Genomic DNA, 57,671 nt, shown 5'->3' with positions numbered 1-57,671 from the left:
CCCTCGGCCACGGACGCGGCGGTGCTCACCTCGGCGTGGCATTCCTCCAGCAGGGTGCGCAGCAGCTCGCGTGTGTCCTGCTCGTCATCCACGACGAGCACGCGCAGGCCCGTGAGTTCCGGCGGACAGGGAATGCCCGGGTAGGCGCGTTGCAGCGAGGGCGGGAGGGTGGCCTCGCGGCGCATGGCCACGGACAGGGGCAGGCGCACGATGAAGGTGGCGCCCTTGCCGTCGCCCTCGCTGAAGGCGGCCACGGTGCCGCCGTGCATCTCCACGAGCTGCTTGACGATGGACAGGCCCAGTCCGAGTCCGCCGGTCCTCCGGGAGAGGGGCCCGTCGGCCCGGCGGAAGCGCTCGAAGACGTGGGGGAGGAACTCCGGGGCGATGCCCGGGCCCGTGTCCGCCACGGTGATCTCCACCGCCGAGTCCCGCCGCTCGACGAAGACCTGGACGCGCCCGCCCTTGGGGGTGAACTTCACCGCGTTGGACAAGAGGTTCCACACCACCTGCTGCAACCGGTGCGCGTCCCCCATGACGTGGCCGGTGGAGTCCAGCGCCGTCTGCAACCGCAGGCCCTTGGCGTCCGCGGCGGGGCGCACCGAGTCGAGCGCCTGCTGCACCACGTCACTCACCTCCACGGGCTCCACGTCCAGCTTGAGCTTGCCGGACATGATGCGGCTCACGTCGAGCAGGTCCTCGATGAGCTGGCCCTGGGCCCGGGCGTTGCGCTCCACCGTCTCCAGGGCCCGCTCGTGCTTTTCCGGCGGCAGGTTGCCATTGCGCAGCACCTGTACCCAGCCGAGCATCGCCGTGAGGGGGGTGCGCAGCTCGTGGCTCACCGTGGCGAGGAACTCGTCCTTGAGGCGGTTGGCCTCCTCGGCTTCCTGGCGCGCGGCCTTCTCGCTCGCGAGCAGCCGTTCCCACTCGTGCTCGCCGCGGGCGTCGAGAGAGGGGAGGGCCTCCGGGAGCAGTCGCCCCTCGGCGTCGCGCGAGGGCCGCTCACGCGGCGTCCCGGCGGCCGTGATGCCCGAGGTGATGAAGCGGGTGAGGACGCGCGCCTCGCCCGGGGTGAGTACGCCGCCTTCCTCCTGGAGCAGGTCCGTCACCGCCTCGCCCAGCGACTCATGGACGGCGAGCGCGAGCGGGAGGGTGTCTCTCCGAGCGAGCCAGGAGGGCGGAGGGGGAGCGCCTCCGGAGGCGGGATGTTCGTCCAGCGCGCGAGTCAGTCCGTGGAACAACTCGGACAGCTCGGAGGGCGAGGGCAGCTCCCCAGGGGCGGCCCGCGGCAGGCTCCGGTGCAGGGCTTCGCTCCAGCGGCGCAGCAACTCCTCGCGCCGATCCTCGAGCACTGTCGCGAGATCACCCATGAGCGGCGTCCGCGAGCGAATCGGGTAGGGGAAGGCCCCGGGGGCTGAGCGCGTCTGTCTTGTCTTCAGACCACAATGTCAGTCTCCTCCCGACACAACATCCTCACGACCTACATCGATGGCACCTGGGGACAGGTTGCCAGGACGGGTCACAGTGGGGCGGGGTGGATGCCCCGTCGCGGACCGGTCGGGGCCCTGTGTCGGGAGGGCGTGGGCGTCAATGGGAGGCGCGAGAGGGCCACGCCCGGACGTGGGGCGGTCGCTTCCCTGGTGTCCGCTCGGGCTGCGACCGGACGGGACTGTCTGGCGTTGGGGTGGGGCCGCGGGGGAGCCACCCCGCGGCCCCGAGGGGACTACTGCTTCGCGGACTTCAGCACCTCACGGGCGGTCTCGAGGACCTTCTCCGTGTTGAAGCCAAACTTCTGCAGCAGGTTCTTCAGCGGGGCGGACGCGCCGAAGGTACGCATGCCAATGACCTTGCCGCTCAGGCCCACCCAGCGCTCCCAGCCGAACGCCGCGCCCTGCTCCACGGCCACGCGCGCGGTGACGGCGCGGGGCAGCACCTTCTCCCGGTACGCCTCGTCCTGCTGCTCGAACAGCTCCCACGAGGGCATGCTCACCACGCGCGCCTTGATGCCCTCGCTCTTGAGCTTCTCGTACGCCTCCACGCACAGGTGCACCTCGCTGCCGGTGCCGATGAGGATGACGTCCGGCGTGCCCTCGCTGTCGGCGAGGATGTAGGCGCCCTTGGCCAGCCCCGAGGCCGGGCCGTACTTCGTGCGATCCAACGTGGGCAACGCCTGGCGCGTGAGCACGAGCACCACGGGCTGGTGCGTGAGCGGGGCGATGACGCGCCACGCCTCGGTCACCTCGTTGGCGTCGGCGGGGCGCAGCACGATGAGGCCGGGAATGGCGCGCAGGCTGGCGAGCTGCTCGACGGGCTGGTGCGTGGGGCCGTCCTCGCCCACGCCGATGGAGTCGTGGGTGAAGATGTGGATGGAGGGAATCTCCATGATGGACGACAGGCGGATGGCGGGCCGCTCGTAGTCGCTGAAGATGAAGAAGGTGGCGCTGTAGGCGCGCAGCCGGCTGAGGGCCAGGCCATTGGTGATGGCGCCCATGGCGTGCTCGCGCACCCCGTAGTGGATGTTGCGTCCGGACAGGTCCCCGGGCCGCATGGGGCCGGAGAACGTCAGGTACGTCTTGGTGGAGGGGTTCAGGTCCGCCGAGCCACCCACGAGCCACGGGTAGTTCTTCGCCAGGGCGTTGAGCACCTTGCCGCTGGAGTCGCGCGAGGCCAGGCCCTTGGGGTCCGCGGGGAAGGTGGGCAGCTCCTTGTCCCAGCCCTCGGGCAGCTCGCGCCGCTGCATGCGCTGGAGCTGCTCGGCCTGCTCCGGGTGCTGCTTCTTGTACTCGGCGAGCTTCGCCTCCCACTCGGTGCGCAGCTTGTGGCCGCGCGCGCCCACGCCTTGGGCGAAGCGCTCGCGCACGCCGTCGGGCACGAGGAACTTCGCGTCCTCGGGCCAGCCGTAGTTCTTCTTGGCGCCCTTGATTTCCGCCTCGCCCAGGGCCTCGCCGTGGGCGCTCGCGGTGCCCTGCTTCTTGGGCGCGCCAAAGCCAATCAGCGAGTGCACGATGATGAGCGTGGGCTGGCCGCGCTCCTGCTTGAAGGCGCGGAAGGCGCTGGAGAGCGCTTCCAGGTCATTGGCGTCCGCCACGCGCAGCACGCGCCAGCCATAGGCCTCGAAGCGCCGGCCCACGTCCTCGGTGAAGGCCAGCTCCGTGCTGCCGTCGATGCTGATGTGGTTGCTGTCGTAGATCCAGCACAGGTTGGACAGCTTCAGGTGGCCGGCCATGGAGGCGGCCTCGCTGGCCACGCCTTCCATCAGGTCGCCGTCGCCGCAGATGGCCCACACGTCGTAGTCGAACAGCTCGAAGCCCGGGCGGTTGAAGTGGTTGGCGAGCCACTGACTGGCCATGGCCATGCCCACCGAGTTGGAGACGCCCTGCCCCAGGGGGCCGGTGGTGGTCTCCACGCCGCTCGTCCAGCGGTACTCGGGGTGGCCGGGCGTGGAGCTGTCGAGCTGGCGGAACTTCTTGATGTCCTCGAGCGAGACGGCCACTTGCTGCTCCACGGAGTCCTCGCCGGTGACGCGGCGCACGCCCGTGAGGTGCAGGAGCGCGTAGAGGAGCATGGAGGCGTGCCCGTTGGAGAGCACGAAGCGGTCGCGGTTGGGCCAGACGGGCTGGGTGGGGTCGTAGCGCAGCTCCTGCTGCCAGAGCTGGTAGGCCACGGGGGCGAGCGCCATGGGCGCGCCCGGGTGGCCCGAGTGGGCTTGTTCCACCGCGTCCATGGCGAGGGTGCGGATGGTGTTGATGCAAAGCCAATCGGTGGGATCGTGTGGCATGTCTTGGGACTCCTGAATTTGGGCCAGGACCATGCCCCAAGAGGACCGGGAGTGCCGCAGGATTCGCCCGGAGGGCGTGCCCGGGTCGACAGAGTGACTCGATAAGGCGGGTCGGACTGGCGGTGGGGCCGCCGGGGTGGCATATGGGCGTGTATGTCGATCGAGAAACCGTTGCGGGAAATGGTGCAGGCGGAGCTGAAGACCCGTCTGGCACCCATGCACAAGGCCATCGCGCGCATGGATGCGCGCCTGGGCGTCATCGCCGAGATCGTGGATATCATCCACCGGCTGGCGCCCATGGCCACGCGGATGCAGACGTTGCAGATGGCGCTGCCGGGCATTGGACTTCCCATCCAGGGCCGGGGAAAGCAGCCCGTGGCGCCTCCGCCCGCTCCGGCGCCCGCGCCCCGGCAGGCCGCGCCCGCGCCCCGGCAGGCCGCGCCTCCGCCTCCGCCCGCGGCTCCGACGCCGCCCGCCCGGCCTCCCCTGTCCTATCCCACGAGCCGCTACGCGCTGCCGACCACGGCGGCGCCCGTCTACAAGCCCGAGCCCGCTCCGAGCCCCGCGCCGGCTCCCCGGGGCCGTCCTCCGGCCAGGGCCGCCGCCGAGGCCCCGAGCGCGCGCGTGAGCGAGGGAGGCCGTCGCTGCGCCGTCATTGGCTGCAAGCGTCCGGCGCGCTCGAAGGGTTATTGCTCGGCGCACTACCAGAAGCTGCGTCTGCTGGTGAAGAGCGGCCGGCGCCCGGCGAGCTGGGTGGACGATGCTCCGTCCCAGTCCGTGGCGGAGGTGGTGCTGCCCCGGGGCCGCGCGGCCTCGAAGGCGCGCGGGGAGGCTCCCGCGCCCGCTCCCGCCGCGCCCGTGCGTCCCGAGCCGCCCAAGCCCAAGGTGTGGGTGCGCAAGAAGGGCGCGAAGGACTCTGTCGCGCCGCTGCACTGAGCGCGCGGATGCCCGGCGGCGGGGGTGGCGAGGGGTTCGCCCCCCTGGCGAGTCATTGACACCTCGGGCCAGGGGTGATTTCCGGCGGGCATGAGCGATCAGTTTCCGGTGACGGTGGCAGTGCGGCGCCCGGATGGGCGGGTGGAACAGGTGCGTGTGGGGACGGCGGTCCGCAACGGTGAGGGTTTCACATTGAAGCTGGGGGAGATGAGCATCGGCTCGTCGCCCGACGCGGCTCCGGCGGCGGCGCCCCGGCGCGCCTATTCCTCGGGCGGCGGCGGTGGTGGCGGCGGTGGCGGGGACGTGTCGGTGTTCCCCAACTATGGCCGCAGCAAGGGGGCGCCCATCCAGGGCGCGACGATGCAGGACCTGGAGTACTACGCCAATGGCGCGCGGCGCTCGCTGGGCGACCCGAGCAAGTCGCGTTGGCACGACCGCGAGCGCGCGCTGCTGGCCTCCATCGAAGCGGAGATCACCCGGCAGCGGGGCGGCGGCGACGGGGGAGGCGGGCACGAGCCGCCCCCGCACGGGGATGACGACTACAGCGGTGGTGGCGGCGGCGACGACGACAACATTCCCTTCTGAGGAGGGGGGCCGGCTCCCGGCTGGGCAGGGACGTCGTTTTCCTTCTGGGAGGGGAGCCGGGTCGTCGTGAAGCCGCGCGAGGTGGAGGACAGCGGCAGGCGCAGGGTGATGGTGGTGCCTTGCCCCAGGGTGCTGTTCACCTCCACCTGACCGCGGTGCGCCTCCACGATGCCGCGCACGATGGGCAGCCCCAGGCCGGTGCCCAGGGCCTTGGTGGTGAAGAAGGGATCGAAGAGGCGCTGCATCACCTCGGGGCGGATGCCCGGGCCGGTGTCGGTGATGGAGACGAGGGCGTGGGGCAGGCCCGGCGGTTTCACCTGGTGGGACATCTCCACCCGGAGCGAGCCGCCCTGGGGCATGGCCTGCAGGGCGTTGAGGAAGAGGTTGTGGAGCGCCCGGTGCAGGAGTTGGGCATCCAGGGGGATGTCGGGCAGCGAGGGATCCATCGCGCGCGTCACCTGGAGCGTGCTGGGCCGGGGCTCGGCGCTCAGCGCGGACTCCAGCGCTCCTTCCACCACCGGACCCAGCGGCTGGAACAGCAGCTGCGGCTCGAGGGGCCGGGCGAAGTCCACCAGTCCGGTGATGAGGAGATCCAACCGCCCGACCTCCTCGCCCATGGCGCCGAGCAACTGCCACGTGGTGCTGTTGGCGTCGGGCTGGGCGCTGCGGGTGAGGGCGGCCACGGCGTTGGCGATGACGCCCAGGGGGTTGCGCACCTCGTGGGCCACGCTGGCGGACAGCTCGCCCACTGCGGCCATGCGCTCGCGGTGCACGAGCTCGCGCTGGGTGGCGGCCAGCTCCTCGAGTGACGCGCGCAGCTCCGCGTTGAGCCGCTCGCTCTTCTCGCGCGCGCGCCGCAGCTCGCTCACCGCCGCGGCGAGCAGCAGCCCCGAGGCGCCGATCACCGCGAGGAAGGACTGGAGGTAGATGAGGCTCGCGCGGGAGGAGGCGGCGCCGTGGGCTTCCAGGACGAAGGGGCCGCTGCCGGTGATGGTGTGCAGGATGGACACCGCGGCGAGCGCGAGCAGGGCGAGGCTGGTGCCCCGGGCCTCGAAGCGCAGCGCCGCCCAGAGGATGAAGGGGAAGGCCGTGTAGGTGATGGGGTGGTGGGGGCTGATGCCGTGGGGAATCCAGTGGAAGCCCAGGTGCAGGGTGGAGACGAGCCCCAGCAGCAGCACGGCGAACTCCCGCGCGCGCGGGCGGCTCCAGAACACCTGGTCGAGCTGGCCCCAGGTGAGCAGCAGCGGCGTCACCAGCAGCAGGCCCATGGCGTCGCCCACCCAGAACACCCGCCACTGCGCCCACCACTGCTCCCAGGCAATCTTCCCGTGGAGCGCGAGCAGGGTGACGCCGGGGGTGGCGTTGAGCACGGGGCTGACGAGCGCCACGGCCAGCAGCGCGAGCACGTCGCGCACCCGCTCCAGCGAGGGGTTGAGGCCCGCGTAGCGGCGCAGGAGGAAGGCGCCCACGAAGACCTCCAGCCCGTTGCAGGCGGACATCAGGAGGGTGCGGGTGTTGGGCCAGTGTCCGGGCATGCTCGTGAACGGCCCCACGACCACGGCCAGCAGCAGCAGCACGGGCCAGTGGCGCCAGCGCGCCAGCAGCAGCGCCGTGAGCAGCACGCCCGAGGGGGGCCAGATGGCCGACAGCTGCTCGTCCTGGGGGGACAGCCCCATGCCCAGCCAGGTGCCGAGCCCATACAGCAGCACGAACGCCGCCCCCGAGCCGAGGGGACTCCAGGTCTGGACGATGTGCTTGGGCTTGGGCACGAGAGCGGTGGGTGGTTCACGCTGGCATGAAGCGGGGACGCATGCAAAGCCAGGGGCCCGGGAGACCCGCCGGGTTGTCGGTGGCATGACGTCTGGTCATGGAGCGCATGAGCGCGCGTGCCTGGGGCCTCACGGCTCCTTGGCGAGCAGCCCATGGCGCCGCACCCGGCGGCCGAGCGTCACGGGATCCATCTCCAGCGCCGCGGCGGCGCGCCGCACCACGCCGCCGTGGCTCTCGAGCGCCTCGCGGATGATCTCCTTCTCCAACTGCTCCAACCGCTCGCGCAGGGAGCGCGCGCCGCCGGTGCGCACCTGGCGCCGCACGCCCTCGAGGCCCGAGGAGAGCGAGGGGGGAAGGTGGCGCGCGCACACCGGCTCGTCGTCATTGCACAGCAGCACGGCGCGCTCGATGCAGTTGCGCAGCTCGCGCACGTTGCCGGGCCACGGCGCGAAGCGCAGCAGCTGCTGGGCGTCCTCGGCCAGGCCGGTGGCCGAGCGGCGCAGGGTGCGGTTGAAGTGGGCGATGAAGTAGTACGCCAGGTCCAGCACGTCCTCGGGCCGCTCGCGCAAGGGGGGCAGGTCCACGATGAAGCTGTTGAGCCGGTAGAAGAGGTCGCTGCGGAAGCGCTTGGCGCGCACCTCCTCGGCGAGGTCGCGGTTGCTCGCGGCGATGACGCGCACGTCCACGCGGCGCACCTGGGTGCCGCCCACCGGCCGCACGTCGCCGCTCTCGAGCACCCGCAGGAGCTTGGACTGGAGCGTGGGGGTGGTGTTCTCGATTTCGTCGAGGAAGATGGTGCCCCCGTCGGCGAGCACGAACAGGCCGGGGTGGTCCGCCACGGCGCCGGTGAAGGCGCCCTTCACGTGGCCGAACAGCTCGCTCTCCAGGAGCGTCTCGGTGAGGGTGCCGCAGTCCTGCACCACGAGCGGCTGGCCGGAGCGGTCGCTGAGCCGGTGGATGACGCGCGCGAGCACCTCCTTGCCGGTGCCCGTCTCGCCCTGCAGGAGCACCGCCACGCGGTGGGGGGCGGCCACGCGCACCATCTCCAGCACCTGGCGCATGGCGGGGCTGCGGAAGCCGGGCTCGTTGGCCACGCCCAGGTCGGCGGCGAGCCGGGGGGCTTCCCGCGCGCGCTCGCGCAGCAGGTTGCGCTCGAGCTCCAGCGCCGCCCGCCGCTGCTCGGTGCGCAGGCCCAGCTCGCGGCTGGCCTGGAGCACCGCCTGGCGCAGCGCCACGGGCTCGCATGGAGGGGTGAGGGCGCGGAAGATCTTCCCCTGGTTGAACAGCTCCACCAGGCGCGTGGGCATGGCCGGAGCGCAGTAGAGGATGCGGGGGGACAGGTCGCTCGCGGGCCCGGCGCCGGTGGGGTCCACCTCCGCGCGTCGCATCGCCAGCCGCTCCACGAGCGCCACCGCGCGCGCCTCGTCCCGTCCGCACACGAGCAGCGCGCTGATGTCTCCCCGGCCCAGGAGCGTGTCCACGTCCTCGGCCGAGGACGCGAAGCGCAGCCGCACGTGGCTCTCCAGCGCCGCGCGCAGCCCCTTGAGCTCCGCCTCCTCCGCGTACACCACCGCCACGTAGAGCTGATGATCCAGCAGGTAGCGCTTGAGCTTCACCCCATCGGCGCCCTCGAAGCCGTGGAAGCTCACGCCCAGGGCCGTCACCCCGCCCTCGTCCCGCTCCAACGGATCATGCCGCCAGCGCACCACGCCGCGCACCTGCACGCGCGCGCGCGAGTCGGGCAGCGTGAAGGCCATCTCCACGTCCTCCCCCTCGCGCGGCCCCTCCTCGGGGCCCGAGGGGGTGGCGATGAGCCCGATTCCCGTCTCGCTGATGTTGACCGCCCAGCACCCCTGGAGCGCGGGCTGGGTGACCACCTGGACGTGGAGGGGTTTGCGTTCGCTGGGCGGGGGGGCGGAAGGGTCGCTCGGAGACGTCATGCGGGGGGCTCCATCGCGTCGAACGTGAAACCCGGGTGGTGATTCCAGAAAAATCAAGAAAGACCAACATTGTCCAGAGAACCACAGTCGAGGTGGGCAGGGGGCTGGCTGTCCGTGAGGACACCTCGGGAGGGCACGCGTGGAGGGGGTGGAGCTTCCGCGAAGTGTAACGTGGTGGGCGCTGGAGGTGGGCGAGGGGCAAGGGAAGATGGGGCGTGCTGGAAAAAGCGTGGAGGAGCGAGGGGGGGGCCCCCTGTCGGTTGGGAGAGACGTGGTTAGGGTGGGGTGTCGAAGGCGTGCGACCTGGCGTCCTTTGGCGGGAGGGGTGGTGTCATGCAGACGAGTGCCTGTGCGGTGGATGTGGGTCCGGTGCGAGTGGAGGCGGCCGAGGACCTGGCGCGGCGCCTGGCGCTGGCGATCCCCGGGGACACCGTGAGGGGCTCGCTCTTCCTGGGGACGCTGGACGCGGTGCGCGCGTGGGCGGGGGAGGCGGCGATGCTGCGCTGCGTGGATGCGGGGGGCGAGCCGCGCTTCAAGGAGTTCTTCAACTATCCGTTGGGCGCCTTCATGAGGGTGAACGCGGCGGCGGCGTGGGAGCTGGCGCCGGGGTGTGGGGGTTGGGACGCGGCCCAGCGGCTGTTGGGGCAGCGGGCGGCGGCGGATCTGCTCGCGTCGGCGGCGGGCAAGGCGCTGCTGTTGCTGTCGCGGTGCGAGACGAGGCGGCTGGTGGGCAACCTGCCCTCGGCGTACCGGGCGGCGGTGAACCACGGGGAGCGCACGGTGGCGTGGGAGGGCTTCAGCCGGGGCCGCGTCATCATGCGGCGCGACTTCATGCCGTGCTCCTTCCACGAGGGCCTGCTGCGGGCCGTGCTGGAGTCCACCCATGCGCGCGGGGTGGAGGTGGTGGGCTCGCGCGTGGACGTGCTGGACAGCGAGTACGTGCTGTCCTGGGAGTAGGCCGTCCGAGCCCCCTCGCCGGGGATGAGAGGGGGGAGCTTGGCTTGACGTGGCGGGGAGGGGGTGTGAAGGGGCGCGCATGAACAAGCGCCTCGCCCTGCTCTCGAGTCTCCTGCTCCTGCCCGCCTGCCAGACGACGCACACGGTGACGCTGGTGGGGATGACGGACTACCACTCGCACGCGGAGCCCTTCTACTCGGAGGGGGAGCCGGGCCAGGGAGGGGTGGCGCGGGCGCTCGCGTACTTCCGGGCGGCGAAGGCGAGGCCGGACACGCTGGGGGTATCCGGGGGCGACTGGGTGAACAAGGGCGTGCCCGCGTGGAGTGACGAGTACGGGTGCGTGGAGTGGCCGTGGTTCAACGGGCTGGTGGACATGATGGCGCTGGGCAACCACGACCTGGACTACGGGGCGGAGGCGTTCGCGCGCTGCCGGGCGGCGGTGGACTACCCGGTGTTGTGCGCGAACCTGGTGGGAGCGGACGGCGCGCCGCACTTCCAGGTGGAGGGGCGGCCCTACCTCGTGCGGGAGGTGGGGGGCGTGCGGCTGGGCTTCTTCGCGGTGGCGGGGCCGGACATGCAGCGGCTGGTGAAGGCGGAGCGGCTGCCCGAGGGGACGCGGTGGACGGACGCGACGGAGGCGGCGCGGGCGGTGGTGGGCGCCCTGCGCGAGCGTGAGCAGGTGGACGCCGTGGTGCTCATCGGCCATCAGCTGCGCGAGGACGACGAGGCGCTCGCGCGGGCGGTGCCGGGCATCGATCTCATCCTGGGCTCGCACTCGCATGCCCGGGAGGACCTGCGGGTGGTGCCGGGGACGAGGACGTACACGGTGTCCTCCTACCAGTACCTGGCGTACCTGTCCGAGGTGCGGCTGCGCTTCCAGGGACGGCGGCTGGTGGGGGTGGAGGGAGGGCTGGTGAAGCTGGACGGGACGCGGCCGGAGGACGCGGAGACGGCGGCGAGGGTGGAGGAGTTGGGGCGCGCGTTGAGGGAGAAGCGGCCGGAGCGCTTCGTGGGGGTGGGCCGGCTGTCGAGGCCCCTGGGGGACGAGGGGCTCACGACGGGGGAGGCGGAGGTGGGCACCTGGGCGACGGAGGTGTGGCGGCGGGCGGCGGGGGCGCGGGCCTTCTTCGCGATGGCGGCGGGGTTTCGGGCGGGGCTGCCCGCGGGGGAGGTGACGCGGGAGGAGTTCGAGGGGGCGTTTCCCTACCGCAACGTGCTGGTGACGGCGGAGATGACGGGGCAGCAACTGGCGGACTGGGTGGCGCTGAGCGAGTCGAAGCGGGGGACGGACGGCTACAGCCAGCGCAGTGGGGTGAGCTACCGGGTGCGCGAGGGGAGGGTGGAGGAGCTGAGGGTGTTGCGCGACGCGGCGGATCCGGGGGCGGGGGAGGAGCCCGTGCGGCCCGAGGGGCGCTACCGGGTGGCGACCACGGACTTCCAGGCCTTCGTGGCGGGGGGCTACAAGGAGGCCTTCGCGGGGGCGAGCGAGGTGCGGCGCACGGAGCTGGACACCCAGGCGCTGCTCCAGGCGGCGCTGCGGGAGGGGGAGCGCTCCACCTCCGGGCGCTGAGGGACGCGCCGGGGCGGTGTGTGGGGAACAAGGCCTGTCACTCGGGGCTGGCGGGGAGGCGGGCGCGGTGTACAAGGACGTTTCACGCGCGAGCGCTCAGGGAGAGACACACCGCATGGCACGCGACATCGTCATCTGGCCGAACAAGGTTCTCAGCACGCCGACCAAACCCGTGACGGACTTCGGGGAGAGCCTCACGAAGCTGCTGGACGAGATGTTCGCGGCCATGAAGGAGGCGGAGGGCATTGGCATCGCGGCCAACCAGATCGGGGTGCCCTTGCGCCTGTCGTGGGTGGGCCGGGAGGACGGGTCGTTCTTCGAGATCATCAACCCCCAGATTCTGGAGAAGTCGGGGCCGGTGACGCTGGAGGAGGGGTGCCTGTCGGTGCCGGACCTGTTCGAGAAGACGCCGCGCTTCCACAAGGTGAAGGTGAAGTACCAGGACCGGACGGGGGCGTGGCACGAGCTGGAAGCGGAGGGGAAGCTGGCGCACGTGCTGCAGCACGAGATTGGCCACCTGGACGGCTTCGTCTTCGTGGATCTGCTGTCGGGGCTCAAGCGGGGCCTGGCCATGGAGAAGATGAAGAAGCTGCAGAAGGCGCTCGCGCGCCGGAAGAACGCGGACGAGTAGGCGAGCGGGGCTGGGAGGACCCCCCTCTGGCGTGAGGAGGGGGAGACGTGATGGATTGGGCCTCCGCCTGCCTACCCAGGAGTGGCTTCACCGTGGAAACCGTGGTCCTGTGCGCTGTTCTCGGCGTGGCGGGCGTATGCGCGCTGGTGCTGGGGTGCTACCGCCGGGCGCGAGAGGGCGAGGCGCTGGTGCTGGTGCGCGGAGGCGAGCCCACTCGGGTGCGCTTCGGGGGCACGTGGGTGTGGCCGGTGGTGGAGCGCGCGGAGGTGTTGGACCTCTCGGTGCGCAAGGTGGTGGTGGAGCGCCGGGGGGGACAGGGCTTGTCATGCCGGGACGGCATCCGGGTGGACCTGCGGGCCACGTTCCTGGTGAAGGTGCCGCGCGACGAGGCGGGCGTGCTGCGGGTAGCGCGGGAGGTGGGGTGTGCGAGGGCGAACCAGCCCGGCGAGGTGCATGCGCTGCTGGAGGAGCGCTTCGCGTGCGCGCTGGCGCAGTCGGTGAGCACGTTCAACTTCGACGAGCTGGTGGCGGACCGGGGCCTCTTCATCGACCACGTGGGCGTCGAGGTGGGCACCGAGCTCCTGGGCTTCCGGCTGGAGCGGATGTCGCTGGGGCGGCTGGAGCAGACGCCGTTGGATCAACTGGATCCGACGAACGTGGTGGATGCGCGGGGCATCCAGAAGCTGACCGAGCGTGCCTCGCAGCAGGCGGCGGACTCGGTGGGGCCGTGGTCCTCCGAGCTGGGGGAGGCGGCGGTGCGTCCGAGGGGGGGCGACGAGGAGGAGCTGATGCGCGAGGTGGAGCGGGCGCTGGCGGACCCCACGCGGCGCAACTGAGCGCAGACCTGGGAGGGCTTCCGAGGGGGACTAGCCCTGGAAGCGCGAGCAGTCGATGTCGTACTTGGAGACCTTGTAGTTGACGATGCGCTCGGTGGTGCGCAGCAGGCGGGCGGCCTTGGCGCGGTTGCCGCGGGTCGTCTTGAGCGCGTCGAGGATGAGATCCTTCTCGAACTGCTGGACGGCGTCGGCGAGCGAGGTGTTGGTGACGGTCTCGGAGGCCTCGGCGGTCTGGAGGGTGGGGGGCAGGTGGTGGCCGTGGATGGCGTTGCCGTCGCAGACGAGCACGGAGCGCTCGATGATGTTCTCCAGCTCGCGCACGTTGCCGGGCCAGTGGTAGCTCACGAGCATGTCGATGGCGGGGGTGGAGATGCGGCGGATGTTCTTGCCGTGCTCGTGGGCGTACTTGGCGACGAAGTGGTCGGCCAAGAGCAGCAAGTCGGATTTGCGCTCGCGCAGGGGCGGGATGAAGAGGGTGAAGACGTTGAGGCGGTAGTAGAGGTCCTCGCGGAAGCTCTTCTCGGCGATGGCCGTCTCCAGGTCCTTGTTGGTGGCGGCGATGAGGCGCACGTTGGTCTTGAGGGTCTCGATGCCTCCGACGCGCTCGAACTCGCGCTCCTGGAGCACGCGCAGGAGCTTCACCTGGGTGGCGAGGTTGATTTCGCCAATCTCGTCGAGGAAGAGGGTGCCGCCCTCGGCGAGCTCGAAGCGGCCGCGCTTGCGTGCCTGGGCGCCGGTGAAGGCACCCTTCTCGTAGCCGAAGAGCTCGGACTCGATGAGGGTTTCGGGCAGGGCGGCGCAGTTGACCTTGATGAAGGGCTTCTTGGCGCGGGTGGAGTTGTAGTGCAGGGCGTGGGCGATGAGCTCCTTGCCGGTGCCGGACTCGCCGCGGATGAGCACGGTGGTGTTGGTGCGAGCGACCTGGTGGATCTGCTCGTACACCTGCCGCATGGGGCCGCTGGTGCCGATGATGTTGGAGAAGTCGTAGCGCTCGCGCAGCTCCTGGCGCAGGGTGGTGTTCTCCTCGAGCAGCTTCTTGCGCTCGTCCTCCAGGAGCTGGTGCGCGGCGAGCGCCTGACCAATCATGGAGGCGATGACGCTGAACAGGCGCGTCTCCTCGGTGAAGTCGCGCTCCTTGTCGTAGACGAGGTCCACGCCGAAGGCGCCCACGGGCTTGCGGTGGAGGAGGATGGGCACGCAGATGAAGGAGTACTCCTGGGCGCCGCTCTTGCGGCCGCCGAACGCCCGGTGGAGGAAGAGCGGCTCGCGGCTGACCTCGGGCACGACGACCGGCTTGCCGCTCTGCACCACGCGGCCGGTGATGCCCTCCCCCAGTTGGTAGCGGGCGTCGCGGCCCTCGGAGCTCAAACCAATGGACGCCTCGATGTAGAGCTCCTGGGTGTCCGGGTCCATCAACGTCACGGTGCCGCGCACCACGCCGTGGTAGCGCTCGATGCGCTCGAGCACCCGGTGCAGGGCGGCCCTCAGGTCATGGGCCCCCGCGAGCGCCTGGCTCACCTCCAACAGGCTCGCCAGGGCCGCGTGTTCGCCCGTCTGCTCCTCCGTTCGCTTCGCCATGCACGCCCCTCTTCCGGAAAAAGCCGCCTCTCCGGAAAGCCTTCCTGATCGACTGAAGAGTCAAAAGACTCTTTCCTACATTTTTGTCGGCCCGAAAGCCAAGAGCTACGAAATTGTAGGTAGGGGAAGGGCGCTCCTGGAAGGAGGTTGCCCACATCTCTGTCCGTCAGCGGGCGTCAGCAGGGCCGAGCGCGTCGGATTCTAATCAAGCGAAGAAGACCGGACCGACCGAGCGGTAGGTGGAGGCTCGAGGATGTGGGAAGAGGAGAGGGATGGAGGGGCGCGGGGCTTCTTGGGGGCCGAGAGTTCCGACAATTTTGTAGGAAAGAGCCGGGGAGCCGACAAAAACGTAGGAATCCAGGGGAGAGGGGAGGGGTTGAAGGGGTTCATTTCCAAGGATTCAGCGGACTTGCCTCGATTCAGGGGCGGGGAAACCGGCTGGCATCACATCTGCAATGAAGCTCAGGCAGCAGGGCCCTCGCGGGTCCAGGAGCAAGAGGCCCCCCGACAGGGCCGGAGGAAGTCCGAAATGCGCAAGGTGATGGCGGAGTACATCTGGATCGACGGTCAGAAGCCGACGGCGAAGCTGCGCTCCAAGATGAAGGTGGTGGAGCTTCCGGAGATCAAGAGCCTCTCGGACCTGCCGGACTGGGGCTTCGATGGGTCGAGCACCTACCAGGCCGAGGGCAAGAAGAGCGACCTCCAGCTCAAGCCGGTGCGCTACATCCCCAACCCGCTGCGCCCGGGCACGCCGGACGTGCTGGTGATGTGCGAGGTGATGCATCAGGATGGCTCGCCCCATCCGAGCAACACGCGCGCGCCCCTGCGCGCGGTGGCGGAGAAGTACGCCTCGTTCGAGACGTGGTTCGGCCTGGAGCAGGAGTACACGCTCTTCGAGGGCAACCGCCCGCTGGGCTGGCCGGAGAAGGGTTTCCCGGCGCCGCAGGGCGGCTACTACTGTGGCGTGGGCAGTGACGAGGTGTTTGGCCGCAAGCTGGTGGAGGCGCACGCCGAGGCGTGTCTTCGCGCGGGCCTGCACCTCAACGGCACCAACGCCGAGGTGATGCCCGCGCAGTGGGAGTTCCAGATTGGCCCGATCACGGCGCTGGAGATGGGCGACGAGCTGTGGTTCGCGCGCTGGCTGCTCTACCGGATGGGCGAGGACTTCGGCATCAGCGCCACGCTGCACCCCAAGCCGGTGAAGGGTGACTGGAACGGGGCGGGCTGCCACACCAACGTGAGCACCAAGGCGATGCGCGAGCCGGGTGGCCTGAAGGTCATCGAGGCGGCGTGCGAGAAGCTGCGCGCGCGGCACGAGGCGCACATCGCGGTGTACGGCGCGCACAACGTGGAGCGCCTGACGGGCCTGCACGAGACGGCGCCCATCAATGTCTTCCGCTACGGCAACAGTGACCGCGGCTCGTCCATCCGCATCCCGATGGGGACGGTGAACGAGGGCAAGGGTTACTTCGAGGATCGTCGTCCGGCCGCCAACTGCGACCCGTACGAGGTCTGCCGCATCATGCTCGAGACGATCTGCAGCTGAGATCGGCTCCAAAGGACTCCTTGGGGTAAGGAGGCGCTGGCTTGGCGGACGGGAGGTGTCGGGCTTCCCGTCCGTCAGGCCCTGCGTTAGCCCCCGTGGCGGCCGAGCGAACGAGCGCCCGACGGTTGTCCCCCATGTCCCTGGGTACCTAGCTTCTTCGTGTCGAGGCGAAGTCAGTCCTGTACGCCAACACGAGGAGGCAGCCATGGGTGAGTGGACGGACAAGACGAAGGGGAAGGTGAAGGAGACCGTCGGTGTGGCCACGGGAGACCGTGAGCTGGAAGCCGAGGGCAAGAAGGACACCTTCAAGGGCCACGTGAAGGAGAAGATCGAGGACGCCAAGCGCGTCATCAAGGACGCGGTGGAGGGTGAGCCGCGGCGCAACGAGCCGTAGCGATTGGACGGCATCCGACAACCAGGGCTTCGGGGAGCAGGCTCCTCGGAGCCCTTGGCTTTTGCGGGCTCGCGCACCCGGACGCCCTCCTTCTCGGACGCCTTGTGACGATTCATCTCACCTGGGGTTGAAAAGGGCGCTGGAGTGCGCTGTTGGGAAACTCTTGGTTACAGCCTCCGACAATCGGGTGCATCGGCGCATGTAGCACGCGTCCTTCACTCGAGAGGCAGGACCATGAGCACGTCGAAGATCAATCCCTCGCAGAGGAATGGGACTTCTGGCCTCAAGGACGCAGGGGGAGGCGCCGGAGGGGCTCGTCCGGCGAACACGGTGCTGCCCGGGGGAAAGACCGAGGGGAAGGCGTTGGTGACTCGGGCGGCGTCGGATGCGTCGCCGCGCGCGGTGGGGGGCCGGGACACGTCTTCGTTCGAGGCGCTGTCGAGGAAGGGCGGGAGCGGGGTGGGGGCGGCGGCGGCCGTGGCGGTGAACAAGGCGCCGCGGAGCGTGCCGGTGAAGCGCACGGTGACGCTGGTCTACGACGCGGGTCCGCACAGCAAGCTCACGAACCTGCAGGTGAAGGGGAGCTGGGACGCGAGCGGGAAGTACAGCGCGCAGTGGAACGAGCGCCCCCTCGCGATGAAGCCGCTGGGGGAGGGCAAGTGGGGCGTGACGGTGGAGCTGAGCGACGATGGCCTGCCCCACGACTGGGAGTGGGGGGTGATCGCGGATGGCCCCTCGGGCAAGGGCCAGTGGGCGGTGATGGGGGAGGACAACCTGAAGCTGGACGTGACGAAGCCCACGGCCAGCTATGCGCCGACGACGTACCACAAGATGGGGGCGCGGCGTTCGGGGGAGGACGCGGCGTTCACGTTCTACGCGGGCAACGCGAGGAGCGTGCAGGTGAAGGTGACGGACCGGCAGGGGCGGGTGGAGCGCTTCCCGATGACGCGGGACGAGGAGGGCAACTGGTCGACGCAGGTTCCGGGCCGGTGGAAGGAGCTGCTGGGCAAGTCCTACGTCTACGAGGTGGTGGACTCGGCGGGCGCCACGAGCGAGCGGCCGGACCCCTACGCGCGGGAGATGATGGGGGAGCAGCGGGGGCTGGACCGGATGTACCTGGATGCGAGGACGGGGCAGGAGGTGAACCGCTACGCGTCGGGAGCGCGGGAGCTGATGCGCTTCGACATCGACGATCATGGGGACGCGGAGCGCGCGTACCTGGTGTTGAAGGACGCGAATGGCAGGACGTTGAAGAAGGACGAGCTCCTGGCGCGGCTGGGCGACTTCGACACCACGCTGGTGGACAAGCTGCGGGCTGGGGGGGCCAACGACTTCTGGTCGAAGAACATCGAGGCGGACGGGCGCATCCGCATGACGAACCAGGGGGGCGCGTGGACGACGCTGGTGAACGACCCGGCGAAGCTGGTGGGCCTGCGCTACGAGTTCCAGGTCTACGAGAAGGACGCGCAGGGGCGGTTGAAGCTGCGCCATGACGGCAATGGGGATGGGCGGCTGAGCGACGCGGAGCGCGTGGGCGCGCCCATCAACGATCCCTGGAGCGACCGCATCACCGAGGGCAGTGGCGTGACGTTCCGGGGCTCGGTCATCACGGACCCGACGAGCTTCGAGTGGAAGCACGACAGCGTGCCGCGGGAGAAGGACCAGGCGAAGTGGGTGGTGTACCAGCTGCACGCGGGCAGCTTCCTGGGGAAGGCGGGCAACGCGAACCGCTCGACGCTGGAGGACCTGACGGCGAAGCTGGACTACTTCAAGGAGCTGGGGGTGAACACGCTCGAGCTCCTGCCAGTGAACGAGGTGGAGGGGGCGCGCAACTGGGGCTATCTCGGGGTGAACAGCCTGGCGACGGAGAGCGCGTTGGGCTTCGAGGACGAGAACGGCAGGTGGGTGAGCGGGCCGGAGGCGATGAAGCGCTTCATCGACGAGGCGCACAAGAAGGGGCTGAACGTCATCTCTGACGTGGTCTACAACCACGTGTTCGGCGACTACAACGGCCTGTGGAACGTGGGGGGCGAGGACAACCCGTACTTCAACTGGGAGCAGGACTCGGGCGGGTACGAGCAGCGGGAGACGCCGTGGGGGGCGGTGCCGGCGTATTCCAACCCGAAGGTGAAGCAGTTCTTCGTGGACCACGCGGTGGCGCAGATGGAGGAGCTGCACTTCGACGGGCTGCGCTTCGACTTCACCGAACCCATCAAGGGGACGGGGGGCGAGGACGGGTGGGAACTGCTGCGGGAGATCAACCGGCAGGTGCACTTCTACAACCCGGACGCGTGGACGGTGGCGGAGCAGTTCGACTACGACCCGAGCATCACGCAGCCGGCGCGGGCGGACGGCACGGGAGGGGGCTTCGACGCGCAGTGGTACACGGAGTTCCAGCACCGGCTGGTGCGAGACAACGACAAACCGGGAATCATCCAGGCGGCGGCGAGGGGGATGAAGACGGACATGGACGCGTTCATGTCGATGATGACGAACCCGCGGGGGCTCGACGGGTGGAAGATCGCGCTGTCCATCATCTCGAACCATGACGAGGTGGGGAACGCGGAGCGGACGATGAACACGGCCGAGGGGGCCACGCCCACGGAGTTCCCGGACCAGTGGTCGCGAGGCGCGACGAGGTTCGCGGCGGGAATCGGGATGGCGGGGCCCGGCATCCCGATGTTCTTCCAGGGGGACGAGTTCGGAGCGCAGAACGACTTCCGCTGGGGCAATCCGTCCACGTGGGACAGTGACTGGGATTGGGAGTCGTTGGGGAAGGACTGGAACTGGGAGAAGGTGACGTTCAACGACGCGCGCAAGAAGGACTACGAGCGGCTGTTCACGCTGCCGCCGGAGACGCGAGCGAAGGACGCGGCGTACCAGGGGTTGTCGGCGGAGGACCGGAAGGTCTTCGAGCGCCTGGCGGCGCTGCCGGCGAATCAGCGGACGGACGCGATGTTGGACATCACGAAGAAGCAGAGCTTCCAGTTCTATCGGGACGCGATCGCGTTGAGGCAGTCGAGTCCGGCCTTCCGAGCGGATGCGGAGGTGAAGCGGGTGTACACGCACAACGACGACTCGGTGATGGCGTTCACTCGCAAGTCGGGCGGGGAGGAGTACCTGGTGGTGGGGAGCATGAACCGCCAGAACCTCGAGGGCTACGCGCTGCCGCTGCCTCCGGGGAACTGGAAGGAAGTGCTGAACAGCGACGCCGCGGCGTACGGCGGGGGGAACTTCGGTAATGGCGGGGGCAGCCTGGGGGGCGGGAACGCGAAGGTGAACATCCCTGCGGCGGGATACGTGGTGCTCAAGCGAGTGGAGGCTTGAGCAAGGACCTGGCGGCCTGGCGGGCCTCGCCAGAGTTTATGAACGGGGGTTGGCACGGAGCTGGGGGCTGCATTAGCTCTCTGTCGTGAGGGACGGAGCCTCCTCCTTTGGGCGAGACCCATGAGGGGCCGGTGCCTCCCAGCCCCGCGCGGACAGGCAGGAAGAAAAAAAGCGGCGGAGCTTGTTGACTCAAGACGCGGCGGTGGTAGAAGCCGCGCCCCCTCGGACAGGAAGGCGAAGCCGCGCTGGCGGTGGGACACCTGGGCGAGAAAGACGAAATAGGGAGTCGACGAAGTGATGTTGACTCGAGACGCGGCGGTGGTAGAAGCCGCGCCCCCACGAACCGGTGAGACCGCTCAGGCGATCGAGGCGGCGAAGTGGGAAGAAAGAGTCGACGAAGCGGTGTTGACTCGAGACGCGGTGGTGGTAGAAGCCGCGCCCCCACGAACCGGTGGCAACAGCGGTGAGCGGGGATGAAGAAGTGGATGAGGGCAGTTGACTTCATCCAGGGCGAGGCGATAGAAGCCGCGCCCCCTCGGACGGGAAGGCGAAACCGCACTGGCGGTGGGGACCTCTGGACGAGCGCAGCAGAGAGAGACGAAATAAAAAGTCGACGCAGCGAGGTTGACTCGAAACGCGGTGGTGGTAGAAGCCGCCTCCCCCGAAGCCGAAGAAGTCGCGCAGGCGACCCGACGCGGTGGGTGGGAAGAAACGAGTCGACGAAGCGGGTTGACACGACGGGCGGAACGGCAGTAGGTTCCGCGCCCCACGAAAGAGAAAAGCAGCTCTCCTTCGCGGTGAACCGGAAAAGCGAAGCGGCAACGGCCGCTTGACAGCCGAAACGGTTCAGAATAAAAGGGCCGCCCCGCTGAGTCGAAGCGGTGAGGTCGAGCAGGACAGTAGCACAGCAGGACAGCCGGTACAAGCGGCTCGGTCTTTGAAAACCAGATAGCAAACCCAAGAAGACAGATTGCGGAAACCGCAGTCAATTCTAAGACGGGTTCTTCAGCGAGTCGGCGGGAGTCGATTGGCGAGAAACCGATGAACAGCGAAGTCAGGTGTCCCCTTAGCCGGGCCCTGGCCAAGCCGGTTCAACCCTTCAAAAATTCAATTGGAGAGTTTGATCCTGGCTCAGAACGAACGCTGGCGGCGTGCCTAACACATGCAAGTCGAGCGCGAATGGAGCAATCCTAGTAGAGCGGCGCACGGGTGCGTAACACGTGGATAATCTGCCTGGGTGTCTGGGATAACCAGTCGAAAGATTGGCTAATACCGGATAAGCCCCCGGGAGCTTCGGCTCTTGAGGGAAAAGGTGGCCTCTGTATACAAGCTATCACATCCAGATGAGTCCGCGGCCCATCAGCTAGTTGGCGGGGTAATGGCCCACCAAGGCGACGACGGGTAGCTGGTCTGAGAGGACGATCAGCCACACTGGAACTGAGACACGGTCCAGACTCCTACGGGAGGCAGCAGTGGGGAATTTTGCGCAATGGGCGAAAGCCTGACGCAGCAACGCCGCGTGTGTGATGAAGGTCTTTGGATTGTAAAGCACTTTCGACCGGGACGAAAACCCCTGGGCTAATACTCCAGGGCTTGACGGTACCGGGAGAAGAAGCACCGGCTAACTCTGTGCCAGCAGCCGCGGTAATACAGAGGGTGCAAGCGTTGTTCGGAATTATTGGGCGTAAAGCGCGTGTAGGCGGCTTTGCAAGTCGGATGTGAAAGCCCTCGGCTCAACCGAGGAAGTGCGTTCGAAACTGCAGAGCTTGAGTACCGGAGAGGGTGGCGGAATTCCCCAAGTAGAGGTGAAATTCGTAGATATGGGGAGGAACACCGGTGGCGAAGGCGGCCACCTGGACGGTCACTGACGCTGAGACGCGAAAGCGTGGGTAGCAAACAGGATTAGATACCCTGGTAGTCCACGCCGTAAACGATGAGAACTAGGTGTCGTGGGTGTTGACCCCCGCGGTGCCGTAGCTAACGCATTAAGTTCTCCGCCTGGGAAGTACGGTCGCAAGACTAAAACTCAAAGGAATTGACGGGGGCCCGCACAAGCGGTGGAGCATGTGGTTTAATTCGACGCAACGCGCAGAACCTTACCTGGTCTTGACATCCTCGGAAGGCCTCAGAGATGAGGCGGTGCCCGCAAGGGAACCGAGAGACAGGTGCTGCATGGCTGTCGTCAGCTCGTGTCGTGAGATGTTGGGTTAAGTCCCGCAACGAGCGCAACCCTCGCCTTTAGTTGCCGCGCAAGCGGATCTCTAGAGGGACTGCCGGTGTTAAACCGGAGGAAGGTGGGGATGACGTCAAGTCCTCATGGCCTTTATGACCAGGGCTACACACGTGCTACAATGGCCGGTACAAAGCGTTGCCAACTCGCGAGAGGGAGCTAATCGCATAAAACCGGTCTCAGTTCAGATTGGAGTCTGCAACTCGACTCCATGAAGGCGGAATCGCTAGTAATCGCGGATCAGCACGCCGCGGTGAATACGTTCCCGGGCCTTGTACACACCGCCCGTCACACCATGGGAGTCGATTGCTCCAGAAGTCATCTCACCAAGAGGTGCCCAAGGAGTGGTCGGTAACTGGGGTGAAGTCGTAACAAGGTAGCCGTAGGGGAACCTGCGGCTGGATCACCTCCTTTCTAAGGAGACCGGGTACACGGTGAGCGCTTCGGCGCCACAGGGTGTACCAGCCACTTCGGTGGCCTTAGGTCAACCAGGTCAACGTTTCTGCAACTGTCGAGGGTTTGCTGTCTGGTTTTGAGAGGCCGAGCGAAGGTGGCTCGGTTCTTTGAAAGAGACGGTAGCTGGAAATCCACTGGGCCTATAGCTCAGCTGGCTAGAGCGCGCGCCTGATAAGCGCGAGGTCGGTGGTTCAAGTCCACCTAGGCCCACCAATTTCCCACCGGGGAGATTGGGGACGCGACGACAGCCGGCAGGTGGAGGGACAGTGACACATTCAGGGGCTGTAGCTCAGTTGGGAGAGCGCCAGCTTTGCAAGCTGGATGTCGTCGGTTCGATCCCGTCCAGCTCCACAGTTTACTGACGAAGTTGGAGTCAGGACGTTCTTTGACAAGTTCATACGAAGGGTAGAAATCAATTTCTGCTGAGAAGTTCTCAGCGTCGATTGAGGTGACAGCTCGGCTGCGATAGCGGCCTGGCGGTGAACCTCACGACGCAATCAAGTGAATTCTTTCGGGTCCGCGGCGAAGAGCCGGGGCCTGGACCTTGGTCTCGAGTTTCAAGGCCACTCGCCGGGAGGCGGGCTGGTGAGGGATTAAGGTAAGTAAGCTACTAAGGGCGTGCGGTGGATGCCTAGGTGCCAAGAGGCGAAGAAGGACGTGGGTGGCTGCGAAAAGCTCCGGGGAGTTGCCAACCGAACGTTGAGCCGGAGATGTCCGAATGGGGAAACCCAGCGCGGTGAAAGCCGCGTTACCTCAGCCTGAATCCATAGGGCTGAAGGAGCGAACCAGGGGAAGTGAAACATCTCAGTACCCTGAGGAGAAGAAAACAACGAGTGATTCCCAGAGTAGCGGCGAGCGAAATGGGAGGAGCCTAAACCGGTGTCATGAAAATGGCATCGGGGTTGCGGGTCCGCGGTAGGACTCTGGTTTGTTAGCGGAATCACCTGGAAAGGTGGACCAAAGGGCGTGACAGTCGCGTACGCGAAAACGAACTGGAGCCGAGCGGGGTACCCAAGTAGGGCGGGACACGTGCAATCCTGCCTGAATCTGCCGGGACCATCCGGTAAGGCTAAATACTCCTTGGCGACCGATAGTGAACTAGTACCGCGAGGGAAAGGTGAAAAGAACCCCAGTGAGGGGAGTCCAAAGAACCTGAAACCGCATGTCTACAAGCAGTCCGAGCACTACGGGGCAACCCAGTGCGAGGGCGTACCTTTTGCATCATGATTCGGCGACTTAATGTACGTAGCGAGGCTAAGCCGATAGGTGGAGCCGGAGCGAAAGCGAGTCCGAAACGGGCGAATGAGTTGCGTGCATTATAACCCGAAGCGGGGTGATCTACACATGGCCAGGTTGAAGTGAGGGTAACACCTCATGGAGGACCGAACTCATGAAAGTTGAAAATTTCTGGGATGAGCTGTGTGTAGGGGTGAAAGGCCAATCAAACTCCGTGATAGCTGGTTCTCCCCGAAAGATATTTAGGTATCGTCTCGAGTAATTCAATGCTGGAGGTAGAGCACTGGAACGGCTAGGGGTCTCACCAGATTACCAAACCGTACCAAACTCCGAATGCCAGCAATTGTTAGCTCGGGAAGCAGTCAGTGGGTGATAACGTCCATTGGCAAGAGGGGAATAACCCAGACCGACAGCTAAGGCCCCCAAGTCTAGTCTAAGTGAACACTAGAAAGGATGTGGCAAGTCATTGACAACCAGGAGGTTGGCTTAGAAGCAGCCATCCTTTAAAGAAAGCGTAATAGCTCACTGGTCGAGACAGGCCGCGCCGAAAATGTAACGGGGCTCAAGACTAGCGCCGAAGCTTCGGATTGCATGCGTCAGGCGCATGCAGTGGTAGGGGAGCGTTGCAACAGCAGTGAAGCCAGACCGCAAGGGCTGGTGGAGCGGTTGCGAGTGCTGATGCCGAAATGAGTAGCGATAAAGGGGGTGGGAAACCCCCTCGCCGTAAACCCAAGGTTTCCTGGGTCAAGTTAATCTTCCCAGGGTTAGCCGGGACCTAAGCCGAGGCCGAAAGGCGTAGGTGATGGCAAGCAGGTTAATATTCCTGCGCCATCTTGTAGACGTTGAACCGAGGAAGGACGGAGAAAGCTAGGCGAGCTGACCGGTGGTTGTGTCAGTCCAAAGGCGTAGGGGTGTCGCGTACGACTAAAGGCGCGGCAGCCATCCCCGAGACCCCATGGCACCCCTCACGGGGTAAGTCGCTGATGCTCGGCTTCCAAGAAAAGTTCCGCGGGGAGTCTACAGGGTGTCCGTACCGCAAACCGACACAGGTGGGTGAGGAGAAAATCCTAAGGCGCTTGAGAGAACTCTCCTCCAAGGAACTAGGCAAATTTCCACCGTAACTTCGGAAGAAGGTGGGCCTCTGCCAGGTGTAGGCGTACAGCCGAAGCCGAGAGAGGTTGCAGAGAAATGGCGGTAGCGACTGTTTACCAAAAACACAGGACTCTGCGAAGGCAAGAAGCCGACGTATAGGGTCTGACTCCTGCCCGGTGCTGGAAGGTTAAGGGGATTCGTCAGCCGCAAGGTGAAGCGATGATCCGAAGCCCCAGTAAACGGCGGCCGTAACTATAACGGTCCTAAGGTAGCGAAATTCCTTGTCGGGTAAGTTCCGACCTGCACGAATGGAGTAACGACTTCCGCGCTGTCTCGGAGAGGGACTCAGCGAAATTGAAATAGCTGTGCCGATGCAGTTTACCCGCAGCAAGACGGAAAGACCCCGTGAACCTTTACTACAACTTGACAGTGACACTAGGGTTCGACTGTGTAGGATAGGTGGGAGCCTTTGAAGCCGGGCCGCTAGGTTCGGTGGAGGCAACGGTGAAATACCACCCTGTCGGATTCTGGTGTCTAACCATGCTCCCTCACCGGGAGTTGGAACACTGTCTGGTGGGTAGTTTGACTGGGGCGGTCGCCTCCCAAAACGTAACGGAGGCGCGCGATGGTTCCCTCAGCCCGATTGGAAACCGGGCGGCGAGTGCAATGGCATAAGGGAGCTTGACTGCGAGACGGACACGTCGAGCAGGTGCGAAAGCAGGTCATAGTGATCCGGTGGTCCTGAATGGAAGGGCCATCGCTCAACGGATAAAAGGTACTCCGGGGATAACAGGCTTATCTCCCCCAAGAGTTCACATCGACGGGGAGGTTTGGCACCTCGATGTCGGCTCATCGCATCCTGGGGCTGGAGCAGGTCCCAAGGGTTTGGCTGTTCGCCAATTAAAGCGGTACGCGAGCTGGGTTCAAAACGTCGTGAGACAGTTTGGTCCCTATCTGCTGTGGGCGTAGGATACTTGAGAGGCTCTGACCTTAGTACGAGAGGACCGGGTTGGAGACACCGCTGGTGTACCAGTTGTCTCGCCAGAGGCATCGCTGGGTAGCCATGTGTCGATTGGATAACCGCTGAAAGCATCTAAGCGGGAAACCGACCTCAAGAACAGGTATCCCGGGCGCAAGCCCCCGAAGACCCGTCGAAGACGACGACGTTGATAGGCCGGGTGTGTAAGCGCGGTAACGCGTTGAGCTAACCGGTACTAATAGGTCGAGAGGCTTACTTTACCTCAATCTCTCAGCAGCCCCACCGGGAGCGGTGGGTGGTACGAGAGTCGAGGCCAGGGTCGAGGCCCCGAGCGAGCGCGACAGCGCGACGCCGGGCCCGGAAGAAGGCACGAGCACTTCGCAGTGGAAGTTGGTTTCACATACCCTTCGTATGAACTGTCCTGTTTTTCCGGTGGCAATGTCGGAGGGGTCCCACCCGTTCCCATCCCGAACACGGAAGTTAAGCCCTCCAGAGCCGATGGTACTCCGCGGGAAACCGCGCGGGAGAGTAGGTCGCTGCCGGATTTTTTTCTGAAGGCCCCGAGTCCGCACCGTCAGGTGTCGACTCGGGGCCTTCGCCTTTGCGGGCTTCGCCGTGTGTTCTTTTCCGCTCAGGGGTCATCCAATCGTTGACTCTTCGGCCCCCCGGTCCCGAGGCCACCTGTCATCGGTCCCGGATGGGCCTATAGTCCTCCTGACCGTGGCCACTTCTCCCGACACCCTACGGGCGCGGCTCGAGGACCGCGCGGATCTGCTCGAGGCTGCCCGCCTTCGTTACCGGGCGCTGCGGCTGATGCTCCGGGGTTTCTTCTGGCGGGATACGCTTCGCACCAACCTCGAGCTGCTGCGGGAGGTGGTCTGCGACCAGTCTGAAGTGGACATCACGCTGGCCTCTGTCTGTCGGCGGGCGGCGGCGGAGGAGTGGCCCGAGGACTCTGCTTCCATGGTGCTGCTGGCCGACGTGTCCCGGTTGCGCGAGGAGCTCGTTCAATTGGTCGCCCGGAGGCTGCGTACTCCCACCAAGCCCACTGTCCTCGCGGGGGCCCTGCTGCTCCTGGAAGAAGAGCTGCTCGCCGAGGGTCCGTTGTTGGGGCGGCGCTCGTGGGCTCAGGCGGTGGATCTGCTTCCGCGCAACCTGCCGGAGCTTCGCGCCGCCTGCGTGGCCGCGGAAATCTTCGAGCGTGTCTTCAAGCGTCCCGCCCCCGAGGGGGCCTTGCCCTTCAGCCCGGCGGAAGCCGATGAGGTCCGACGCGCCCTGCCCCTGGCCGACACGGCGATGGAGGCCTTGTGGAGTCGCGTGCATCGCTTCGATCCCTCGGGACGTCTGACGGACTTCCTGGAGAAGCGAGCCAGGCGTGTGCCCGTGCACACCCCGCGCAGTGGTCCCGAGTTGTTCCTCCATGCCGTCTTCTGGACCGATCTGGCCAACTCCCGGTTGCACACCCTCCTCGATGCCCGGTTCTCACCCGTCCGCCCCCCCGAGCGGGAATGGCCCGAGCTGCTGGGCTGGCTGGTGGAGCGCGAGGGGTCGCCCGACGCCCGGTTGAGCGCCTCGGACGTGTTGAGCGAGGGGCGGGCCGGATTGCTCGAGGTCGCGGCGGAGCTGGCCTCCCTGTCCCACTCCCGCCCGGTTGGCGCCTGGAACGAGGAGGCCGCCTGGGCTCGACTGGAGCGCGCCGCCCACCGCGCGAAGGGAGATCAGGGACCTGACATGGAGTGTCTGTGCGACGCCCTGCACCTCTTCATCCGCCTGCGGGGTCAGCGCGAGACGCCCGCGCGCTTCTTCTCCGTGGGCCGCGAGCGCTCCCTCTCCGGTTTCACGCCTCCCTCCCTTGCCGAGGAACTGGCGGATCTCCCCGGGCTGGTCCTCCTGGCCCGGACCGCGGCCGGACGCCCTGCCGCCGAACGTCGCCGGAGATAGGCTTTCACCTGGACGCTCACCTGAACGGATGGGAGAAAGGTCTCCCGTGCGCCTGTTGGCACTCCATGTTCAGGACTTCCGTAACCTCGGCCAGGTCTCCCTGTCGCCGAGCCCGCACGCGACCATCGCGGTGGGGCAGAACGGCCAGGGAAAGACCAACCTGCTGGAAGCCCTCTACTTCCTCGCCACACTCAAGCCCCTGCGCGCGGGCCGGTTGTCGGAGCTCGTCCGGTGGGGCTCTCCGGCCGCGCGGGTGACGGGCCGCTTCCTCCTCAAGGGTGCCGAACGCGAGATCTCCGTGGAGGTGTCCGGTGGCGTCCGTCAGTCCTTCGTGGATGGGAAGAAGGCCCCCAGCCTGGAAGAGTACTTCGGCGGCGTCTCGGTGGTGGCCTTCACGCCGGATGATCTGGAGGTCGTCAAGGGTGGCCCGGATTCGCGCCGGGGCTTCCTGGATCGCGCTGTCTTCAACCGCTTCCCCGCCTTCCTGCGTGAGAGCCGTGAGTACGCTCGGGCCCTGAAGAATCGCAATCGTCTGCTGCGCACGGGCCCGGTGGACTCCGTCTACCTCGAGGCCTATGACGAGACCCTCGCCAAGGCGGGCGCCCGCGTCTATGCCCGGCGACGGGCCCTCATGGCCGAGCTCGCACCCCGTGCCCAGGCCACCTTCGCCTCCATCGGGCGCACCCCCGACCCCGCCTCTTATGGGTACCGCCCCGCCCATCTGGGCGACCTCGACTTCGCCCAGGCCGATGAGACGGCCCTGGCCAATGCGCTCCGCGAAGCGCTCGCGTCCCGCTCCCGAAGAGACCTCGATCGGGGCTTCACCTCCGTGGGCCCCCACGCCGATGATGTCTCCGTCACCCTGGGCTCACGCAGCGCTCGCGCCTACGCCAGTCAGGGCCAGCAGCGCGCGCTCGTGCTGGGATGGAAGATCGCCGAGATCGAGAACCTCGAGGCGGCCACGGGCTTTCTGCCCCTGCTCCTGCTCGATGATGTCTCGAGCGAGTTGGACCCTGAACGCAATGCCTACCTGATGCGCTACCTCGCCGAGAGCGGCGCCCAGGTCTTCCTCACCACCACCGACGCCAGCCTCGTGCGCGCCGCCGCCGCCCAGGACACCCTGTGGATGGGCGTTCGCGCGGGTGATGTTTCCCTCGCTCCTCCCGGAGAGGCCCCCGCCGGCCTTCCTCCTCCCCCAGACGGCGAACCCGGTTGACACGCCCGGGGGCTACTCGTCGCGCCTCCGCATCATCCAGAAAGCACTGGGCACGAAGCTCGCCGCCACGAAGACGCCCAGGTACATGCCAAGCGCCCAGAGCGGCCCGTGCCCCGCTCGCGTGAGCAGCAATGGCAGCCCCACCGCTCCCCCCACGCTCAACCACCTCGCGGTGGGATTCTGGATGCGCCGCAAGAGCCCCACGCCCAGCGAAGGCTCGAACACCGGGGGAATTCCCTCTTCCTCCTCCTCGGTGTGCCACGTGGGACGCTCGGCCGGCATCGTCTGGCGCACCCTCATCTCCTCCCTCTCCCGCTCCTCCGCCCGCGCGCGCTCGCGCCCGCGCTTCTCGTCCTCCGCCCGCTGCTCAGGTGCCCGCAGATCCGCTCCGCACGTCGTGCACACGACGGCGAATCGGCCATTCTCCGTCTCACAGCGAATGCAGCGCGAGAAGTGCTGTCCGCTCGGGGGCCCGTCATCCATCACCAGCGGCGTCTGCCCCTGTTGCTTGAAGCGCTCCAGATGGGCTTCTGGCACCGCCGGGGAGGGGAGGGCGCCCGCCTCGCCGGGCGACTCGAAGCGTCCCCCATCCCGGAGCGACACCGGCCCGTCCGCCGACTCCTTCTCTCCTCGCGGATGCTCGATGTGCAGGAAACGGTTGAATCGAGAGGACATGGGCTACTCCTTTCGTGCTTCACCCGCCAGCGACGCCGGACGCGTTCGTCCCCGCGCCCACTCGCGCAACCGCAGAATCTCATCCCTCAGCGTGACCGCGAGCGGGAAGGTCTCCTGAATGGCTCGCATCAGGTGACGCTGCTCCAGCTCCACCCCCTCGCCAAACGCCTCGTAGAGCGCGGCGATCACCGCCTGCTCCACCTCCGCCCCGCTGAAGTCCACCGCCAGTTCCGCCAACGCCCCCAGGTCGTAACCCCCCGCCTTCCTCCCCCTGCGCTCCAGATGGATGCGGAAGATCTCCCGGCGCTCGGCCACTTCCGGCAAATCGATGAAGAAGATCTCGTCGAACCGCCCCTTGCGCAGCAGCTCGGGCGGCAGTCCCTCGATCCGGTTGGCCGTCGCCACCACGAACACCGGCGCCGTCTTCTCCTGCAGCCACGTGAGGAGCGCTCCGAACACCCGCGCCGTGACGCCTCCATCCGTCGTCCCCGACGAGGCCACCCCCGACAGGCCCTTCTCCACCTCGTCCACCCACAACACCACCGGCGCGATGCTCTCCGCCACGTGGATGGCCTTGCGCAGGTTCTCCTCCGACGAGCCCACCAGCCCACTGAAGATTCGCCCCATGTCCAGCCGCAACAACGGCAGGTTCCAGTGCGCCGCGATCGCCTTCGCCGTCAGGCTCTTGCCGCACCCCTGTACCCCCAACAGCAACACCCCTCGCGGCTCGGGCAACCCGAACTGCCTCGCCCGCTCGCCAAACGCCGCCGTGCGCCGGTCCAGCCACTGCTTCAACTCGCGCAACCCCCCCACGCTCCCCAGGTCCTCCCCCGGCGGGTAGTACTCCAACAGCCCACTCTTGCGGATGACCTGCCGCTTCTCGTCCTGCACCCGCCGGATGTCCTCCGCGCTCAGCTTGCCGTCCTTCGCGATCGCCTTGGCGAACGCGTTCTCCGCCTCCGACAACGTCAGCCCCTGCGCCGCCTTGATGAGCTGCTCGGCCTCCTCGCGCGTCAGCTCGATGCTCGCCTTGTTGCCCCGCCGCACCACCGCCACGATCTCCTTGAGCAGCTGCGTCAGCTCCTCGAAGCCCGGCAACGGCACGTCCAGCACCGACACTTCCTTCTCCAACTCCTCGGGCAACCGCAGCGTGGGCGATAGCAGCACCACCGTCGTGAACGTGCTCTTGAGCGAGTGCGCCAGCTCGCGCAACGCCCTCACCAGCGGCTTCTCCTCCAGGTAGGGCGGGAAGTCCTCGAGCACCACCAGCGCCGGCTCGGACAGCTTCTCGATGGCGGCCAGTGCCTCCAGCGGATTCCGGGTGTCCTCGGGCAGCACCGGACCCCGCGTGCTCCCCACGTGCCTCAGGCCCCGGCGCACCGACCAGGTGAGCAGCACCTTGCCGTGTGCCCTCGCCACCTCCCCGAGCAGCGTCTCCACCCGGTGCTCCTCCCACGACACCAGATAGAGCAGCGGATAGCGCGCGCGGATGAGCAGATCGAGCTCCTCCAACCACGCGGCGAACGGGGCGGAGCGCGGAATCGCGGAGCGGGTCGTCATGCCCGCCCCAGCCTACCAGCCCCCTCTACTTGAGGACCACCGGGTCCACCTCGGCCAGCAGCTTCGTCACCCGCGCCTCGTCGATGCGCGCCGTCAGCCGCTGCTGCTCGTGCTGGTCTCGCACCGTCTTGGACAGCGTGAACGTGGAGCCCACCGTGAAGAGCAACCCCATGCTCAGGAAGGCCTTCTGCCAGCCGTCCACCGGCAGGTGGTAGATGCCCACCGCCGTCACCGCCACCGACAGGATGAACGACACCCACGTCTGGATGACCCAGGCTCCACTGTGATCCTGCGAGGTATTGGCTGATGGGCGGGACATGGTGCGCTCCGTTCGTTGGGGGGCGCCCCGTGTTGGAGCGCCGCATGAGCAACACCCTACCGGGCTCCATCGCAAACCGCATGGAACGAAGAGCCCGAGCATCGATAAGCTGCCGTGTATGATTCAGCTCCAGCGCCTCGAGGGCTTCTACTGGGTCGCGCGATGTGAAGGGTACGCCCGCGCGGCCCGCGCCTTTCCCTACCCCATCACCCAACCCGGCGTGCATCAGCAGGTGCGACGGCTGGAAGCCGAGCTCGGGGTGCGCCTCTTCGAGCGCATCGGCAAGGATCGCGTCGTCCTCACCCCCCAGGGCCGCATCCTCTACGACGCCATCGCCCCCTTCTACGAAGGTCTGCCCGCCCTGGAGCGCTCCCTGCTCTCGGGAGAGATCGGTGGACGCTTGCGCATCCATGCCTCGGGTCATGTGATGCGCCACCTCCTGCCCCCGTGGCTGCGCCGCCTGCGCGGACAACGACCCGACATCGAGGTCGCCCTCTTCGAGGCCAAGACTCCCGCCGTCGCCGCCCTGCGCTCCGGTGAGGCGGAGCTCCTCGTGGACCATCTGCCCGAGGTTCCCCAGGACCTGGAAGCACGGCAGGTGGGCCAGACCCGCCCCTTCCTCGTCGTTCCCTCGCTCCCCCGGCCCCACCTCAAGGGCCCCGTCACCCCCGAGCCCTGGCGCGACGAGCCCTTCATCTCCTACAGCTCCGACACCTACCTGCGCGACCTGCAACTCGCCGCGCTCGCCCACTTCGGCGTCGTCCCCCGGCGCATCTACGCGGCCGACTCCGCCGAGACCATCCTCGGCTTCGTGGCCGCCGGGCTCGGCTACTCGCTCCTGGCCTCCGTGGAGCCCCGCGGTCCCCGCGTTCCCGGCGTCACCGCGCTCCCCCTCTCCGAGCCCGCTCGCCAGTTCCCCCTCTACGTCGCCTGGCGCCGCGCCCCCCAACCCAATCCCCTCATCACCGCCCTCCTCGCGCTCGCCCCCTCGTCCTGAACCCAGACGCCTCCCCCCCCACGATGACGCGCCATGTCAGACAGGCGTGTCACGTTGGGTCCACAGCGTGGGACCACCGCGTCCCGTCGCCTGGAGGTGTGCCGTGAAGATGAGGTCGTCGCCGCTACTCGCCGTGCTCTGTTTGCTGGGGACCACCCACGCCGCCGCCTCGGACTACAAGTGCACCGGCAATCGCGTGGAGAAGGCGGGAGTCACCCAATACACCGTGCGCAGGTCCGGCATGGACGTGGCCATCGACAAGGGGGGCAACCCCCGGGGTCGCGCCGTGCGCCGGGGCAATGGCTACGACATCGAGGTGAATGGCCTGCGGGTGGCCACCCTGGAAGACGGGGTCATCTACCGCGGCGCCTCCCGCTGGGCCTCCGTGGCCGACGCCCAGCGGCTCTCCGACTGCCCGGACCCCATCGCCGTCACCCTCTGGGTGCTCGGGCAGACGGGCGGGTTGTAGCCTCGCGCCTCACGGCCGGCGCGAGCCGAGGTGCCTCGAGTCGTGGCCGGCCCGCCCTCCCGCTTCCTGGGGCAGGTGCTGGAAGAAGGCGAAGCGGAACTCCGCCCACAGCACCATGTAGGCCACACCGAACAGCGCCGTGGCCACCACCCACCACCACGACACCGAGAAGGCCAGGCTCACCAGCGCCGCCACCAGGCATGCCACCCCTATACCCAACGCCACGTCCCGCCGCCGCGGGCTCTCCGACATGGCGAAGCCCATCGAGATGAGCGACAGCCCCAGCAGGGGCCATGCCAGCCCGAACGCCTCCCGGGCATAGAGCAGGGCAATCGATAACAGGAACAATCCCAGTCCAAAAATTCCCAATCCGCCGTCCATCGGGGGCCTCCCGCGTCGTGCTCGGGGTCGAGGGTTCATCTCTCAACATCGGCACGCTCATCCCCCGCGGAACACCCTCCTCGGCGGGCCCCCGCTATGCCCGCTCGCCCCCCTCTTCTGCTCAGGAATGAACAGCTCCCCCGCCCCTGCAACTCACCGGGTCGGAGGGGGGTGCCTACCCTGGCGTCGTGAGGTCGAATCGAGTCATCCTGTCAGCACTGTTGCTCGTGGCGCTCGGGTGCCACCGCGGTGTGCGCTTCGAGGATCAGGTGTTCTCCAAGCCCGGCGTGCGCTACCGCGTCGGGGCGCTCCCCCCCGTCTGGTCCCAGGTCAAGCTCTCCGAGAATGATCTCGCCTGGTTCACCGAGGACACCGGCCACGCCCTGTCCGTCAACTCCACCTGCCGCGAGCACGACGACGCCTCGCTCGAGGTGCTCACGCGTCACCTGCTCGAGGGCTTCACCGAGCGCGTCTCCTTGATGCAGCGCGCCGAGGTCGTCGACGAGCGCGAGGCCCTGCGCTCGCACTTCCAGGCCAAGCTCGATGGGGTGCCCGTGGAACTGCTCCTGGTCGTGCTCAAGAAGGATCGCTGCGTCTACGACTTCACCTATGTCGCCCCCCTGGGCCACCTGCAGGACCGGGTCGAGGATCTGGATGCGCTCGTGGGCGGCTTCCACGTGGAGAACCCCTCATGAGCACCGACGTGGACCTCGCGCCCGCCGCTCCTCCCGCGCCCGATGCCTCCTCCGGTGAGGACGACTCGCTCTGGGGCCGCTTCCTCGTGCGGCTCGAGCGCCTGGGCTCGCTCGCGGTGATGACCGGTCAGGTGTTCACCCGCGCCGTCAGCCCGCCCTTCTCGCCCACCGCCTTCATCTACCAGCTCGAGGCGCTGGGCGTGCGCTCGCTGCCCATCGCCCTGCTCACCGCCACCTTCGCCGGACTCGTCATCTCGCTCCAGTTCGGCTTCTTCCTCGCGCGCTTCGGCGTGCAGTACACCGTGGGCCGCGTCGTCGTGCTCACGCTCTTCCGCGAGCTGTCCCCCGTGCTCATCGCCCTCACCGTGGGCGCGCGCGTGGGCTCGGGCATCGCCGCGGAGCTGGGCTCCATGACCGTCACCGAGCAGGTGGATGCCATCCGCGCGCTCGGCGCCGATCCCCTGCGCAAGCTCGTGGTGCCGCGCGTGCTCGCCTGCTTCGTGCTCGGCCCCACGCTCACCATCCTCGCCGACGTCATCGGCATGCTCGCCGGCGCGCTCGTGGTGAAGGCCCAATACGGCATCGGCTTCAATCTGTTCTTCAAGGGCGCGCTCGACGTCGTCCTCATGAGCGACTTCGTCTCCGGCGTCTTCAAGGGCTTCGTCTTCGGCGGCATCATCGGCATCGTCGGCTGCTTCAAGGGGCTCACCGTGCAGAACGGCACCGAGGGTGTGGGTCGCGCCACCACCGAGACCGTCGCCATCACCTCCGTTACCGTGTGTCTGGCCGACTTCTTCATCACCAAGCTCACGCTCTCCCTCTGACGCACTGCTTCCCACGCCATGTTCTCCCGCCCGTCCCCCCGTCTTCGCTTCCAACCGCCCAAGGCCGGCGAGGAACTCATCCGCTTCGAGCACCTGCGCAAGGCCTTCGGCTCCAAGCGCATCTATGATGACGTGATGCTCTCCGTGTACGCGGGTGAGACACTCACCGTCATTGGTGGCTCGGGCACGGGCAAGAGCGTGCTGCTCAAGTGCCTCATCGGGTTGCTGCGCCATGACGCCGGGCGCATCTTCTTCCAGGGGCAGGATCTCACCGAGTGCGGTGAGGAGGACTTCATCCACCTGCGCCGCCACGTGGCCATGGTGTTCCAGGGCGCGGCCCTGTTCGACTCGCTGAGCGTGGGGGAGAACGTCGCCTACCCGCTGCACGAGCACTTCCCGGAGATGACGCCCGCCCAGGTGCGCGAGCGCGTGGCCGAGAAGCTCGCGCTCGTGGGGCTGCCGGGCATCGAGAACATGCGGCCCGCGGACCTGTCCGGTGGCATGCGCAAGCGCGTGGGCCTGGCGCGCGCCATCGCCACCAACCCGGAGGTCATCCTCTGGGACGAGCCCACCACGGGATTGGATCCCGTCACCACGGAGACGATCGATCAGATGATCCGCTCCATGCAAAAGCAGCTCGGGTGCACGTCCATCGTGGTCACGCACGACATGGTGAGTGCCTTGTCGGTGTCCGACCGGATCGCCATGCTGGCCAACCGGCGCATCGTCCAGGTGGGCACCACGGAGGAAATCCGGCGTTCCAAGGTGCCCGAGGTGCGGGCCTTCCTGGACGCCCGGGGGCAGGAGTTGGGGAGGGCGGCGTCGTGAGCATCTTCACACAGACATCCAAGGATCAACGGCTCGCCCTCCGGGTGGGCGCTTTCGTGGCGATGGCCTTCGTGCTGGCGGGCATCGTCGTCTTCTTCATCGGCCAGAAGACGCACCTGTTCGAGAAGCAGGTCAGCTACCGCGCCTACTTCGCGAGCGTGGAAGGGCTCTCCAGTCACTCGCCCGTGTGGCTCAACGGCCTGGAAGTGGGCCGGGTGGAGGCCGTGGGCTTCCCCTCCAAGCCCGGCGAGAAGCGCATGGAGGTGCGCCTGCGCCTGAGCACCGAGTACGCCCAGCGCGTGCGCGCCGACTCCGTCGCCCGCCTGTCGAGCCTCGGCGTGCTCGGGGACAAGGCCGTGGACATCTCGCTCGGCTCCCTGGACCAGCCCGAGGTGCCCGAGGGCGGTGAGATTCCCTCCGAGACCAGCGGGGACGTGAGCGCGATGATGCGCAGCGCGAGCAAGGTGCTCGATGACGCCGTGGCCGTGAGCGGCGAGCTGCGCAAGGCGGTCACCGTGTACGCCGACCCCAAGATGGCCCAGGACGTGGCCGCGGGCGTGCGCAGCCTGCGCCTGATGCTCGAGGAGATCGAGAAGGGCAACGGCACCCTGCACGCCCTCATCTATGACGAGCAGACCGGCCGCGACGTGCGCGCGCTCGTGGCCAATGCCTCCCAGACCGCCATGCGCATGGACAAGGCCGTGGCCCACGTCGAGTCCCTGCTCGGCGAGGTGGAGCATGGCAACGGCACCGCCCACGCCCTCATCTACGGCCAGGACGGCGCCAACGCCCTCAAGGAGCTGGGCTCCGCCGCGGGCCAGCTCGCCGGGTTGCTCGAGGACGCGAAGAAGAACCCCGATGGCGCCGTGCACCAGCTCGTGTACGGCAGCGCGGGCGGCATGCTCGCCGACCTGGGCAGCGCCGCCGCCGACATCAAGCAGATCACCTCCATGGTCGCTCGCGGCGAGGGCTCTCTGGGCGGCATCATCACCGACCCCACCGTGTACGAGGACCTGCGGCAGGTGGTGGGCAACGTGAAGCGCAACCGCGTGCTGCGCGCGCTCGTGCGCTTCGCCATCGACAACAACGACAACGTCCAATACGTGGGCGTGCCCCTCAAGCAGCCCAAGGACGAGGGCTCCCAGCGGGCCATCGGCGGCGCGGGTCCGGACTCGCCGTCCCCCGGTGACGCTCCCCCGGTGCCGGTGGTCGCGCCGCTGCCGGGCAAGGCGCCTTGAGCGGAAGCACGGCCCTTCCCTCGCGAGGGGCCACCGCGCTTCACTGCCCTCCGGGTTCCCTCGTGACCTGGAGATGCCGATGAAGTCGATTGTGTCCTCGTGCTGTGCCGTCCTGGTGCTGCTCGCCTCCGCTTCCCTCGCCGATCCGCCGAAGAAGGAGAAGGCTCCTCCCGCGCCCGCGGGCAAGGTGAACGTGGTGCTGCGCACGGAGAAGGGAGAGATCGAGCTGGAACTCGACGAGGCCCATGCTCCCACCACCGTGCGCAACTTCCTCGGCTACGTGGACTCGGGGCTGTTCAAGGGCGGGGTGTTCCACCGCACCGTGACGCCCGGCAACCAGCCGAACAACCCGGTGAAGATCGAGGTCATCCAGGGTGGCGCCGATCCATCCCGCAAGGCCGAGCTGCGCGCCCCCATCGCCCTGGAGCGCACGAGCGTCACCGGCCTGCGGCACAAGGACGGCACGGTCTCCATGGCCCGGGACACGCCCGACTCGGCGGTGTCCGACTTCTTCATCTGCATTGGCGATCAGCCCGAGCTGGATTTCGGTGGCAAGCGCAACCCGGATGGGCAGGGGTTCGGGGCCTTTGGCCGGGTGGTGCGGGGCATGGACGTGGTGCGCGCCATCCAGCAGGCCCCCGCCCGGGGTCAGCAGCTCACCCCGTCCGTGAAGATCCTCGAGGCCACGCGCAAGAAGTGAAAGCGCATCCCCCGGGCCCGTGCCGGTGTAGAACGCGCCTCCATGGAGCTGGAACTCAAGGGCAAGAGCGCGCTCGTCACGGGCAGCAGTCGGGGAATCGGACGGGCCATCGCCCTGTCCCTGGCACGAGAGGGCGTCCGTGTCTGTCTGAGCGCTCGAGGAGCCCCGGGGCTGGAGGCGGTGGCGGCGGAGCTGCGTGCCTCCGGCGCCGAGGTGGCCTCCATCGCGGGGGACGTGGCCACCCCCGACGGGGCCCAGGCGGCGGTGGACGCGGCCGTGCGGGCGTTCGGCTCGCTCGACATCCTGGTGAACAACGTGGGCGGCAGCGGGGGCGCGGGCTCCTTCGACGTGGCCACGGCCGGACAGTGGAAGGACGTGCTGGACAGCAACCTGCTCGCGACCGTGTGGTGCAGCCAGCACGCCGTGGCCCGGATGAAGGCCCAGGGCGGCGGCTGCATCGTGCACATCAACTCCATCTTCGGCCGCGAGTACGCCACCAGCGCCCCCTACACCGCGGCCAAGGCGGCCGTCACCGCGCTCACCAAGGAGATGGCCGTGGACCTGGCGCGCCACCGCATCCGCGTCAACGGCGTGGCCCCGGGCGCCATCCTCTTCCCCGGCGGGAGCTGGGATCGCCGCCGTCAGGCCAACCCGGAGAAGGTGGAGAAGATGGTTCGCGAGGAGCTGCCCTGGGGCCGCTTCGGCACCCCCGAGGAGGTGGCCGACGTGGTCGTCTTCCTGTGCTCGGCGGGCGCACGCTGGGTGACGGGCGCCACCCTCCCCGTCGATGGCGGACAGGGCCGCGCCTTCTGATGCGCCGGGCGTGTAGAGTGCGCCCGTGCTGAGGCTCTACAAGAAGGAAGGCGACACCCTGCGCTACTGGGAAGCCTGGGTGCATGAGGAGTCGGTCACCGTGCACTGGGGCATCGTCGGACAGACGGGCGAGGAGAAGGTGTTGCCCCTGCCCGCCGACGAGGATCCGGACATGGTCATCGCCCAGCAGGCCGAGCCCCTCGTGGACGCGGGCTATGACGAGCCCGAACTCGATGCCATGACGCCGCTCGTCGTCCAGTACGCCCTGCACGGCAAGGGCAGTGGCCAGGACTTCGAGAAGCGCCACACCGTCGAGTCCGTCATCTCCGACACGCTCGGCTGGACGGGCAACGGCGAGGTCGAGGGCGCCGAGTCCCAGCCCGGACGCATGAACATCTTCTTCCGCGTCATGGACGTGGACATCGCCCTGAGCACCCTGCGCGAGGCGCTCGAGAGCGAGGAGCTGCTCGAGGGCGCCATCTTCGCCACCGCCCCCGAGGAGGGCGAGCCCCGCGTGCTCTGGCCCCCCGTGCACGCCGTGCCCTTCCGGCTCTGAGCCGGGGCTTCACGGGGCGGGGGCCTCGGCCTCCGGCTCCCCGACGTGATTCTCGCGCCGGTGCAGCGCGGGGCCGATGCGGTGGCTCTCGAGGTTGAACGCCGTGTTGACGAGCCCCACGTGCGAGAAGGCCTGGGGGTAGTTGCCGAGCTGGCGCTGCAACGAGGGCTCATACTCCTCGGCCAGCAGCCCCACGTCGTTGCGCAGCCCGAGCAACCGCTCGAAGAGCGCCTCCGCCTCCCTCCTGCGGCCCTGCAGGACGTAGTTGTCCGCGAGCCAGAAGGAACAGGCGAGGAAGAGTCCTTCCCCCGGCGGCAGTCCGTCATCCGTCTCGTGGGTGTGGTAGCGCCGCACGAGCCCCCGGTACATGAGCTCCTGCTCGATGGCCCGCACGGTGCCCACCATGCGCGGATCCCTCGGTGACACGAAGCCCACCAGGGGCAGCAGCAGCAGGCTCGCGTCCAGGTTGTCCGAGCCGTAGGCCTGCGTGAAGGTGCGCCGCTTCGGGTCGTAGGCGCGCTGGCACACCTCGCGGTGGATGGCGTCGCGCACCTCGCGCCAGTGCTCCACCGGCCCCTCCATGCCGTAGCGCTCCACCGTCTTCACCGCGCGATCGAACGCCACCCACGCCATCACCTTCGAGTAGGTGAAGTGCTGGGGAGGCCCGCGCACCTCCCACAGGCCCGAGTCGGGCTGCTTCCAGCCAGACTCGAGGAAGTCCATGAGCACGAGCGCCACGTCCCAGGAGCGCGGGTCATCTCTCAGCTCCATGCGGTGCGCCTGGTGGATCGCGTCCATCACCTCGCCATAGACATCCAACTGGAGCTGACTGACCGCGGCGTTGCCCACGCGCACCGGCCGCGAGTGCCCATAGCCCGGCAGCCAGCCCAGGTTCAGTTCCGGGAGCCGCCGCTCACCGCCCACGCCGTACATGATCTGCAGCTTGGACGCATCGCCCGCCACCGAGCGCATGAGCCAGGAGCGCCACGCCTCGGCCTCCTCCCGGAAGCCCCCGAGCGACAGCGCATACAGGGTGAAGGTGGCGTCGCGCAGCCAGCAGAAGCGGTAGTCCCAGTTGCGCTGACCGCCGAGCCGCTCGGGCAGCGACGTGGTGGCCGCCGCGACGATTCCCCCCGTGGGCGCGTAGGTGAGCGCCTTGAGCGTCATCAGCGACGTGCGCACCGCCTCGCTCCAGGCTCCCTGGTAGGTGCAGTGGCTGAACCATTCCCTCCACCAGTCCTCGGTGTCCGCGAGCGCCTCCAGGCCATCCAGGGGCGTGGGCGCGGGCTCGTGCGAGGGGTGCCAGCGCAGGACGAAGGGGATGCGCTGACCCTCGGAGACGGTGAAGTCCGCCACGGTGGTGAGGTGGTGGCCGTGCACCGCCACGGGCGTGTAGAGGCTGAGCGCGTCCGGGCCCGCCACCGCGCGCCACTCGCCCGCCTCGCGCGTCACCCAGGGCACCACCGAGCCATAGTCGAAGCGGATGACGAGCTGCATGTGCATGGGCACCCGGCCCCGCACGCCCTCCACCACGCGGACGACATCCGGAGTGCGGTCGCGCGGCGGCATGAGGTCCACCACCCGCACCACCCCCTCCGGCGTGGTGAACTCCGTCTCCAGCACGAGGCTGTCCGGACGGTAGCGCCGCCGCACCCGGGGTACCCGGCGGCCCGCGGGCGCGAGCTTCCAACGGCCATGCTCGGGATGCCCCAGCAGGGCCGCGAAGCACGCGCCCGAGTCGAAACGGGGCAGACACAGCCAGTCGATGGAGCCGTCCCGGCCCACCAGCGCCGCTGTCTGCGTATCTCCGATGAGGGCGTAGTCCTCGATGAGCCAAGACATTGGCTTCAAGCTTGGTTGCCGTCGGGCCCCTGGCAACGCGGATGCGCGGATCGCCTGCCTGCCTGGACCCGGGTCCGATGAGCGTCCTGCCAGGAGGCCGCCGCGTGTGCAGTGTGAAGGACAGCACCCGTCAGACGGTGAGCGTCCGGGCGGCCTGGAAGCGGGGAGGACTGCGATGGAATTGGGAATGATCGGGCTGGGCCGGATGGGCTCCTCGATGGTGCGTCGGCTGCTCGGGGCGGGACACCGCTGCGTCGTGCACGACGTGCGCCGCGAGAGCGTGGAATGGCTCCAGCGCGACGGCGCCGTGGGGGCCTCCTCCCTGAAGGAACTGGTGCGCCAGCTTCCCGCGCCGCGCTCGGTGTGGCTGATGCTGCCCGCGGGCGTGGTGGACAGCACGCTGCGCGACCTGGCGGCCCTGCTCGAGCCGGGAGACACGATCATCGAGGGTGGCAATTCCCATTACCGGGATGACCTGCGCCGGGCGGCGGAGCTGCGAGCGAGGGACCTGCACTACGTGGACGTGGGCGTGAGCGGCGGGGTGTGGGGCCAGGAGCGGGGGTACTGCCTGATGATTGGTGGCGAGCCGGGCCCCGTGCACCGGTTGCAGTCCGTCTTCTCCGCGCTGGCCCCGGGAGTCGCCTCCGCGCCCCGCACGCCGGGCCGCGAGGGCCCCCCGTCCTCCGCGGAGCAGGGCTGGCTGCACTGTGGTCCCAATGGGGCGGGCCACTTCGTGAAGATGGTGCACAACGGCATCGAGTACGGCCTCATGGCCGCCTACGCCGAGGGGCTCGCCGTGCTCCACCACGCCAACGTGGGCCGCCATCCCCCCAAGGCCGACGCGGAGACCGCCCCGCTGCGCGAGCCCGGCGCCTATCTGTACGACTTCCACCTGCCCGACGTGGTCGAGGTGTGGCGGCGCGGCAGCGTCATCGGCTCGTGGCTGCTCGACCTGACGGCCCAGGCGCTGGGCAAGAATCCCGAGCTGAGTGACTTCTCCGGCCGCGTGTCCGACTCGGGAGAGGGGCGGTGGACGCAGCAGGCCGCCATCGACGAGGGCGTGCCCACGCCGGTGCTCGCCAGTGCCCTCTATTCGCGCTTCACCAGCCAGGGGGAGGCGGACTTCGCCAACAAGGTCCAGTCCGCCATGCGCTTCGCCTTCGGTGGCCACCTGGAGAAGAAAGGAGGCGGGTGAGTCATGGCCGCTCAGCCCTTGTCCGATGCCCTCGTGTTCTTCGGCGCCACCGGAGACCTCGCCTTCAAGCAGATCTTCCCCGCGCTCCAGGCGCTGGTGGCGCGCGAGAACCTGTCCGTGCCCATCATCGGCGTGGCCAAGGCGGACTGGAACCTGGAGCGGCTGCGGCAGCGTGCCCGAGAGAGCATCCAGGCGCATGGCCAGGACGATCCGGCCTCGCTCGAGCGCCTGTGCCAGCTCCTGCGCTACGTGGATGGGGATTATCGAGACCCCAAGACCTTCGCCCTGGTGCGCGAGGCGCTCGGCAAGGCCCAGCGTCCGCTGCACTACCTGGCCATCCCCCCGAGCATGTTCGGCACGGTGGTGGAGGGGCTGTCGAAGTCGAGCTGCCTCCAGGAGGCACGCGTGGTGGTGGAGAAGCCCTTCGGGCGCGATCTGGCCTCGGCGCGCGAGCTCAACGCGACGCTGCTGCGCTACCTGCCCGAGTCCTCCATCTTCCGGATCGACCATTTCCTCGGGAAGGAGCCGGTGCAGAACCTGCTGTTCTTCCGCTTCGCCAACGTCTTCCTGGAGCCCATCTGGAACCGGCAGCACGTGCGCAGCGTGCAGGTGACGCTCGCGGAGAGCTTCGGCATCAAGGGCCGTGGGGCTTTCTACGACGAGGTGGGCGCCATCCGGGACGTGTTGCAGAACCACCTGCTGCAGATCGTCGCGCTGCTCGCCATGGACGCGCCCTTCTGCTCGTCCGCGGAGGCGCTGCGCGACGAGAAGGCGCGGGTCTTCAAGGCGATGCGCTCGCTCACGCCGGACAGCGTGGTGCGGGGCCAGTTCCGCGGCTACCGGCAGGTGCCCGGGGTGTCACCCACGTCCAATGTGGAGACGTTCGCCGCGGTGCGGCTGTTCATCGACTCGTGGAGATGGGCGGACGTGCCCTTCTTCATCCGCGCCGGCAAGTGCCTGCCCACCGACGCGACCGAGGTCTTCGTCGAGCTCAACCACCCGCCGCGGCCGATCTTCGAGGAGCCGACGCAGGCGTCGCCCAACTTCGTGCGCTTCCGGCTGGGCCCCGACGTGCGCATCTCGCTCGGGGCGAGGGCGAAGAAGCCGGGCAGCACGATGGAGGGCGAGGACGTGGACCTGGTGGCGAGGGAGCTGCCCGAGGTGGTGGTGAAGCCCTACGAGCGGCTGCTGGGGGACGCGATGCGGGGGGACGTGTCGCTCTTCGCGCGCCAGGAGAGCGTGGAGGAGGCGTGGCGGGTGGTGGACCCCATTCTCGACGATGGCAGCCGGGTGTACGAGTACGAGCCGGGCACCTGGGGGCCGAGCGAAGCGGACGTGCTGGCGCCCCAGGGCTCGTGGCGTACGGTGCTGCGGGACTCGGGGGGAGTGAGCGTGGTCCGGGACTCGCGCGACGAGCACCCGCGCAGCCGCGAGGGACACGAGGAGGGCACGCCCCGCGTCAAACCGGCCCGGCCGTGAGCGCAGAGGAACTCCGCAGGAACCCGTTCGTCACCCGGGCCGGGAGCCGGTTGCTTCCTGGGAATCCTCTGGCGTGCCCTATGGGCTCTCTGATTCTACTGCTTCCTGCCTTCACGCCTGTCCGGCGGAGGAGTGGGAGGTGTTCGTGGGTGTCTGCATCAGGAGTCTGATCAGGCTTCGGGCCGCGTGTTGTTGGGTGGTCCTCCTTCTCGCGTGGATGCTTGTCGGCTGTGCCACGACCTCTGGCACTCAGTTTCTTCCTGCCCGAATCGTGGAGGGGGAACACTTCATTCCTTCATCGATACCCGCTGCGTCGCCGCGACTTCTGCTGGCTATGAGCGAAGGCTCGGAGGCAGGTGGCGAATCTTCCCGTCCGCCGCCAGCGGGCTACAACGTCCCTGGACGCAATCCGAACTCAGAAATGCCTTGGGAGTTCTTCCTCGGCAACGCCGCGCACAGGCTGATTGCATATATGTACGGGGTACATTACCCGCAGAATCGCGCATTCTATAATACAAAGACAATCGATGCCATCCTCGATGAAGCGAGGCTTGGGGACAAGTACCGGCTGCTCCCGAATGAGCGCAAGCTCCGCCCGGACATCACCGATGTCACTGCTTTGTATGTCTTCGAGATCAAGCCCTGGAATGAGCAGGGTCTCCTGGAAGGCCGACAGGAAGTGCAAATCTATCTGGCCGTGCTGAACCGGGCCGTTTCTCCAGAAGCGAGCTTCTTGGGGGGAACGGAGTTCCAAGGCGAGGTCCTGATACGTTTCGAGCGAGGGCAATACATCTGGCGCCTGGAGTGGCGGACCAACGAGCCAGGGGTGGTCCAGTACCGATGGACTCGTAGCCAGCAGCGCTTCGAGTCCGAAGTCGCGGCATATGATGCTGGGCAGTGGGTGGTGCTCACCGAACAGGAGATGAGGCAGTACGGTGGGTGGGTTGGACAGGCCGTGGAAGGACTGGTCAGCCGGCGCGAAAGGCTCGCTACCTTGAGCGGTGTGGTCGGCATCGTCATTGAGGTCGTCGGCACTGCCGCGACGGGGTTCTTCTCGAGTGCGATTCTGGGCCGGATGAGTTCGGGCCCAGGGACTCAACAGCCCCCGCACCAGGGCGGTGGACAGATCGTCCCTTTTCCAGCGCGACCGACACCTGCTGCGACCCCATCGCGAGTGCCCGCCGCCGCGAGCATGCCTCTTTCTCGCTGATGACCCGGTTTGATAGGACGCGCGTCATGACGCCCGGACCGCATGCTTCACTACAACTGCCGTTCTTCCTGCAGGGCACCTTCTCATCGGTGCAGCAGAAGACGCGGAAAGAGGGCCTTCGGTGTGGCGAGCTGTACGGGAAGGACGGCTCTTTTCCTGTTCCTCTTCGGATGTTGGAGGTCCCACTCGGCGATGTGGTGCTGACGCACGAGGGAGCGGATCTACAGCACGAGCGCTCAGCCTGGCGGCTGCACATGGTTTCCCATGTCATGAGCGGTTTGTCCGAAGCACTGGAGGGGCAGAACCCATTTCCCGCCAGAGATGCGTACGAGGCGCGCTTCCTCGACACCTCCTGGGGCGCGCTGTACTTCGCCACTTCGGCCATGGTCCCGGTGAGTGCTGAGCGCACGGCATTGCGCCTCCTGGCGGTGCTGCGTTTCTGGGAGCCACTCCAGGGGGCGCGCTACCTCTTCAAGACTCTTGGTGCTCCGCTCACCTTGGAGGACCTGATGGGGGCGGCTTGTGACTGGGCCATGGATGCATGGTGCCCAGGAGGAGAAACCTCCGTGCGCGAGCGCCTGGCGACAGCGGCGGAGCGCATGGCACGGGCGACCCGGGATGACTGCATCGAGGCCATCTTGCGGCAAATGCCCCATGCACTCTCCTTCGCACGCAACCTGAAGCATCGGGATGTGGTAGCCGATCCTGCTTTCCAGCGCGAACGTCTCGCCGAGCTCCCTCCACCTGCGTTCGAGCGCGTGTCCGGTGCGTGCACGTCGGATCTGCTCGCGCTGCTGTACTCATGGGATCGTCAATCAGGACGGCAGTAGGTCATTCGCGCCCGGGGGACATCTCCATGAACTACTTCGTCATCACCGAACGGCAGGCGGTCATCACAGCCTCGGCATTTACCCTGTCGATGAGGTCGCGCTGGCCAGTGGCTACCCTCAAGGAGGTGCGAAATCCCGCGAGCAGTCATGTGTTGGAGTTCAGTGTCCCCATGCTTCATGGGGAAGTCACGGGCTCGCTCAATCGCGAGGGATGCTCCATCGCATTCATCGGAGACCTTCAGGATTGTGCCGACTTCACGCTGTGGTGCCGTGAGCTTCTGCCCCCTGGCGAACCCGCCACCTTCTGTGACGAGAGCATGACAGGATCTCGTGATCTCACTGCATCAACCACCCTCGCGGATATTTTTCGTGCTTTTGGTCATTGAAGAAAGAGGGGGCTTTGCATCCATCCCATGGGGCGTCGAGCTGGAGACCGAGCGAGGCGGACGTGCTCGCGTCTCCCGCGTGGAGCTTCAGTGTTTCTGGCGCCCCGCGTCGGCGATGGCGCGGGCCTTGTCGTTCGCGTCCTTCGTCTTCGTGGGCACCTCGCCGTCAATCGACGTGTAACCCTTGAGGCCCTTCACCACGAGGTACTCGCCCAGCTTCTTGCCGTGCTTGGATACGCCATCACGCTCATCGACCGCGTAGCACGTCACGCGCTGAATCACCGCGAAGGGCTTTCCTCCTTTCATGCGCCACTCCAGCTTGGGGCCGAAGCGGGCCGCCGGGCACGTCGCTTTCGACGGACGCAGGGAGACGGAGAAGTTGGGGTCTCCCTTCATGCGGATGTCCCGGAAGTAGTCAAAGAGGTTGTAGGACTCCACCAGCGAGTACTCGCCGCCAGGGCCCCTGCATTCGATGGGCGGATCATCTCCTTCTGGAGCCTCGTCCTCCCCGGGCTTGAGCTCGACCTTCTCGACCACGCGGGGACAGGTCTCCATGTCGGTGTATTCGTAGGTGACTTCCTGCGCGTGGGCCGGGCTCGCGAGCGCGAGGCAGAGGGCGGGCAGGGCGAGGGCTTTGTGCATGGGCGAAGACTCCGGTGCGTGCGGCGGATGGCCGGCACGCACCGGACTTCTACTCCAGACACGCGCGGGATTGACAAACGGGGATGCTGTTGCAATATGTCCTGGTCATGAAGCCCGTCTCCACCATCCTGGGTGTGTCGTCCGAGCGCGTCTCCGCGCCGACGGTGGACGTGCGTCTGGCCCCCCGCAACAAGGTGCTGCTCGACATTTGATCAGGCGGACTCGGTGCTCCGGGTGTGCGGGTGGCTGGTTCCCGCGAGCCCTGGAGTCTGAGTTCCGCCCCTGATCCCGCCGGGCCCTCGTGTGTCCGCACGTCGTCCTGAGCCGCCCCGAGGGGTCGCTCCGGGCATGCGTGCGTCCACTCGCCGGGTCCGCTGCTCCCTCCATTTCCAACCAGTGTCTGTCTTCAACCCGCGGAGGCTTCCTCCGCCGGGAACGGGAAACCTTTATGTCTCGCAACACCCGAATCGAGCGCTATCGCAACATCGGCATCATGGCCCACATCGACGCGGGCAAGACCACGCTCACCGAGCGCATCCTCTTCTTCACCGGCCGCATCCACGCCATGGGCGAGGTGCACACCGGCTCCACCGAGATGGACTGGATGGTGCAGGAGAAGCAGCGCGGCATCACCATCACCTCGGCGGCCACCACCGCCTCCTGGACGCCCGTGCGCGGGCCCTTCTCGGGCCAGGCCCATCGGCTCAACATCATCGACACGCCGGGGCACGTGGACTTCACCATCGAGGTGGAGCGTTCGCTGCGCGTGCTCGATGGGGCCGTGGCCGTGTTCGACGCCAGCCAGGGCGTGGAGCCCCAGTCCGAGACGGTCTGGCGTCAGGCGGATCGCCACGGCGTGCCGCGCATCGCGTTCATCAACAAGATGGACAAGGTGGGCGCGGACTTCGACATGTGCGTGGACTCCATCCGTCAGCGGCTGGGGGCCCGGCCCGTGCCGGTGCAACTGCCCATCGGCGAGGGCGCGGACTTCCGCGGCCTCATCGACCTGGTCCGCATGCGCGCCTTCTTCTTCGACGAGGAGGGCGGCGAGACCCGCGAGGGACAGGACATCCCCGCTTCCTCGCGCGAGTGGGCCGAGGCCCTGCGCCTGCGGCTCATCGAGGCGTGCGCCGAGGAGGACGGCACGCTGCTGGAGAAGTACGTGGACGGGCGTTGGGACGACATCACCGAGGAGGAGCTGGAGCGCGCGCTGCGCTCGGGGACGCTCCAGAGGAGGCTCGTGCCCGTGCTGGGTGGGGCGGCCTTCAAGAACAAGGGAGTGCGCATGTTGCTGGACGCCATCGTCAACTACCTGCCCGCGCCGTCGGACCTGCGTGCGTCCGCCGAGGACGAGCCCGTGAGTGCGCTCGTCTTCAAGCTCATGCACGACAAGGCCGTGGGGACCATCGTGTTCCTGCGCGTCTACTCGGGCACGCTGCGCACGGGCATGGCCGTGCTCAACACCCGTCAACAGCGCCGCGAGCGCGTGGGACGTCTCATGTTCATGCATGCCAACAAGCGCGAGGAGGTGGACGAGGTGCACGCGGGCGACATCTGCGCCGCGCTCAACCTCAAGGGCGTGCGCACCGGCGACACGCTCTGCTCCCCCGAGTCCCCCGTGCTCCTCGAGTCGCTCCACGTCCCCGAGCCCGTCATCCAGCTCGCCGTGGAGGCCGCCTCGCGCGCGGACCAGCAGCGCATGGAGGAGGGGCTCGCCCGGCTCGCGGCGGAGGATCCCTCGTTGCACGTGGGCGTGGATGCCGAGTCCGGACAGCAACTGCTCTCCGGCATGGGAGAGCTGCACCTGGAGATCATCGTGGACCGGCTGAGAACCGAGTACGGCGTGGAAGCCCGAGTGGGACAACCCAAGGTGGCCTGGCGCGAGACGCTGCGCCGCCGTGTGCGTCAGGAGTACCGTCATGTCCGGCAGAGCGGTGGCCCCGGCCAGTACGCCCATGTGGTGCTCGAGGTCGGTCCGGCGCCTCGCGGCGCGGGGCTCGTCTTCGTGGACGACACGCACGGTGGCGTCATCCCCAGGGAGTTCATCCCCGCCATCGAGAAGGGAGTGGAGGGGGCCATGCGGCGCGGGGTGCTCTCGGGCCACCCGGTGGTGGACGTGGAGGTGCGGCTGCTCGATGGGAGCACGCACGTGCGTGACTCCACCCCGCAGGCCTTCATGATGGCCGGCTCGCTCGCCTTCCAGGAGGCCGCGCGCCACGCGGGCGTGCAGTTGCTCGAGCCCGTGATGGACGTGGAGGTCACCACGCCCGAGGAGTTCCTCGGTGACGTGCTCGGGGACGTGTCCTCCCGGCGCGGACGGGTGGTGGGGATGGAGGGCCATGGGACCACGCGGAGCGTCTCCGCGCGGGTGCCCATGGCGAACCTCTTCGGCTATGTGACGAGCCTCCGGGGCCGCACGCAGGGTCGCGCCTCGGCCAGCCTGCGCCTGTCCGCCTACGAGCCCGTCCCCGATGCGCTCCAGGACTCCGTGCTGGCGGCGCAGGCGTGACCTGAAGGGGAACGGGGGCCTCGGGAGCCGCGTCTTCCGAGGCCCCGCGCTCTCTTCCCGGCGGCACATGCCCGCTCGTCATCCGGGCCGAGGAGCCATCCGCCTCCTGGGTGCCCTCGGGTGTCCCTTGTCGGCCTGTGGACCGACTCCCAGGTTCGAGGCACAGCCCCACCTGCCTTCCGGAGAGCGCCCCCCATGGCCACCCCCGACTCCTCCCCCGAGACGTCTCCCCGCCGCCACCCCTGGAGTCCGAGCGCGTTGTGGACGGGCCCCTTCGTGATGGGGATGCTCGTCATCCTGCTCGGCATGCTGGCGCTGGGCAGTGTCACCCTCACCAGCCTGCTGTCCGTCTTCTTCTATGGCGCGGTGCTGATGGTGGCGGGGGTGTTGGAGATCGTCCACGGCCTGCGCAACCGCGACACCGGTCCCTTCCTCTTGTTCGTCCTCGGGGGCCTGCTGTCGTTCCTCGTGGGGGGGTTCCTCCTCACCCAGCCGGACGCGGGGCTGGTGTCGCTCACGTTGCTGCTCGCCGCGTATTTCTTCGCCAGCGGCTTCTTCCGCGTCATCACCGCGAGCATGGATCGCCACCCGGGCTGGGGTTGGGACTTCGCCCAGGGCGCGGTGTCGGTGATGCTCGGTGCCCTCATCTTCAGCCGGATGCCCTCCGCGTCCCTGTGGGTACTCGGCGTCGTGGTGGGCGTGGAACTGCTCACCCGAGGTCTGTCCCTGCTGGCCGGCGCGCTCGTGGTGCGTGGCCTGATGCGTCGGACCCCCGAGGGATGATTCCTCCCCGTTGGCCCCCACTCGCCGGGGGCTGTTCACGGGTGGATGTTTCCACCCCCATGGGGTCCCGTCCTGGCCCCGGGCAATTCGTGCGCTGGTGCACGGATGGAATAGCGGGACAGGCGCCAACGCCCTCTCGCGTGGTCATCATGGCCCCAGGCGAGGGGACTGGTGATGGGGATCGTTTTGCGCATGTTTCCACCGGCCGGTGCCATCGAGATTCCGAGCGCCGGGGAGCTCCCGTCGCGCGATGCTTCCCCCGTGGCGGCCCCCACGGGCACGGTCGCGCTCGTCTTCACGGACGTGCAGGGCTCCACCCGGCTGTGGGAGCGTTGCCCCAACGACATGGGCCGGGCGCTGGACGTGCACAACGAGGTGCTGCGCGCCCTGCTGGACGTACACGGGGGCTACGAGGTGAAGACGCAGGGGGACTCCTTCATGGTGGCCTTCGCGTCGGTGGTGGAGGCGGTGCGCTGGTGTCTGGAGGCGCAGCAGGCGCTGGTGGAGGCGCCCTGGCCCGAGGCGCTGCTCGCCGAGCCGGACGCGCGGGTGGAGCGGGGGCCTCACGGGGTGGTGCACCGGGGTCTGCGCGTGCGCATGGGCGTGCACCTGGGCGAGCCCGAGTGCCGACTCGACGAGCGCACCGGCCACATGGACTACTTCGGGCGGATGGTGAACGCGGCGGCGCGCATCGCCTCGGCGGGCCATGGCGGCCAGGTGCTGGTGAGCGCGAGCGCGTGGACGCGCGTGGCGGACGCGTGGGAGGCGCTGGGCGGCCCCATGGTGCGCTCGCTGGGCGACTACCTCCTCAAGGGCATCGAGGAGCCCATGACGCTGGTGGAGGTGCTGCCCGCGCGGCTCGCGGAGCGACGCTTCGAGGCGCCGCGGGTGCAGAAGGCCCGGCGGGGCAACCTCCCGGGAGAGACGGGGGAGCTGATTGGCCGCGACGAGGAGCTGAAGGAGTTGCGCCGCTGCTTCGCCGGGGGCCACTCGCTGGTGACGCTGTTGGGCCCGGGCGGCATGGGCAAGAGCCGGCTGGCCATGCGGTTCGGCAACCTGGAGGCGGAGTCGTGGGACGGCGGGGTGTGGTTGTGCGAGCTGTCGGACGCGGTGACGGTGGATGACATCTGCCATGCCGTGGGCCGGGCGCTCGGCGTCGCGCTCACGCGCTCGGGCGAGGACAGCGAGCCCGCGGACCGGCTGGGCCGCGCCCTGGCCGGACGTGGGGACGTGCTGGTCATCCTCGACAACGTGGAGCACGTCATCCAGCACATGCCCGCCACGCTGGGCCGCTGGCGCGAGCTGGCGCCCCGGGCCCGCTTCCTCGTCACCTCGCGCGAGGCGCTCCAGTTGCCCACCGAGCGCGTGGTGGACCTGGAGCCCCTGCGGGTGCCCGAGGAGGGCGAGACGCGGCTGCCGGTGCTGCTCGCCTGCGGCGCGGTGTACCTGTTCGTGCAGCGCACGCGCGCGGTGCGCGGGGGCTTCGAGCTGACGGAGGCGGAGGCCCCGCTGGTGGCGGACATCGTACGCAAGCTGGATGGCATCCCCCTGGCCATCGAACTGGCGGCGGCGCGCACCAACCTGCTCGGGGTGAGTCAGATCCAGGATCGGCTCTCGCGCCGCTTCGAGCTGTTGCGTGGCGGGCGGCGCGACGTGTCGGCGCGGCAGAACACGCTGTGGGGGGCGATCGACTGGTCGTGGAACCTGCTGGAGCCCGCCGAGCGCGCGGCGCTGGCGCAGTGCTCGGTGTTCCGCGGCGGCTTCACCCTGGAGTCGGCCGAGGCCGTGCTGGTGTTCCCCCCGGGCGGGCCGGACGTGATGGAGATCATCCACTCGCTGCGCTCCAAGTCGCTCCTGCGCGTCTTCACGCCGGATGGGCTTCCGGGGGAGCTGCGCCTGGGCATGTACGAGAGCATCCGGCAGTACGCCTCGAGCCGCCTGGCGGAGCGGGGAGAGGGGGCGACGGTCGCGGCGCGCCACGCGGCGTGCTACCTGGCGCTCGCGCGCCGCTTGAGCGAGCGGGGCGGGGGCGGGGCGGGGGAGATGGCCTTCCGTCGGCTGGTGCTCGAGCGCGAGAACCTGCTGGCGGCGTGTGACAACGCGCTGGCGGTGGCGCCCGTCACGGCGAGCACGCTCGAGCGGGCCCTGGGCGCGCTGGTGGCGCTGGAGCCGGACGTGATGGCGCGCGGGCCGGTGGGCCTCACGCTCGCGCGCCTGGACAAGGCGCTGGAGCTGTCGGTCAACGTGGAGGTGGACCCGCTGCCGCGCGCCGAGGCGCTCGCCGTCCGGGGCCGGGTGCACCACATGGAGGGCCGGATGACGGCCGCGTGGACGGACCTGGGCGAGGCGCGCGCCATCTACCGGGAGCTGGGCGCGGGGGAGCGGGAGAAGCGTGTCCTGGTGGATCTGTGCATCGTGGCCCGGGAGGAGTGCGACACGGGCGCGGCCTGGACGCTCATCCAGGAGGCGCTGGAGCTGCCCTCGGGGGGAGACCGCTGGCTGGACGCGTACGCGGTGGGCAACCTCGGCCTGTTGGAGCTGGGACGGCGCGGGGTGGAGGCGGCGCTGCCGCACCTGTGCTCGGCGTTGGAGCTGTTCCGGGCCATCGGCGACGTGGCGTTCGAGGTGGGCTTCCTCGTCAACTACGCGCTGGCCATTGGCGAGCACGGGCGCACGGCGGAGGCGGTGGCGCTGCTGGAGGATGCCCTGGAGAAGGCGGTGCGTGTGGGAGACCGGTCGGGCCAGGCGCTGGCGCTGGTGAACCTGGGCTGCTTCCTGCTCGACGCGGGCCGTGCGGCGGATGCGCGCGAGCAGTTGGGCGAGGCGGTGCGGATGGGGCGGCAGCTCGGCATGCGGCTGGTGGAGGGCGTGGCGCTGGGCGAGCAGGGCAGGGCGCTGGTGGCGCTCGGCGCGCTTCCGGCCGCGCGGGTGAGCCTGGAGGACGCGGTGGGGCTCTTGGCCCGGGTGTCCCGGTGGCACTCGCTGCGCTTCAGCGCGCACCTGTCCGCGGTACAGGCCACCCAGGGCAACCTCGTGGCCGCGCGGCAGGGCTTCTCCGCGCTCGCCCAGGCCCCGGAGCTCCAGGACGACCTGGTGCTGCGCGAGCTCACCTCGGTGCTGCGCGTGGCGGTGGACCTGGCGGAGGCCGAGAGCGCTCCGCACACCGAGCAGGGGCAGCGGGCGTTGATGGCGGCACGGCGGCGTCTGATGAACGCTCGCAACGCTCCCGCGGAGGCGGCCTCGTCCGACCTGCGCGAGGCCCTGCGCCTCTTCGACCAGCGCGTGGTGGAGCTGGAGGGCGGCGTCCTGCGGGCGTGAGGCGGGGGGGAAGACCGCGTCCGAGTGAACAAGCCACGAGTGGGAGTCTCTTGCTCTACCCCTGAGCTATCTCCCGGTGCGGCGTATCGGGAGAGCCGGAGTCGAACCGGCGACACGGAGAGTGTGGGCTTGTGGGGCCTGTTCGGCCGGACGCGAGAAGCGGGTGTGAAAGGGGACGGAACGCCCGAGTGGTGAAGCCTTGGTTTGGTCTCTGGGAGAGAGGGCCTTTACAGGTCCCGGGCGTGTGAGGCCTTTCCGGCCGGGCGTTCCGATGAAGACAGGGACGGGACCCGGCGCGGTTCCTGACGGGCCCTCTTCCAGACTTTTTTTCAGGCTCCGGCGCCGCCGGCTCGCGAGACGTTCACCGGGGAGCGTTCCAGGACCGGGGGGGTTGCTTCCTGGCGGACGACACGGGAGGGACCCGCTATAGGCTTGTCCTCGGGTCCAAGGCGTGGAGTTGCGAGCATGTACATCCAGCGATCCCTCTTGCGTGAGGACGAGGTGCCCCGGGCGGGCGTGCGCCTCGGGACGGGTGCCGGCCAGGGTTGGAGGCCGGGGGCGCCTGGATGACGACGCCCCTGCGCGTCCTGCTGGTGGCGGGAGAGCCGAACGACGAGGCTCGGGTGGTGGAGGCTCTGCGCGAGGGCGGCCACGGTGAACTCCAGGCGTGCGTCGTGCGCACCGCCGGGGAACTGGGCGCGGCGCTGGAGCGGGGGCCGTGGGAGGTGCTCGTGTGTGGCGAGGGCTCCCCGGGCCTCGACGCCGTGACGGTGCTGGACGCCGTGCGCGAGCGCGACCTGGAGGTTCCGCTCCTGGTCCTCTCCGAGCACCGGGACGAGCGCGGGGCCGGTGAGGTGATGAAGGCGGGGGCGCGGGATTGCTTCTCCCGGGCGTCCCTGGGCCGGCTGCCGGCGGTGGTGGCCCGTGAGCTGGAGGTGTCGCGCCTGCGCCGCGAGCGCTCGCTGATGGCGCGCGTGGGCGAGGTGTTGGCGGGCTCGCTGGACTTCCAGGAGACGCTGCAGCAGGTGGCGCGGCTGATGGTGCCGGAGCTGGCGGACTGGTGCTCCGTCTACGCTCCCGACGACAAGGGACAGCTCGAGCTGGTGGTGCTGGCGAACGAGGATCCCGAATGGGTGGAGCGGGGCCGTGACCTCGACCGGCTCTTCCCGCTCGTGCCGGAGGCCAGCTCGGGCTCCGCGCTGACCTGGCGCACGGGCCAGGCGCAGTGGGTGCCGGAGCTCCGGGCCGAGCATCTGCTGGCCTGGGCGCGCTCGCCGGAGCATCTGCGCGTGGTGACCGGGCTGCGCTTGCATTCGGCCGTCTGCGTCCCCCTGCGGGGGCGGCGGGAGAGCCAGGGGGTGATGACCCTGTTCGCCACGGGAGATCGGGCGGCCTTCACGGCCGCGGACCTGGCGCTCTTCCAGGACGTGGGGCGCCGCGCCGCGCTCGCGTTGGAGAACGCGCGGCTCTACCACGAGGCGCAGGAGGCCATCCACCTGCGCGATGACTTCCTGGCCGTGGCCGCGCATGAGCTGCGCACGCCGCTGACCACGCTGGGGTTGCAGCTCGGCTCGCTGGTGCAGCGCTCGCGGAGTGAGTCCCCGGCCCTGTGCGAGCGGCTGGAGCGGGGGCTGCGTCAGGTGCGGCGCCTGGGCTCGCTGGTGGAGTCGCTGCTGGACGTGTCGCTGTTGTCCACGGGCGAGCTGCCCCTGTCTCCCGAGCGGGTGGACCTGGGCGAGCTGGTGGGCGAGGTGATGGAGCGCTTCCAGGCGGAGGCCGAGGCGGTGGGCTGTGGCCTGCGGGTGAGCGTGGCGCCGGGGCTGGTGGGCCAGTGGGACCGGATGCGCGTGGAGCAGGTGGTGTCGAGCCTGGTGGCCAACGCCCTCAAGTTCGGTCCACGCCAGCCGGTGGAGGTGCGCGGCGAGGAGGCCGGGGACCGGGCGCGCGTGGTGGTGGAGGATCAGGGCATCGGCGTGCCGGCGGAGCACCTGGAGCGCATCTTCGAGCGCTTCGGACGGGCGGTGTCCTCGCGCTCGTACGGGGGACTGGGGCTGGGGTTGTACCTGGCGCGCCGGGCGGCCGAGGCACATGGTGGCCGCGTCTGGGCGGAGCAGCGCCCGGAAGGCGGCGCGCGCTTCATCCTGGAACTGCCCCTGGAGCCACCTGCCCGGCGCGGCGCACCCAGTTGACCCACGTCCCGAGGTGCCGGTAGCCGACGTGCTGGTACATGCCGACTCCCTCCTCGGACGACTGGAGGACGGAGGCGGCGCGGCCGCGCGCGAGCGCATCCGCGTGCAGGCCCTCCATCACCAGCGCTCCCAGTCCCCGGCGGCGCGCGTCGGGGTGCGTGGCGACCATGTACACGCCCGCGGTGTCGTCCAGATCGAGCGCCAATCCCACGGAGAGCACCCGGCCCGCCTCGCGCACGAGCACCCCGTGCAGCGGGACGTCCGGCGGCGATTCACCCTCCCAGACGCCCAGGAAGTCCATGATGCCCGGGGGGTAGCACCGCCTGTTGAGCGCGATCACCTCGCGCGGGTCCTCGGAGCGCTCCACGGTGAGCCCCGGAGGGAGGCGGGAGGACGGAGTGGGCGCGAGGCTCAGGCCCATGGCGGGCATGCCGCCCTCGGGCGCGTAGCCGGCGGCGGCCAGGGCGGACTCGGCGTGGGAGTCCCCCGGGGTGACGAGCACGCGCCAGGCGGGCACGTGCTGGTCGCGGTACCACGCCTCCAGCCGGGGCAGGGCGGGAGCGAGCGCCTCCGGGTGGGTGTACAGCACCTGTTGCTGGAAGAGGGGAATACCCCGGCCGGGCAGGCACAGGGCCCGGACTCCTGGCAGCTCGAGCCCCCGCAGGGCCGTGGTGCGCGTCTGCAGGGCCTTGAGGGCCAGCAGATTGGCGCGCAGGCGCGCGGTGAGTTCAGCGTCCGTCATGGGGGCTCTCCTGGGGCGCGGGGGCGCTTCCGGGTGGACAGTGCGGGAGGTGGGAAAATACCCGGCGGGCCCTCGGGGAGGGTAGGGTGCAGGCTGCTCGCATGGAGCCCCGCTTCTACGCCTTCGATCCCCGCCTCTCTCGCCGTGCCCTGTTCCTGGGCGCGTGCGTGCTGGCCATTCTCAGCGCCTGGGCCCTGGCGGATGCCCGCTCTCTGGGCTCCCCTCCCCTGGCCGTGGCCCGGGCGGGCGTCACCGGAGGATTGATGCTCGTCTTCGCCTTCGCCTGGCATCGCTTGCGGCCACGGCCCGGCTGGGGCGTTACACTCAGCTCCCGGGGTGTGGAAGTGGCTCGTCCCTTTTCCACCGGCCGGATCCAACTGTCCTGGGGGCAGATCGACTCCGTGCGGCGCATCGGCCGTCACGGCGAGGTGCTTGGCCTGTTCCTCGACGAGGGGGGACGGGTGCTCGTCTCCCGGCACCTCTTCGCCTCCCGGAACACCTATGGCGAGCTCGCGTCCGCCCTGGAGGAACGCAAGCCCGCCCCCCGGTTCGACGCCTAGCGTCATTTCGGGACATTTCATGAATCTTTTCCACGCCTTGCGTGTTCTCCACATTCTTGTCCGGGGTATCTTCCAATGGTAGGCACCCGGGCTTCCCGACCTGTGATTTCCGAAGGATCTCCGCACATGGAAAACCTCCCCACCCCCGCCACCCCGGCGGCTCCGTCGTCGTCGTCTGGGGACTATGACGCCGGTGCCATCACGAAGCTGGAAGGCGCGGAGGCCGTCCGCAAGCGGCCGGGCATGTACATCGGCGACACCGTCTCCTACGGGCTGCACAAGCTCGTCTACGAGGTGGTGGACAACTCCGTCGACGAGGCGCTCGCGGGCCACTGCACGGACATCGAGGTGGTCATCCACGTGGATGGCTCGCTGTCGGTGCAGGACAACGGCCGCGGTATTCCGGTGGGTCCGCACCCGGATCCCAAGTTCAAGGGCAAGGACACGCTGGACGTGGTGCTCACCGAGCTGCACGCGGGCAGCAAGTTCGGCAATGGCGCCTACAAGGTGTCCGGCGGTCTGCACGGCGTGGGCGTCACGTGCGTGAACTTCCTGTCCGAGTGGTTCAAGGTCCGCATCCAGCGCGGCGGCAAGGTGTACGAGCACTCCTACGCGCGCGGCGTGCCGCAGGACGCGGTGTCGGTGGTGGGCGAGACGGACAAGCTCGGCACGCTCATCTGTTTCAAGCCGGACCCCACCATCATGGAGGTGGTGGACTTCAACTTCGAGACGCTCAGCCAGCGCATGCGCGAGCTCGCGTTCCTCAACGCCGGCCTGCGCATCGTCATCCGCGACATGCGCATCGGCAAGGAGCACGAGTTCAAGTTCGACGGCGGCATCGTGTCCTTCGTGGAGTACATCAACAAGGCGAAGGAGGTGCTGCACGACAAGCCCATCCACTTCAGCACCGAGCGCGAGGGACTGGCGCTGGAGATC

44 protein-coding genes, 2 tRNA genes and 3 rRNA genes (2 of these 49 only partly in view) are annotated in these 57,671 nt (G+C 68.3%); 37 read left to right on the top strand and 12 right to left on the bottom strand.

Features of this window, described 5'->3' with window-relative positions; translation table 11 throughout:
* Both CYFUS_RS48985 and tkt read right to left on the bottom strand, forming a co-directional pair.
* On the bottom strand, window positions 1-1,367 hold the 5' portion of the coding sequence (locus tag CYFUS_RS48985; protein WP_095991510.1) for a hybrid sensor histidine kinase/response regulator. The gene continues 280 nt to the left of window position 1, outside the view; the window shows 1,367 of its 1,647 coding nt (coding positions 1-1,367); its start codon is at window positions 1,365-1,367; its stop codon lies off the left edge, out of view.
* 353 nt (window positions 1,368-1,720) lie between these two features.
* A complete protein-coding gene (tkt, locus tag CYFUS_RS48980; RefSeq protein WP_095991509.1) occupies window positions 1,721-3,775 on the bottom strand; it encodes a transketolase in 2,055 nt (684 codons plus the stop codon).
* 153 nt (window positions 3,776-3,928) lie between these two features.
* On the opposite strand from tkt, the gene CYFUS_RS48975 reads away from it, so the two are divergent.
* Both CYFUS_RS48975 and CYFUS_RS48970 read left to right on the top strand, forming a co-directional pair.
* Window positions 3,929-4,711 carry a hypothetical protein gene (locus CYFUS_RS48975; RefSeq protein ID WP_095991508.1) on the top strand — a complete coding sequence of 261 codons (783 nt, stop codon included), beginning with the start codon at window positions 3,929-3,931 and terminating at the stop codon, window positions 4,709-4,711.
* Between the two features lie 90 nt (window positions 4,712-4,801).
* Window positions 4,802-5,296: a hypothetical protein gene (locus CYFUS_RS48970; RefSeq protein WP_095991507.1), complete on the top strand. Its 495-nt coding sequence runs from the start codon at window positions 4,802-4,804 to the stop codon at window positions 5,294-5,296.
* On the opposite strand, the gene CYFUS_RS48965 is transcribed toward CYFUS_RS48970, so the two are convergent.
* Window positions 5,251-7,065, bottom strand: coding sequence for an MASE1 domain-containing protein (locus CYFUS_RS48965; RefSeq protein ID WP_198316395.1), 1,815 nt, complete (start codon window positions 7,063-7,065; stop codon window positions 5,251-5,253). The genes CYFUS_RS48970 and CYFUS_RS48965 overlap by 46 nt on opposite strands.
* A 129-nt stretch (window positions 7,066-7,194) precedes the next feature.
* Window positions 7,195-9,006: a sigma 54-interacting transcriptional regulator gene (locus CYFUS_RS48960; RefSeq protein ID WP_095991505.1), complete on the bottom strand. Its 1,812-nt coding sequence runs from the start codon at window positions 9,004-9,006 to the stop codon at window positions 7,195-7,197.
* Between the two features lie 333 nt (window positions 9,007-9,339).
* Here CYFUS_RS48960 and CYFUS_RS48955 point away from each other — a divergent pair, with 333 nt between their 5' ends.
* The 4 genes from CYFUS_RS48955 (at window position 9,340) to CYFUS_RS48940 (ending at window position 13,000) form a co-directional block, all read left to right on the top strand.
* Window positions 9,340-9,963, top strand: a complete 624-nt coding sequence (locus CYFUS_RS48955) for a TIGR02265 family protein (protein WP_095991504.1) — start codon at window positions 9,340-9,342, stop codon at window positions 9,961-9,963.
* A gap of 79 nt (window positions 9,964-10,042) precedes the next feature.
* Window positions 10,043-11,533, top strand: a complete 1,491-nt coding sequence (locus tag CYFUS_RS48950) for a bifunctional metallophosphatase/5'-nucleotidase (RefSeq protein ID WP_095991503.1) — start codon at window positions 10,043-10,045, stop codon at window positions 11,531-11,533.
* Window positions 11,534-11,648: 115 nt separating this feature from the next.
* Complete coding sequence (gene def, locus CYFUS_RS48945) at window positions 11,649-12,164, top strand: peptide deformylase (RefSeq protein WP_095991502.1); 516 nt, start codon at window positions 11,649-11,651, stop codon at window positions 12,162-12,164.
* Window positions 12,165-12,256: 92 nt separating this feature from the next.
* Window positions 12,257-13,000, top strand: coding sequence for an SPFH domain-containing protein (locus tag CYFUS_RS48940; protein WP_198316394.1), 744 nt, complete (start codon window positions 12,257-12,259; stop codon window positions 12,998-13,000).
* Between the two features lie 30 nt (window positions 13,001-13,030).
* Here the strand turns inward: CYFUS_RS48940 and CYFUS_RS48935 are convergent, their stop codons facing one another.
* Window positions 13,031-14,578, bottom strand: a complete 1,548-nt coding sequence (locus tag CYFUS_RS48935; RefSeq protein WP_095991500.1) for a sigma-54 interaction domain-containing protein — start codon at window positions 14,576-14,578, stop codon at window positions 13,031-13,033.
* Window positions 14,579-15,107: 529 nt separating this feature from the next.
* Here CYFUS_RS48935 and glnII point away from each other — a divergent pair.
* The 10 genes from glnII (at window position 15,108) to recF (ending at window position 28,995) form a co-directional block, all read left to right on the top strand.
* Entirely contained in the window at window positions 15,108-16,124 is a 1,017-nt protein-coding gene (gene glnII / locus CYFUS_RS48930) for a glutamine synthetase GlnII (protein WP_095991499.1), read from the top strand.
* 205 nt (window positions 16,125-16,329) lie between these two features.
* Window positions 16,330-16,518 (top strand): CsbD family protein, encoded by a 189-nt coding sequence (locus tag CYFUS_RS48925; protein WP_095991498.1) that lies wholly within the window; start codon window positions 16,330-16,332, stop codon window positions 16,516-16,518.
* Window positions 16,519-16,752: 234 nt separating this feature from the next.
* On the top strand, window positions 16,753-19,845 hold the full coding sequence (locus CYFUS_RS54265) for an alpha-amylase family glycosyl hydrolase (protein WP_095991497.1): 3,093 nt from the start codon (window positions 16,753-16,755) through the stop codon (window positions 19,843-19,845).
* A gap of 1,108 nt (window positions 19,846-20,953) precedes the next feature.
* Window positions 20,954-22,489: ribosomal RNA gene (locus CYFUS_RS48915) — 16S ribosomal RNA — on the top strand.
* A 178-nt stretch (window positions 22,490-22,667) separates the two neighbouring features.
* Window positions 22,668-22,744, top strand: a tRNA-Ile gene (locus tag CYFUS_RS48910).
* A gap of 65 nt (window positions 22,745-22,809) precedes the next feature.
* Window positions 22,810-22,882 (top strand) — tRNA-Ala (locus CYFUS_RS48905).
* Window positions 22,883-23,131: 249 nt separating this feature from the next.
* Window positions 23,132-26,098: ribosomal RNA gene (locus CYFUS_RS48900) — 23S ribosomal RNA — on the top strand.
* Window positions 26,099-26,266: 168 nt separating this feature from the next.
* Window positions 26,267-26,383, top strand: a 5S ribosomal RNA gene (gene rrf / locus CYFUS_RS48895).
* The 16S, 23S and 5S rRNA genes sit together here with 2 tRNA genes alongside, the layout of an rRNA operon.
* Before the next feature lie 175 nt (window positions 26,384-26,558).
* Entirely contained in the window at window positions 26,559-27,779 is a 1,221-nt protein-coding gene (locus CYFUS_RS48890) for a hypothetical protein (RefSeq protein WP_095991496.1), read from the top strand.
* A 46-nt stretch (window positions 27,780-27,825) separates the two neighbouring features.
* Window positions 27,826-28,995 (top strand): DNA replication/repair protein RecF, encoded by a 1,170-nt coding sequence (gene recF / locus CYFUS_RS48885; protein ID WP_095991495.1) that lies wholly within the window; start codon window positions 27,826-27,828, stop codon window positions 28,993-28,995.
* Window positions 28,996-29,007: 12 nt separating this feature from the next.
* On the opposite strand, the gene CYFUS_RS48880 is transcribed toward recF, so the two are convergent.
* The 3 genes from CYFUS_RS48880 to CYFUS_RS48870 are packed head-to-tail and all read right to left on the bottom strand — an operon-like array spanning window position 29,008 to window position 31,549.
* Window positions 29,008-29,670, bottom strand: a complete 663-nt coding sequence (locus CYFUS_RS48880; protein ID WP_095991494.1) for a hypothetical protein — start codon at window positions 29,668-29,670, stop codon at window positions 29,008-29,010.
* Between the two features lie 3 nt (window positions 29,671-29,673).
* Window positions 29,674-31,230: an AAA family ATPase gene (locus CYFUS_RS48875; protein WP_095991493.1), complete on the bottom strand. Its 1,557-nt coding sequence runs from the start codon at window positions 31,228-31,230 to the stop codon at window positions 29,674-29,676.
* Between the two features lie 25 nt (window positions 31,231-31,255).
* On the bottom strand, window positions 31,256-31,549 hold the full coding sequence (locus tag CYFUS_RS48870; protein WP_095991492.1) for a YiaA/YiaB family inner membrane protein: 294 nt from the start codon (window positions 31,547-31,549) through the stop codon (window positions 31,256-31,258).
* Between the two features lie 118 nt (window positions 31,550-31,667).
* Here CYFUS_RS48870 and CYFUS_RS48865 point away from each other — a divergent pair, with 118 nt between their 5' ends.
* Both CYFUS_RS48865 and CYFUS_RS48860 read left to right on the top strand, forming a co-directional pair.
* Entirely contained in the window at window positions 31,668-32,546 is an 879-nt protein-coding gene (locus CYFUS_RS48865; RefSeq protein ID WP_095991491.1) for a LysR family transcriptional regulator, read from the top strand.
* Window positions 32,547-32,649: 103 nt separating this feature from the next.
* On the top strand, window positions 32,650-33,015 hold the full coding sequence (locus CYFUS_RS48860; protein WP_157759095.1) for a hypothetical protein: 366 nt from the start codon (window positions 32,650-32,652) through the stop codon (window positions 33,013-33,015).
* A 9-nt stretch (window positions 33,016-33,024) separates the two neighbouring features.
* Here CYFUS_RS48860 and CYFUS_RS48855 read toward each other — a convergent pair whose 3' ends face one another.
* Entirely contained in the window at window positions 33,025-33,363 is a 339-nt protein-coding gene (locus CYFUS_RS48855) for a hypothetical protein (RefSeq protein ID WP_232537256.1), read from the bottom strand.
* 221 nt (window positions 33,364-33,584) lie between these two features.
* Between CYFUS_RS48855 and CYFUS_RS48850 the strand changes: the two genes are divergently transcribed.
* The 7 genes from CYFUS_RS48850 to CYFUS_RS48820 all read left to right on the top strand — a co-directional run bounded on the left by CYFUS_RS48850 (window position 33,585) and on the right by CYFUS_RS48820 (window position 39,050).
* Complete coding sequence (locus CYFUS_RS48850; protein WP_420042672.1) at window positions 33,585-34,091, top strand: hypothetical protein; 507 nt, start codon at window positions 33,585-33,587, stop codon at window positions 34,089-34,091.
* The gene (locus CYFUS_RS48845) at window positions 34,088-34,915 is read left to right on the top strand and encodes an MlaE family ABC transporter permease (protein ID WP_095991488.1); all 828 of its coding nucleotides are present in this window, start codon (window positions 34,088-34,090) and stop codon (window positions 34,913-34,915) included. The genes CYFUS_RS48850 and CYFUS_RS48845 overlap by 4 nt, the downstream gene beginning before the upstream one ends.
* 18 nt (window positions 34,916-34,933) lie before the next feature.
* Entirely contained in the window at window positions 34,934-35,743 is an 810-nt protein-coding gene (locus CYFUS_RS48840; RefSeq protein ID WP_095991487.1) for an ABC transporter ATP-binding protein, read from the top strand.
* Window positions 35,740-36,981 (top strand): MlaD family protein, encoded by a 1,242-nt coding sequence (locus CYFUS_RS48835; RefSeq protein WP_095991486.1) that lies wholly within the window; start codon window positions 35,740-35,742, stop codon window positions 36,979-36,981. Before CYFUS_RS48840 ends, CYFUS_RS48835 begins: the two co-directional genes overlap by 4 nt.
* A 79-nt stretch (window positions 36,982-37,060) precedes the next feature.
* Window positions 37,061-37,681, top strand: a complete 621-nt coding sequence (locus tag CYFUS_RS48830; RefSeq protein ID WP_095991485.1) for a peptidylprolyl isomerase — start codon at window positions 37,061-37,063, stop codon at window positions 37,679-37,681.
* 42 nt (window positions 37,682-37,723) lie between these two features.
* Window positions 37,724-38,494, top strand: a complete 771-nt coding sequence (locus tag CYFUS_RS48825; RefSeq protein ID WP_095991484.1) for an SDR family NAD(P)-dependent oxidoreductase — start codon at window positions 37,724-37,726, stop codon at window positions 38,492-38,494.
* A gap of 25 nt (window positions 38,495-38,519) precedes the next feature.
* A complete protein-coding gene (locus CYFUS_RS48820; protein ID WP_095991483.1) occupies window positions 38,520-39,050 on the top strand; it encodes a hypothetical protein in 531 nt (176 codons plus the stop codon).
* 9 nt (window positions 39,051-39,059) lie between these two features.
* On the opposite strand, the gene CYFUS_RS48815 is transcribed toward CYFUS_RS48820, so the two are convergent.
* Window positions 39,060-40,892 carry a glycoside hydrolase family 15 protein gene (locus CYFUS_RS48815; RefSeq protein WP_095991482.1) on the bottom strand — a complete coding sequence of 611 codons (1,833 nt, stop codon included), beginning with the start codon at window positions 40,890-40,892 and terminating at the stop codon, window positions 39,060-39,062.
* Window positions 40,893-41,067: 175 nt separating this feature from the next.
* Between CYFUS_RS48815 and gnd the strand changes: the two genes are divergently transcribed.
* From gnd to CYFUS_RS51510, 5 genes are all read left to right on the top strand, one after another.
* Window positions 41,068-42,087 carry a phosphogluconate dehydrogenase (NAD(+)-dependent, decarboxylating) gene (gene gnd / locus CYFUS_RS48810; RefSeq protein ID WP_095991481.1) on the top strand — a complete coding sequence of 340 codons (1,020 nt, stop codon included), beginning with the start codon at window positions 41,068-41,070 and terminating at the stop codon, window positions 42,085-42,087.
* 3 nt (window positions 42,088-42,090) lie between these two features.
* Window positions 42,091-43,566, top strand: a complete 1,476-nt coding sequence (gene zwf / locus CYFUS_RS48805; protein ID WP_095991480.1) for a glucose-6-phosphate dehydrogenase — start codon at window positions 42,091-42,093, stop codon at window positions 43,564-43,566.
* 334 nt (window positions 43,567-43,900) lie between these two features.
* Complete coding sequence (locus CYFUS_RS48800; RefSeq protein ID WP_157759094.1) at window positions 43,901-44,776, top strand: hypothetical protein; 876 nt, start codon at window positions 43,901-43,903, stop codon at window positions 44,774-44,776.
* A 26-nt stretch (window positions 44,777-44,802) separates the two neighbouring features.
* On the top strand, window positions 44,803-45,606 hold the full coding sequence (locus tag CYFUS_RS48795) for a hypothetical protein (RefSeq protein WP_232537255.1): 804 nt from the start codon (window positions 44,803-44,805) through the stop codon (window positions 45,604-45,606).
* Between the two features lie 26 nt (window positions 45,607-45,632).
* A complete protein-coding gene (locus tag CYFUS_RS51510) occupies window positions 45,633-45,992 on the top strand; it encodes a hypothetical protein (RefSeq protein WP_157759093.1) in 360 nt (119 codons plus the stop codon).
* Window positions 45,993-46,079: 87 nt separating this feature from the next.
* Here the strand turns inward: CYFUS_RS51510 and CYFUS_RS48790 are convergent, their stop codons facing one another.
* Window positions 46,080-46,634, bottom strand: a complete 555-nt coding sequence (locus tag CYFUS_RS48790) for a hypothetical protein (protein ID WP_095991478.1) — start codon at window positions 46,632-46,634, stop codon at window positions 46,080-46,082.
* A gap of 83 nt (window positions 46,635-46,717) precedes the next feature.
* On the opposite strand from CYFUS_RS48790, the gene CYFUS_RS54260 reads away from it, so the two are divergent.
* From CYFUS_RS54260 to CYFUS_RS48770, 5 genes are all read left to right on the top strand, one after another.
* Complete coding sequence (locus CYFUS_RS54260) at window positions 46,718-46,846, top strand: hypothetical protein (protein ID WP_269770190.1); 129 nt, start codon at window positions 46,718-46,720, stop codon at window positions 46,844-46,846.
* 236 nt (window positions 46,847-47,082) lie between these two features.
* Entirely contained in the window at window positions 47,083-49,143 is a 2,061-nt protein-coding gene (fusA, locus tag CYFUS_RS48785; RefSeq protein WP_095991477.1) for an elongation factor G, read from the top strand.
* A 195-nt stretch (window positions 49,144-49,338) separates the two neighbouring features.
* Window positions 49,339-49,926 (top strand): HdeD family acid-resistance protein, encoded by a 588-nt coding sequence (locus CYFUS_RS48780; protein WP_095991476.1) that lies wholly within the window; start codon window positions 49,339-49,341, stop codon window positions 49,924-49,926.
* Window positions 49,927-50,118: 192 nt separating this feature from the next.
* Complete coding sequence (locus CYFUS_RS48775; protein WP_095991475.1) at window positions 50,119-53,244, top strand: ATP-binding protein; 3,126 nt, start codon at window positions 50,119-50,121, stop codon at window positions 53,242-53,244.
* Window positions 53,245-53,810: 566 nt separating this feature from the next.
* On the top strand, window positions 53,811-55,433 hold the full coding sequence (locus CYFUS_RS48770; protein WP_095991474.1) for an ATP-binding protein: 1,623 nt from the start codon (window positions 53,811-53,813) through the stop codon (window positions 55,431-55,433).
* On the opposite strand, the gene CYFUS_RS48765 is transcribed toward CYFUS_RS48770, so the two are convergent.
* Entirely contained in the window at window positions 55,381-56,175 is a 795-nt protein-coding gene (locus CYFUS_RS48765) for a GNAT family N-acetyltransferase (protein ID WP_095991473.1), read from the bottom strand. The genes CYFUS_RS48770 and CYFUS_RS48765 overlap by 53 nt on opposite strands.
* A 101-nt stretch (window positions 56,176-56,276) precedes the next feature.
* Here CYFUS_RS48765 and CYFUS_RS48760 point away from each other — a divergent pair, with 101 nt between their 5' ends.
* Both CYFUS_RS48760 and gyrB read left to right on the top strand, forming a co-directional pair.
* Window positions 56,277-56,735 (top strand): hypothetical protein, encoded by a 459-nt coding sequence (locus CYFUS_RS48760; protein WP_095991472.1) that lies wholly within the window; start codon window positions 56,277-56,279, stop codon window positions 56,733-56,735.
* A 126-nt stretch (window positions 56,736-56,861) separates the two neighbouring features.
* On the top strand, window positions 56,862-57,671 hold the 5' portion of the coding sequence (gene gyrB / locus CYFUS_RS48755; RefSeq protein ID WP_095991471.1) for a DNA topoisomerase (ATP-hydrolyzing) subunit B. Its footprint extends 1,650 nt past the window's final position; 810 of the gene's 2,460 nt are visible here — the first part of the coding sequence; its start codon is at window positions 56,862-56,864; the stop codon falls past the right edge of the window.

This window comes from Cystobacter fuscus, assembly GCF_002305875.1.
GTDB classification, from domain to species: domain Bacteria; phylum Myxococcota; class Myxococcia; order Myxococcales; family Myxococcaceae; genus Cystobacter; species Cystobacter fuscus_A.
The sequence above is the reverse complement of the archived record's forward strand: the minus strand, read 5'-3'. Positions and strand labels throughout refer to the sequence as shown.

Bases quoted from the DNA above. Each gene is read 5' to 3' on its own strand.
- glnII (WP_095991499.1), top strand. From the start codon at position 15,108: ATGCGCAAGGTGATGGCGGAGTACATCTGGATCGACGGTCAGAAGCCG.
- CYFUS_RS48830 (WP_095991485.1), top strand. From the start codon at position 37,061: ATGAAGTCGATTGTGTCCTCGTGCTGTGCCGTCCTGGTGCTGCTCGCC.
- def (WP_095991502.1), top strand. From the start codon at position 11,649: ATGGCACGCGACATCGTCATCTGGCCGAACAAGGTTCTCAGCACGCCG.
- CYFUS_RS48815 (WP_095991482.1), bottom strand. From the start codon at position 40,892: ATGTCTTGGCTCATCGAGGACTACGCCCTCATCGGAGATACGCAGACA.
- CYFUS_RS48925 (WP_095991498.1), top strand. From the start codon at position 16,330: ATGGGTGAGTGGACGGACAAGACGAAGGGGAAGGTGAAGGAGACCGTC.
- zwf (WP_095991480.1), top strand. From the start codon at position 42,091: ATGGCCGCTCAGCCCTTGTCCGATGCCCTCGTGTTCTTCGGCGCCACC.
- CYFUS_RS48760 (WP_095991472.1), top strand. From the start codon at position 56,277: ATGGAGCCCCGCTTCTACGCCTTCGATCCCCGCCTCTCTCGCCGTGCC.
- CYFUS_RS51510 (WP_157759093.1), top strand. From the start codon at position 45,633: ATGAACTACTTCGTCATCACCGAACGGCAGGCGGTCATCACAGCCTCG.
- CYFUS_RS54265 (WP_095991497.1), top strand. From the start codon at position 16,753: ATGAGCACGTCGAAGATCAATCCCTCGCAGAGGAATGGGACTTCTGGC.
- CYFUS_RS48780 (WP_095991476.1), top strand. From the start codon at position 49,339: ATGGCCACCCCCGACTCCTCCCCCGAGACGTCTCCCCGCCGCCACCCC.
- CYFUS_RS48870 (WP_095991492.1), bottom strand. From the start codon at position 31,549: ATGTCCCGCCCATCAGCCAATACCTCGCAGGATCACAGTGGAGCCTGG.
- CYFUS_RS48865 (WP_095991491.1), top strand. From the start codon at position 31,668: ATGATTCAGCTCCAGCGCCTCGAGGGCTTCTACTGGGTCGCGCGATGT.
- CYFUS_RS48790 (WP_095991478.1), bottom strand. From the start codon at position 46,634: ATGCACAAAGCCCTCGCCCTGCCCGCCCTCTGCCTCGCGCTCGCGAGC.
- CYFUS_RS48800 (WP_157759094.1), top strand. From the start codon at position 43,901: ATGAGCGAAGGCTCGGAGGCAGGTGGCGAATCTTCCCGTCCGCCGCCA.
- CYFUS_RS54260 (WP_269770190.1), top strand. From the start codon at position 46,718: ATGCTGTTGCAATATGTCCTGGTCATGAAGCCCGTCTCCACCATCCTG.
- CYFUS_RS48775 (WP_095991475.1), top strand. From the start codon at position 50,119: ATGTTTCCACCGGCCGGTGCCATCGAGATTCCGAGCGCCGGGGAGCTC.
- CYFUS_RS48875 (WP_095991493.1), bottom strand. From the start codon at position 31,230: ATGACGACCCGCTCCGCGATTCCGCGCTCCGCCCCGTTCGCCGCGTGG.
- CYFUS_RS48825 (WP_095991484.1), top strand. From the start codon at position 37,724: ATGGAGCTGGAACTCAAGGGCAAGAGCGCGCTCGTCACGGGCAGCAGT.
- CYFUS_RS48950 (WP_095991503.1), top strand. From the start codon at position 10,043: ATGAACAAGCGCCTCGCCCTGCTCTCGAGTCTCCTGCTCCTGCCCGCC.
- CYFUS_RS48975 (WP_095991508.1), top strand. From the start codon at position 3,929: ATGTCGATCGAGAAACCGTTGCGGGAAATGGTGCAGGCGGAGCTGAAG.
- CYFUS_RS48795 (WP_232537255.1), top strand. From the start codon at position 44,803: ATGACGCCCGGACCGCATGCTTCACTACAACTGCCGTTCTTCCTGCAG.
- CYFUS_RS48935 (WP_095991500.1), bottom strand. From the start codon at position 14,578: ATGGCGAAGCGAACGGAGGAGCAGACGGGCGAACACGCGGCCCTGGCG.
- CYFUS_RS48765 (WP_095991473.1), bottom strand. From the start codon at position 56,175: ATGACGGACGCTGAACTCACCGCGCGCCTGCGCGCCAATCTGCTGGCC.
- CYFUS_RS48840 (WP_095991487.1), top strand. From the start codon at position 34,934: ATGTTCTCCCGCCCGTCCCCCCGTCTTCGCTTCCAACCGCCCAAGGCC.
- CYFUS_RS48970 (WP_095991507.1), top strand. From the start codon at position 4,802: ATGAGCGATCAGTTTCCGGTGACGGTGGCAGTGCGGCGCCCGGATGGG.
- CYFUS_RS48960 (WP_095991505.1), bottom strand. From the start codon at position 9,006: ATGACGTCTCCGAGCGACCCTTCCGCCCCCCCGCCCAGCGAACGCAAA.
- CYFUS_RS48955 (WP_095991504.1), top strand. From the start codon at position 9,340: ATGCAGACGAGTGCCTGTGCGGTGGATGTGGGTCCGGTGCGAGTGGAG.
- fusA (WP_095991477.1), top strand. From the start codon at position 47,083: ATGTCTCGCAACACCCGAATCGAGCGCTATCGCAACATCGGCATCATG.
- CYFUS_RS48880 (WP_095991494.1), bottom strand. From the start codon at position 29,670: ATGTCCTCTCGATTCAACCGTTTCCTGCACATCGAGCATCCGCGAGGA.
- CYFUS_RS48770 (WP_095991474.1), top strand. From the start codon at position 53,811: ATGACGACGCCCCTGCGCGTCCTGCTGGTGGCGGGAGAGCCGAACGAC.
- gnd (WP_095991481.1), top strand. From the start codon at position 41,068: ATGGAATTGGGAATGATCGGGCTGGGCCGGATGGGCTCCTCGATGGTG.
- tkt (WP_095991509.1), bottom strand. From the start codon at position 3,775: ATGCCACACGATCCCACCGATTGGCTTTGCATCAACACCATCCGCACC.
- CYFUS_RS48845 (WP_095991488.1), top strand. From the start codon at position 34,088: ATGAGCACCGACGTGGACCTCGCGCCCGCCGCTCCTCCCGCGCCCGAT.